The sequence below is a fragment of the Methylobacterium sp. 1030 genome, assembly GCF_040544715.1.
Taxonomy (GTDB): Bacteria; Pseudomonadota; Alphaproteobacteria; order Rhizobiales; family Beijerinckiaceae; genus Methylobacterium.
The window spans coordinates 225,026-279,957 of the sequence record NZ_JBEPKM010000010.1 but is presented as its reverse complement, the minus strand read 5'-3'; the positions used below and the strand labels follow the sequence as shown (position 1 = coordinate 279,957).

54 protein-coding genes and 1 riboswitch (2 of these 55 running past the window's edge) are annotated in these 54,932 nt (G+C 72.5%); of the genes, 22 read left to right on the top strand and 32 right to left on the bottom strand.

The features are described from left to right. The 4 genes from ABIC30_RS16905 to ABIC30_RS16890 form a co-directional block, all read right to left on the bottom strand. Positions 1-44 carry the 5' portion of a hypothetical protein gene (locus ABIC30_RS16905; protein WP_020094655.1) on the bottom strand. The gene continues 406 nt to the left of window position 1, outside the view, so only the first 44 of its 450 coding nucleotides appear in the window; the start codon lies at positions 42-44; its stop codon lies off the left edge, out of view. Between the two features lie 135 nt (positions 45-179). Continuing rightward, entirely contained in the window at positions 180-551 is a 372-nt protein-coding gene (locus ABIC30_RS16900; protein WP_020094654.1) for a hypothetical protein, read from the bottom strand. Positions 552-594: 43 nt separating this feature from the next. Then, positions 595-2,484 carry a methylmalonyl-CoA mutase subunit beta gene (locus ABIC30_RS16895; RefSeq protein ID WP_020094653.1) on the bottom strand — a complete coding sequence of 630 codons (1,890 nt, stop codon included), beginning with the start codon at positions 2,482-2,484 and terminating at the stop codon, positions 595-597. A gap of 229 nt (positions 2,485-2,713) precedes the next feature. Beyond that, positions 2,714-3,517, bottom strand: coding sequence for an undecaprenyl-diphosphate phosphatase (locus tag ABIC30_RS16890; protein ID WP_020094652.1), 804 nt, complete (start codon positions 3,515-3,517; stop codon positions 2,714-2,716). A gap of 253 nt (positions 3,518-3,770) precedes the next feature. Here ABIC30_RS16890 and ABIC30_RS16885 point away from each other — a divergent pair, with 253 nt between their 5' ends. The 3 genes from ABIC30_RS16885 to ABIC30_RS16875 are packed head-to-tail and all read left to right on the top strand — an operon-like array spanning position 3,771 to position 6,498. After that, on the top strand, positions 3,771-4,463 hold the full coding sequence (locus ABIC30_RS16885; protein ID WP_020094651.1) for a glutathione S-transferase family protein: 693 nt from the start codon (positions 3,771-3,773) through the stop codon (positions 4,461-4,463). A 29-nt stretch (positions 4,464-4,492) separates the two neighbouring features. Continuing rightward, entirely contained in the window at positions 4,493-5,638 is a 1,146-nt protein-coding gene (gene queG / locus ABIC30_RS16880) for a tRNA epoxyqueuosine(34) reductase QueG (protein ID WP_081636509.1), read from the top strand. Continuing rightward, complete coding sequence (locus tag ABIC30_RS16875; protein ID WP_020094649.1) at positions 5,635-6,498, top strand: SDR family oxidoreductase; 864 nt, start codon at positions 5,635-5,637, stop codon at positions 6,496-6,498. The genes queG and ABIC30_RS16875 overlap by 4 nt, the downstream gene beginning before the upstream one ends. Here the strand turns inward: ABIC30_RS16875 and ABIC30_RS16870 are convergent, their stop codons facing one another. From ABIC30_RS16870 to ABIC30_RS16860, 3 genes are read right to left on the bottom strand one after another with little or no spacing between them, the layout of a single operon-like run. Continuing rightward, a complete protein-coding gene (locus ABIC30_RS16870; RefSeq protein ID WP_051123769.1) occupies positions 6,499-7,323 on the bottom strand; it encodes a metal ABC transporter permease in 825 nt (274 codons plus the stop codon). Between the two features lie 47 nt (positions 7,324-7,370). Next, a complete protein-coding gene (locus ABIC30_RS16865; protein WP_020094647.1) occupies positions 7,371-8,168 on the bottom strand; it encodes a metal ABC transporter ATP-binding protein in 798 nt (265 codons plus the stop codon). After that, the gene (locus ABIC30_RS16860; protein WP_020094646.1) at positions 8,165-8,299 is read right to left on the bottom strand and encodes a hypothetical protein; all 135 of its coding nucleotides are present in this window, start codon (positions 8,297-8,299) and stop codon (positions 8,165-8,167) included. The genes ABIC30_RS16865 and ABIC30_RS16860 overlap by 4 nt, the downstream gene beginning before the upstream one ends. A gap of 124 nt (positions 8,300-8,423) precedes the next feature. Between ABIC30_RS16860 and ABIC30_RS16855 the strand changes: the two genes are divergently transcribed. Then, entirely contained in the window at positions 8,424-8,909 is a 486-nt protein-coding gene (locus tag ABIC30_RS16855; protein ID WP_020094645.1) for a transcriptional repressor, read from the top strand. A gap of 37 nt (positions 8,910-8,946) precedes the next feature. On the opposite strand, the gene ABIC30_RS16850 is transcribed toward ABIC30_RS16855, so the two are convergent. Continuing rightward, the gene (locus tag ABIC30_RS16850) at positions 8,947-10,452 is read right to left on the bottom strand and encodes an undecaprenyl-phosphate glucose phosphotransferase (protein WP_020094644.1); all 1,506 of its coding nucleotides are present in this window, start codon (positions 10,450-10,452) and stop codon (positions 8,947-8,949) included. Between the two features lie 335 nt (positions 10,453-10,787). After that, positions 10,788-11,135: a heme-degrading protein HmuQ gene (gene hmuQ, locus ABIC30_RS16845; RefSeq protein WP_020094643.1), complete on the bottom strand. Its 348-nt coding sequence runs from the start codon at positions 11,133-11,135 to the stop codon at positions 10,788-10,790. Positions 11,136-11,490: 355 nt separating this feature from the next. Between hmuQ and ABIC30_RS16840 the strand changes: the two genes are divergently transcribed. Then, entirely contained in the window at positions 11,491-11,928 is a 438-nt protein-coding gene (locus tag ABIC30_RS16840; RefSeq protein WP_020094642.1) for a helix-turn-helix domain-containing protein, read from the top strand. A 60-nt stretch (positions 11,929-11,988) separates the two neighbouring features. Here ABIC30_RS16840 and ABIC30_RS16835 read toward each other — a convergent pair whose 3' ends face one another. From ABIC30_RS16835 to ABIC30_RS16820, 4 genes are read right to left on the bottom strand one after another with little or no spacing between them, the layout of a single operon-like run. Beyond that, on the bottom strand, positions 11,989-13,308 hold the full coding sequence (locus ABIC30_RS16835; RefSeq protein WP_020094641.1) for a cobyrinic acid a,c-diamide synthase CobB: 1,320 nt from the start codon (positions 13,306-13,308) through the stop codon (positions 11,989-11,991). Further along, positions 13,305-14,081 (bottom strand): precorrin-4 C(11)-methyltransferase, encoded by a 777-nt coding sequence (gene cobM / locus ABIC30_RS16830; protein WP_020094640.1) that lies wholly within the window; start codon positions 14,079-14,081, stop codon positions 13,305-13,307. Before cobM ends, ABIC30_RS16835 begins: the two co-directional genes overlap by 4 nt. Next, complete coding sequence (locus ABIC30_RS16825; RefSeq protein WP_020094639.1) at positions 14,078-14,500, bottom strand: cobalamin biosynthesis protein; 423 nt, start codon at positions 14,498-14,500, stop codon at positions 14,078-14,080. The genes cobM and ABIC30_RS16825 overlap by 4 nt, the downstream gene beginning before the upstream one ends. Further along, positions 14,479-15,699 carry a bifunctional cobalt-precorrin-7 (C(5))-methyltransferase/cobalt-precorrin-6B (C(15))-methyltransferase gene (locus ABIC30_RS16820; RefSeq protein ID WP_020094638.1) on the bottom strand — a complete coding sequence of 407 codons (1,221 nt, stop codon included), beginning with the start codon at positions 15,697-15,699 and terminating at the stop codon, positions 14,479-14,481. Before ABIC30_RS16820 ends, ABIC30_RS16825 begins: the two co-directional genes overlap by 22 nt. On the opposite strand from ABIC30_RS16820, the gene ABIC30_RS16815 reads away from it, so the two are divergent. Next, complete coding sequence (locus ABIC30_RS16815; protein ID WP_020094637.1) at positions 15,698-16,510, top strand: cobalt-precorrin-6A reductase; 813 nt, start codon at positions 15,698-15,700, stop codon at positions 16,508-16,510. The two genes, ABIC30_RS16820 and ABIC30_RS16815, sit on opposite strands and share 2 nt — an antisense overlap. On the opposite strand, the gene cobJ is transcribed toward ABIC30_RS16815, so the two are convergent. The 9 genes from cobJ to ABIC30_RS16770 all read right to left on the bottom strand — a co-directional run bounded on the left by cobJ (position 16,477) and on the right by ABIC30_RS16770 (position 25,789). Beyond that, on the bottom strand, positions 16,477-17,238 hold the full coding sequence (gene cobJ, locus ABIC30_RS16810; RefSeq protein WP_020094636.1) for a precorrin-3B C(17)-methyltransferase: 762 nt from the start codon (positions 17,236-17,238) through the stop codon (positions 16,477-16,479). The genes ABIC30_RS16815 and cobJ overlap by 34 nt on opposite strands. Beyond that, positions 17,235-18,014 (bottom strand): precorrin-2 C(20)-methyltransferase, encoded by a 780-nt coding sequence (locus ABIC30_RS16805; protein ID WP_020094635.1) that lies wholly within the window; start codon positions 18,012-18,014, stop codon positions 17,235-17,237. The genes cobJ and ABIC30_RS16805 overlap by 4 nt, the downstream gene beginning before the upstream one ends. Then, entirely contained in the window at positions 18,014-18,706 is a 693-nt protein-coding gene (locus ABIC30_RS16800) for a precorrin-8X methylmutase (protein WP_267965793.1), read from the bottom strand. Before ABIC30_RS16800 ends, ABIC30_RS16805 begins: the two co-directional genes overlap by 1 nt. Beyond that, a complete protein-coding gene (locus ABIC30_RS16795) occupies positions 18,703-19,962 on the bottom strand; it encodes a ferredoxin-like domain-containing protein (protein ID WP_354455782.1) in 1,260 nt (419 codons plus the stop codon). Before ABIC30_RS16795 ends, ABIC30_RS16800 begins: the two co-directional genes overlap by 4 nt. A 74-nt stretch (positions 19,963-20,036) precedes the next feature. Beyond that, complete coding sequence (cobN, locus tag ABIC30_RS16790; protein ID WP_020094632.1) at positions 20,037-23,366, bottom strand: cobaltochelatase subunit CobN; 3,330 nt, start codon at positions 23,364-23,366, stop codon at positions 20,037-20,039. A 46-nt stretch (positions 23,367-23,412) separates the two neighbouring features. After that, a complete protein-coding gene (gene cobW / locus ABIC30_RS16785; RefSeq protein WP_020094631.1) occupies positions 23,413-24,447 on the bottom strand; it encodes a cobalamin biosynthesis protein CobW in 1,035 nt (344 codons plus the stop codon). Beyond that, positions 24,444-24,845, bottom strand: a complete 402-nt coding sequence (locus ABIC30_RS16780; RefSeq protein WP_354455779.1) for a DUF1636 domain-containing protein — start codon at positions 24,843-24,845, stop codon at positions 24,444-24,446. The genes cobW and ABIC30_RS16780 overlap by 4 nt, the downstream gene beginning before the upstream one ends. Then, positions 24,838-25,590, bottom strand: a complete 753-nt coding sequence (locus ABIC30_RS16775; RefSeq protein WP_020094629.1) for a CbtA family protein — start codon at positions 25,588-25,590, stop codon at positions 24,838-24,840. The genes ABIC30_RS16780 and ABIC30_RS16775 overlap by 8 nt, the downstream gene beginning before the upstream one ends. A gap of 16 nt (positions 25,591-25,606) precedes the next feature. After that, positions 25,607-25,789, bottom strand: coding sequence for a CbtB domain-containing protein (locus ABIC30_RS16770; RefSeq protein ID WP_026605173.1), 183 nt, complete (start codon positions 25,787-25,789; stop codon positions 25,607-25,609). A 35-nt stretch (positions 25,790-25,824) separates the two neighbouring features. Next, a riboswitch (cobalamin riboswitch) is annotated at positions 25,825-26,019 on the bottom strand. Positions 26,020-26,180: 161 nt separating this feature from the next. On the opposite strand from ABIC30_RS16770, the gene ABIC30_RS16765 reads away from it, so the two are divergent. Then, positions 26,181-27,545, top strand: coding sequence for a discoidin domain-containing protein (locus tag ABIC30_RS16765; protein ID WP_020094627.1), 1,365 nt, complete (start codon positions 26,181-26,183; stop codon positions 27,543-27,545). 22 nt (positions 27,546-27,567) lie between these two features. Here ABIC30_RS16765 and ABIC30_RS16760 read toward each other — a convergent pair whose 3' ends face one another. The 4 genes from ABIC30_RS16760 to secG form a co-directional block, all read right to left on the bottom strand. After that, complete coding sequence (locus ABIC30_RS16760) at positions 27,568-29,157, bottom strand: S10 family peptidase (RefSeq protein ID WP_354455776.1); 1,590 nt, start codon at positions 29,155-29,157, stop codon at positions 27,568-27,570. A 2-nt stretch (positions 29,158-29,159) separates the two neighbouring features. Beyond that, positions 29,160-29,612 (bottom strand): DNA polymerase III subunit chi, encoded by a 453-nt coding sequence (locus ABIC30_RS16755; RefSeq protein ID WP_020094625.1) that lies wholly within the window; start codon positions 29,610-29,612, stop codon positions 29,160-29,162. Between the two features lie 58 nt (positions 29,613-29,670). Beyond that, positions 29,671-31,299, bottom strand: coding sequence for a CTP synthase (gene pyrG / locus ABIC30_RS16750; protein ID WP_020094624.1), 1,629 nt, complete (start codon positions 31,297-31,299; stop codon positions 29,671-29,673). Positions 31,300-31,455: 156 nt separating this feature from the next. Continuing rightward, positions 31,456-31,890 carry a preprotein translocase subunit SecG gene (gene secG, locus ABIC30_RS16745; protein WP_020094623.1) on the bottom strand — a complete coding sequence of 145 codons (435 nt, stop codon included), beginning with the start codon at positions 31,888-31,890 and terminating at the stop codon, positions 31,456-31,458. A 305-nt stretch (positions 31,891-32,195) separates the two neighbouring features. Here secG and ABIC30_RS16740 point away from each other — a divergent pair, with 305 nt between their 5' ends. Further along, entirely contained in the window at positions 32,196-32,654 is a 459-nt protein-coding gene (locus tag ABIC30_RS16740) for a nuclear transport factor 2 family protein (protein WP_020094622.1), read from the top strand. A 55-nt stretch (positions 32,655-32,709) separates the two neighbouring features. Here ABIC30_RS16740 and tpiA read toward each other — a convergent pair whose 3' ends face one another. Beyond that, positions 32,710-33,471 carry a triose-phosphate isomerase gene (tpiA, locus tag ABIC30_RS16735; protein ID WP_020094621.1) on the bottom strand — a complete coding sequence of 254 codons (762 nt, stop codon included), beginning with the start codon at positions 33,469-33,471 and terminating at the stop codon, positions 32,710-32,712. A 186-nt stretch (positions 33,472-33,657) separates the two neighbouring features. Between tpiA and ABIC30_RS16730 the strand changes: the two genes are divergently transcribed. The 7 genes from ABIC30_RS16730 to ABIC30_RS16700 all read left to right on the top strand — a co-directional run bounded on the left by ABIC30_RS16730 (position 33,658) and on the right by ABIC30_RS16700 (position 41,505). Beyond that, positions 33,658-35,559 carry a peptidylprolyl isomerase gene (locus ABIC30_RS16730; RefSeq protein WP_020094620.1) on the top strand — a complete coding sequence of 634 codons (1,902 nt, stop codon included), beginning with the start codon at positions 33,658-33,660 and terminating at the stop codon, positions 35,557-35,559. 3 nt (positions 35,560-35,562) lie between these two features. Next, positions 35,563-37,083 carry an anthranilate synthase component I gene (trpE, locus tag ABIC30_RS16725; RefSeq protein WP_020094619.1) on the top strand — a complete coding sequence of 507 codons (1,521 nt, stop codon included), beginning with the start codon at positions 35,563-35,565 and terminating at the stop codon, positions 37,081-37,083. Positions 37,084-37,213: 130 nt separating this feature from the next. Then, the gene (locus tag ABIC30_RS16720) at positions 37,214-37,828 is read left to right on the top strand and encodes an anthranilate synthase component II (protein WP_026605172.1); all 615 of its coding nucleotides are present in this window, start codon (positions 37,214-37,216) and stop codon (positions 37,826-37,828) included. 34 nt (positions 37,829-37,862) lie between these two features. Further along, positions 37,863-38,900: an anthranilate phosphoribosyltransferase gene (trpD, locus tag ABIC30_RS16715; protein ID WP_020094617.1), complete on the top strand. Its 1,038-nt coding sequence runs from the start codon at positions 37,863-37,865 to the stop codon at positions 38,898-38,900. Next, positions 38,897-39,784: an indole-3-glycerol phosphate synthase TrpC gene (gene trpC, locus ABIC30_RS16710; RefSeq protein ID WP_020094616.1), complete on the top strand. Its 888-nt coding sequence runs from the start codon at positions 38,897-38,899 to the stop codon at positions 39,782-39,784. The genes trpD and trpC overlap by 4 nt, the downstream gene beginning before the upstream one ends. Before the next feature lie 3 nt (positions 39,785-39,787). Then, entirely contained in the window at positions 39,788-40,279 is a 492-nt protein-coding gene (moaC, locus tag ABIC30_RS16705; RefSeq protein WP_020094615.1) for a cyclic pyranopterin monophosphate synthase MoaC, read from the top strand. Then, the gene (locus ABIC30_RS16700; protein WP_020094614.1) at positions 40,276-41,505 is read left to right on the top strand and encodes a molybdopterin molybdotransferase MoeA; all 1,230 of its coding nucleotides are present in this window, start codon (positions 40,276-40,278) and stop codon (positions 41,503-41,505) included. The genes moaC and ABIC30_RS16700 overlap by 4 nt, the downstream gene beginning before the upstream one ends. A 3-nt stretch (positions 41,506-41,508) precedes the next feature. Here ABIC30_RS16700 and ABIC30_RS16695 read toward each other — a convergent pair whose 3' ends face one another. Then, positions 41,509-43,293: a hypothetical protein gene (locus tag ABIC30_RS16695; protein WP_020094613.1), complete on the bottom strand. Its 1,785-nt coding sequence runs from the start codon at positions 43,291-43,293 to the stop codon at positions 41,509-41,511. Between the two features lie 208 nt (positions 43,294-43,501). Here ABIC30_RS16695 and ABIC30_RS16690 point away from each other — a divergent pair, with 208 nt between their 5' ends. The 3 genes from ABIC30_RS16690 (at position 43,502) to ABIC30_RS16680 (ending at position 47,022) form a co-directional block, all read left to right on the top strand. After that, positions 43,502-45,004, top strand: a complete 1,503-nt coding sequence (locus ABIC30_RS16690; RefSeq protein ID WP_020094612.1) for an NAD(P)/FAD-dependent oxidoreductase — start codon at positions 43,502-43,504, stop codon at positions 45,002-45,004. Between the two features lie 268 nt (positions 45,005-45,272). Then, positions 45,273-46,556 (top strand): PQQ-dependent sugar dehydrogenase, encoded by a 1,284-nt coding sequence (locus ABIC30_RS16685; RefSeq protein WP_020094611.1) that lies wholly within the window; start codon positions 45,273-45,275, stop codon positions 46,554-46,556. A gap of 148 nt (positions 46,557-46,704) precedes the next feature. Continuing rightward, the gene (locus ABIC30_RS16680) at positions 46,705-47,022 is read left to right on the top strand and encodes a c-type cytochrome (protein WP_020094610.1); all 318 of its coding nucleotides are present in this window, start codon (positions 46,705-46,707) and stop codon (positions 47,020-47,022) included. 107 nt (positions 47,023-47,129) lie between these two features. Here ABIC30_RS16680 and lepA read toward each other — a convergent pair whose 3' ends face one another. From lepA to ABIC30_RS16665, 3 genes are all read right to left on the bottom strand, one after another. After that, the gene (gene lepA, locus ABIC30_RS16675) at positions 47,130-48,932 is read right to left on the bottom strand and encodes a translation elongation factor 4 (RefSeq protein ID WP_026605171.1); all 1,803 of its coding nucleotides are present in this window, start codon (positions 48,930-48,932) and stop codon (positions 47,130-47,132) included. Between the two features lie 225 nt (positions 48,933-49,157). Then, positions 49,158-49,358, bottom strand: a complete 201-nt coding sequence (locus tag ABIC30_RS16670) for a hypothetical protein (protein WP_010682254.1) — start codon at positions 49,356-49,358, stop codon at positions 49,158-49,160. Between the two features lie 61 nt (positions 49,359-49,419). After that, positions 49,420-50,205: a HugZ family pyridoxamine 5'-phosphate oxidase gene (locus ABIC30_RS16665; RefSeq protein ID WP_020094608.1), complete on the bottom strand. Its 786-nt coding sequence runs from the start codon at positions 50,203-50,205 to the stop codon at positions 49,420-49,422. A gap of 313 nt (positions 50,206-50,518) precedes the next feature. On the opposite strand from ABIC30_RS16665, the gene ABIC30_RS16660 reads away from it, so the two are divergent. From ABIC30_RS16660 to ABIC30_RS16645, 4 genes are all read left to right on the top strand, one after another. Further along, positions 50,519-51,229 carry a response regulator transcription factor gene (locus ABIC30_RS16660; protein ID WP_020094607.1) on the top strand — a complete coding sequence of 237 codons (711 nt, stop codon included), beginning with the start codon at positions 50,519-50,521 and terminating at the stop codon, positions 51,227-51,229. Between the two features lie 68 nt (positions 51,230-51,297). Then, complete coding sequence (locus ABIC30_RS16655) at positions 51,298-53,052, top strand: sensor histidine kinase (protein WP_419149864.1); 1,755 nt, start codon at positions 51,298-51,300, stop codon at positions 53,050-53,052. After that, positions 53,052-53,492: an HPr kinase/phosphorylase gene (locus ABIC30_RS16650; protein ID WP_020094605.1), complete on the top strand. Its 441-nt coding sequence runs from the start codon at positions 53,052-53,054 to the stop codon at positions 53,490-53,492. The genes ABIC30_RS16655 and ABIC30_RS16650 overlap by 1 nt, the downstream gene beginning before the upstream one ends. 174 nt (positions 53,493-53,666) lie before the next feature. After that, positions 53,667-54,068 carry a PTS sugar transporter subunit IIA gene (locus ABIC30_RS16645; protein WP_010682249.1) on the top strand — a complete coding sequence of 134 codons (402 nt, stop codon included), beginning with the start codon at positions 53,667-53,669 and terminating at the stop codon, positions 54,066-54,068. A 10-nt stretch (positions 54,069-54,078) separates the two neighbouring features. On the opposite strand, the gene ABIC30_RS16640 is transcribed toward ABIC30_RS16645, so the two are convergent. Further along, positions 54,079-54,932 carry the 3' portion of an EamA family transporter gene (locus ABIC30_RS16640; RefSeq protein ID WP_354455768.1) on the bottom strand. Its footprint extends 34 nt past the window's final position, so the window shows 854 of its 888 coding nt (coding positions 35-888); its start codon lies beyond the right edge, outside the window — the gene reads right to left on this strand; it ends in the stop codon at positions 54,079-54,081.

The window sequence follows — 54,932 nt, the reverse complement described above, 5'->3', positions numbered from 1 at the left end:
ACGAGCGCGAGGACGGCGAAGGTGGCGAGGATCGAAGTCTTCATACGGGCGGCCTCGTCGGGTGTCCGAACCGTGTTCAGCTCTCGCTCATGATTGCGTCGGGATCGGGGCTGGCGGTTCGGTCCGGGTGCCCGATTCCGGGCAAGATCCGGGCTGTTTCGCGACGGCCACAGCCGCGCTCAGCCGCGCCGCTCCGCGTTCCAGTGTCCCCGGCAGGCGAGGGCCCCGGTCGAGACCCAGGTTCCGGCACCGAAGCCGTCCGAGCCCAGGCGTCCCCGCACGTCGGCGGTGGCGGCGCCGTTGGAGATCGAGCCGCGGATCGCCCCGTTCCGCGCGACGCCACCCTCGACCACGAAGGCGGTCCCGATGAAGCGCGCTCGCCCGCGCTCGATCCGCACCGGGTAGCGGTAGGCGCGGTCGCAGTTCCCCGTCTCGGTGATGATCTCGACGCTCCAGGTGCCGTCGAACCGATCGGGCAGGGCGGCGCGGGGGGCGGACGCGGCGGGCAGCGTACCGGCGAGGAGCAGGGCGACGGCGATGCGGGGCGTCATGCGGATCCGGAGTGCCGTGGGCTTCGGGGAGACCGGCGCCCCGTCAGCGCGGCGCCTGCGGCGCGGGCGTCCGCATGGCCGCACGGAGTGCCGCGTTGAGGAGAGCGAGGAGGTCGCAACCGACATGCAGGAAGGCGGCCACGCCCGCCTGCTTCAGCGGCTCGGCCAGGTCCGTCGGCTTCCCGGCGAGGTAGACTGGTCCGGCGCCGGCCCCGGTGAGCGCCTCGGCGGTCGCGACCGCGCGCTCGGCGTAGATCCCGTCGGTCGAGCAGATGCAGGCGAGGCTGGCGCCGGATTCCCGGAACGCCTGCGCGGCCGCCTCGGCGTCGGGGAAGCCCTCGTTCGACAGCGCCTCGAGGCCGCCGGCCGCGAAGGCGTTGGCCGCGAAGGTCGCCCGGGCATTGAAGGCCGCCACCGGGCCGAGATTGGCCAGGAACACGACCGGCCTGCGCCCTGTCTTGGCGAGGAAGGCGTCCGAGGCGTCGCGCAGGGCCTCGTAGGGCTCGGCGAGGCGCTGGGACGGCAGCGCGTCGCAGGCGACCGCCGAGCCCGCGCCGAAATTGGATCCGAGCACCGCCGCCACGGGCTGCACGTCGAGCACCGTGACCGGCTTCTCGGGGAGGTTCGGGAACTCGCTCGCCCCGGTGAGCGGCTCGCGGCGGGTGGCCACCGCCTTGGCGCGGGCCTCGCGGGTCAGCTCGATCCGCCGCTGGAGCTTGCCGACGCTGAGCGAGGCGACGATCCCGCCCTCGGCCTCGATCGCCTGGAACGCCGCCCAGCCCGCCTCGGCGAGCTCGGCCGTCAGGGCCTCGAATCCGCCGGCCCCGGCCGCGGGGTCGCTGACCCGCGCGAGGTGCGATTCCTCGATGAGCACGATCTGGCTGTTGCGCGCCACGCGCCGGGCGAAGGCGTCGGGCAGGCCGAGGGCCTGCGTGTACGGCAGGACCGCGACGCTGTCGGCGCCGCCCATGCCGGCCGAGGCCGCCGCCATGCCGGTCCGGAGGATGTTCACGAACGGGTCGCGCTTGGTCATCATCCGCCACGCGGTCTCGGCGTGGAGGCGCAGCGGCTTCGGCTCGAGGCCGCAGGCCTGCTCGACGCGCGCCCAGAGGCGCCGCATCGCGCGGAACTTCGCGACAGTGACGAACTCGTCGGCATCGGCCGCGAGCAGCACGGCGACGCGGTCGCGCGCGCTCGCGAGATCGTGACCGGCCGCTTCCAGGGCGCGCAGGTAGGCGACGGCGGTGGCGAGCACCGCGCCGAGTTCCGCCGCCTCGCCGGCGCCGGCCTCGTGGTAGGGCCGGCCGTCGGCCAGGAAGGCCCGGCCGCGGAAACCCGCCGCCTCCAGCTCGGCCACGGCCTCGGCGAGGCGGGGCGCGATGTCGGTCCAGACGGCTCCGAGGCTGCCGGTGGCCGCCAGGACGCCGACGGGATCGAGCCCCAGATCGACGTCGTAGGTCGAGAGATCCTCGCCGCGGCGCTCCGCCAGCGCCTTGATTAGCCGGGCCACCTCCAGGCCGCGGCCGCCGGCATCGATCCGCAGGGCGATCAGCGGCAGCATCACGCCCTTCAGGGCGGCGTCGAGCTCCTCGACGCTCGCCGCGGTGAGACCGTAGCCGCGGGCGCCCGGCGCACCCGCGACGGCGAGCACGAGGGCATCGGCCCCGCCCTCGAGGTCGGTGAGCGCCTGCGTGTTCGCGGTTCCGATGTCGGGATGGTCGACCCGCTGGGCGATCCGCCAGGGTCCGGGCTCGCGCACCGGCTGCGCCGCCGGCTCGGCCGGTCCGTAGAGGGGCTCGATCCGCAGTCCGTCAGCCGTCCGCGACACCAGCCGCTTCTCGAAATCGGCGCCCTTCAGGACGCCTTCGACGAGGCCGAGCCAGCGCGCCCGGTCTGCGGGCTCGAAGAGGTCGGCGAGCGGTCTGTCTTCCATCGGTACGTCCCAGGGCGCGGCGTCTTCTGCACCGCTTTCATGCGTTTGCCTCGCACGCCGCTCCGCCGCTGGCAATCGCCCGATGGTTGAGGAAAGCTCAAGCCGCGGATCACCGATTTTTGAGTGATGCGGCGCAGGTGCGGTGAGGGGCACCTGCCGATCCGGATCGCGAGTCCGAGCCGCTGCCGGCGAGCCCGGGCCGACCGAACGGGGCGCGATCCCGCCCGCGTCAGCCGAGGATGATCAGGCCGGCGAAGCCGAGGGCGCCGACGATGATCCGCCACCACGCGAACAGCCAGAAACCGTGGCGGGAGACGTAGTCGAGGAGAAACCGCACCACGAACAGCGCCGAGACGAACGACACGATGAAGCCGATCGCGATCAGCCCGACATCGTTGCTCGAGAGGTATTTGTAGTTGTCGAGCAGGTCCTTGGCGAAAGCGCCCGCCATGGTCGGCATCGCGAGGTAGAACGAGAACTCGGTGGCCGAGCGCTTGTCGGCGCCCATCAGCATCGCGCCCACGATCGTGGCGCCCGAGCGCGAGACGCCGGGGATCATCGCCAGGCACTGGAAGATGCCGATCTTCAGGTCCATCGGCAGCGAGAAGTCGTAGACGTCGGTCTTCTTCACCTCGAGGTCGGTGTCGTCGATGACGAGGAGCACGAGCCCGCCGGCCACCAGGGTCGCGCAGACGATCCACGGGTTGAACAGGTAGGCCTTGATCAGCTTCGAGAAGAGGCCGCCGATGATCGCCGCCGGCAGGAACGCCACCAGGATGCCGAGGACGAAGCGGCGCGCCTTCGGATCGGACGGCAACGCGGTGGCGATCCCCAAGAGGCGGCGGAAATACACCAGCAGGATCGCCAGGATCGCGCCGAGCTGGATCAGCACCTCGAAGGTGTTGTTGGGCGAGTGGAAGCCGATGAAGTGCCCCACCAGCAGCTGGTGGCCGGTGGAGGAGACCGGGATGAATTCGGTCGCCCCCTCCACCAGGGCGAGCAGCACTGCCTTGCCGATGCTTGCCGGATCCATCGCGACGCCCTGTGCCGCGCGCGCGGAGGCCCCCGTCGGGCCACCGCCTGCCACGCGAAATGGTTGTACCCGAGGCTTCGCCGATCAGGGTTGACGGGCAGTTACCGGGCCGGGCCGCGCGTGTTAAGGGCTCGGCAACGGTCGGGCAATAACGCTCGGTCCGAAGTCCTCTGCGCCGAAGACCCGCGCTTCAGGACCCACGACGAGCGCGGGACCGGCCGCGCTGGCAGACCGAACGTCCCGCACGGCCTCGATGGCAACCCTCTACCATTTCCCCTTCTGCGCGAATTCCCGTTTCATCCGTCTCGTGCTCGCCGAGATGGGCATGGAGCCGACGCTGTTCGAAGAACGGCCCTGGGAACGGCGCGACGACTTCCTGCTGATCAACCCGGCGGGCGTCACGCCCGTGCTGCTGGAGCAGAACGGCCTCGTGGTTCCCGGCGCCGGCGTCATCGCCGAGTACCTCGACGAGACCCGCGGCCTGGGGCTCTCGGGGCGGCGCATGCTACCGGAGGACACCGTCGAGCGCGTGGAGGTACGGCGCCTGCTCGACTGGTTCCTGGTCAAGTTCGAGTCCGAGGTGACCGCCTACCTCGTCAACGAGAAGATCTCGAAGCGCTTCATGTCGGCCAACGAGGGCGGCGGCCCGCCCGACATGAACGCGATCCGCGCGGCGCGCTCCAACGTGCGCTACCACCTCAAATACATCGGCTACCTCATCGCGCGGCGGCGCTGGATCGCCGGCGACAACCTGACCTATGCCGATCTCGCGGCGGCCGCCCATCTCTCCTGCGTCGACTACCTGGGCGACGTGCCCTGGGACGAGGACGAGATGGCGCGGAACTGGTACGCCCGCGTCAAGTCGCGGCCCTCGTTCCGCGCCCTGCTCGCCGACCGGGTGGCCGGGATGGCACCGGCCGCCCACTATGCGGATCTGGATTTCTGAACGCCCGACGGACCTACCACGGCGCCCACCTGCGCCGCCTCGTCGAGACCCGGGCGCGGACGCTCGGGTTCTGCGGCCTGCGCGTGACCCGACCCGACCGGCTGCCCGACCTGCCCGGCCGCCTGTCCGCCTGGCTCGCCGAGGGCGCGCAGGGCACCATGGACTGGATGGCGGAGCGGGCCGACCAGCGCGCCAGCCCGATCGCGCTGTGGCCCGGTCTGCGCAGCATCCTGGTCCTGGCGATGAGCTACCGGCCGGAGCACGATCCCCTCGACCTCGTGGCGCGTCGCGACCGCGGTGCCGTCGCCGCCTACGCGCAGCGGCGGGACTATCACGAGGTTTTGAAGGGCCGCCTGAAAGAATTGGGTGGGTATCTGTCGGCCAAGGGCGACGTGCGGGTGAAGGTCTTCTGCGACACCGCCCCCGTCATGGAGAAGACCCTGGCGGAGGCGGCCGGCCTCGGCTGGCAGGGCAAGCACACGGTGCTGATCTCTCGCGGGCACGGCAACTGGCTGCTCCTCGGCGCGATCTACACGAGCGCGGAATTCGAGCCCGACCCGCCGGAGCCCGACCGTTGCGGCTCGTGCCGCGCCTGCCTGGACGTCTGCCCCACCGACGCGTTTCCGGCGCCTTACCGGCTCGATGCCCGCCGCTGCATCTCGTACCTGACGATCGAGCATGCCGGGCCGATCCCCCCGGCGTTCCGGGAAGCGATCGGCAACCGGGTGTTCGGCTGCGACGATTGCTTGGCCGTCTGCCCCTGGAACAAGTTCGCCCGCACCGCGGCGGAGAGCCGCCTCGCCGCGCGGGCGGACCTAGCGGCCCCGGCGCTCGCGGATCTCGCGGGCCTCGACGACGCGGCGTTCCGCACCTTCTTCGCCGGCACGCCGGTGAAGCGCACTGGGCGCGACCGCTTCCTCCGCAACGTCATGATCGCGATCGGGAATTCCGAAGACCCGTCGCTCGCGGAGGCGGCCCTCGCGCGCCTGCGCGACCCGTCTCCACTGGTGCGCGGCATGGCGGTCTGGGCCTGCGGCCGGCTGCTGGCGCCCGAGGCCGTGCGCGCGCTCGGGCGCCAGCACGGCGATTCCGAGACCGACGCCCACGTGCGGGACGAGTGGCGGGCCGCCACCGGCTTGACGGAACCGCGGACGGACGAGACATCCGCGGCATGAACCTCTTCGTCTTCGGGCTCGGCTTCACCGGCCGCCACTTCGCCGAGCGGGCACGGGCGCGCTTCGGGACCGTCCGCGCCACCGTCACCGACCCCGCGGCCGCCGACCGCATCGCGGCGGAGACCGGTTTCGCGATGCGCGCCTTCGGGCCGGAGGCCGACGATCCCCGGATCGCGGCGGATCTCGCCGACACGGACGTGCTCCTGGTCTCGGCGCCCCCCGGCGAGGCCGGCGACCCGGTGCTGGCCCGCTACGCCGACGCCGTCGCGGCGAGCCGGATCCGGTGGATCGGCTACCTGTCGACCATCGGCGTCTACGGCGACCAGGGCGGCGCCTGGATCGACGAGACTGCGCCGGCGACCCCGCGCAGCGCCCGGTCCAAGGTGCGCGTCGACGCCGAGGCGGCGTGGCTGGCGCTCGGCGCCGCGACCGGCAAGGCCGTGCAGGTGTTCCGGCTCTCGGGCATCTACGGACCCGGGCGCAACCCGATCGTGAAGCTGCGGGAGGGGCGCTCGCAGCGCATCGTGAAGGCCGGGCAGGTCTTCAACCGCATCCACGTCGACGACATTGCCACGACGCTGCTCGCCTCGATCGACCGGCCGCGGCCGGGGGCGATCTACAACGTCACCGACGACGAGCCGACCGCGCCCCAGACCGTGACCGAGCACGCGGCCGCCCTCACAGGCCTGCCGCTGCCGCCCGAGATCGATTTCGAGACCGCCGACCTGTCGCCGATGGCGCGCAGCTTCTACGGCGAGAACAAGCGCGTCCGGAACCGCCTGATCCGCGACGAACTCGGCGTCGCGCTCGCCTATCCGACCTACCGCGAGGGGCTCGCGGCGCTCAAGGATCAGCCCTGATCAGGCCTCGAGGTGGCGCGGCCGGACGAGGCGGCGGAGCAGGCCGTCGCGCGGGCCGACCATCATCGAGGCGACGTAGAGGGCACCGGCCGCCAGCACGATGGCCGGCCCGCTCGGCACGTCGTACCGGTACGACAGGCTGAGCCCCGACACGCTCGCCAGGGCCGCGATCAGCATCGAGACCGGGATCAGGCCGGCGAGGTCGCGGGCCCAGAACCGGGCCGCCACCGCCGGCAGCAGCATCAGCCCCACCGCCAGCAGCGTGCCGAGGGCCTGGAACCCGCCGACGAGGTTCACCACCACCAGCGCCAGGAAGGCGAGGTGAACCGGGCCGCCGCTGCGGCTGACGCTCCGCAGGAACAGGGGATCGACGCATTCCATCACGAGCGGCCGGTAGATCAGGGCCAGGGCCAGCAGGGTCAGCGTGCTGATGCCACCGAGCAGCCACAGCGCGGCGTCGTCGAGCGCCAGGACCGAGCCGAACAGGAAATGCATGAGGTCGATCTGCGAGCCGCGCAGGGAGACCAGCAGCACGCCGGCCGCGAGCGAGATGAGGTAGAAGGCCGCGAGATTCGCGTCCTCCCGGACGACCGTCGCGCGGGTGACGGCGCCGGCCAGGAGGGCGACCGCGAGCCCGGCGACGAGGCCGCCCAGCGTCATCGCCGGCAGCGACAGGCCGGCGACGAGGAAGCCGACCGCGGCGCCGGGCAGGATCGCGTGGCTCATCGCGTCGCTCATCAGGCTCATGCGGCGCAGCGTCAGGAACACGCCGATGGGTGGCGCCGAGACCGACAGGGCGAGGCAGCCCGCCAGGGCCCGGCGCATGAAGCCGAACTCCACGAACGGCGCGAACAGGGATCCGAGCGGATCGGTCACGCGGCGTCCTCGTGGTGGTGATGGTCCGCGCCGCCGTGGTCGTGCGCCGCCGCGACGGCTCGCGGCCCGGCGCAGATCGCCGCGCCCTCGTCCCAGGCCTCGGACAGGTTGCGGGCGCGCGCGAGGTTCTCGGCCGCCAGGACCCGCGCGGTCGGACCCCAGGCCACGGGCTCTCGGGCGAGCAGCAGCGTCGTCGGGAAATGCGCGCGGACCTGCTGGAGGTCGTGGAGGGCCGCGACCACGGTCCGCCCCTCGGCGTGCCACGTGCGGATGAGTGCCAGGAGATCGTCGACCGTCCGCGAGTCGATGCCGGTGAACGGCTCGTCGAGGAGCACGACCGGGCAGTCCTGCAGGATCAGACGGGCGAACAGGGCGCGCCGGAACTGTCCGCCCGACAGAGTGCCGATCGGGCGCGCCGCGAAGCCGTCGAGGCCGACCGTGGCCAGCGCCGCCTCGATCGCCGGACGCCGCCGGGTGAGGCTGCGCCACGCCCCCGCGCGCCGCCAGAGGCCCATGCCGGCGAGATCCATGACGGTGAGCGGGAAGCTCCGGTCGATCTCGTCGACCTGCGGCATGTAGGCGAGGGCGCCGGCGCGCTCGATGCGCCCGTCCAGGCAGCGGATCTCTCCGGCCATGCCCTTGAGGAGCGTCGACTTGCCGGCTCCGTTCGGGCCGACGAGGGCGAGCAGGTCGCCGGCCCGCACGGACCCGTCGAGGTGGTGGACCGCCGGATGCCGGTCGTAACCGAGGGTGAGACCGACGAGGCGGATCGGATCCGGGCGCGCGCCGCTCATGTCGCCAGCGCCCAGGCGATGGTCAGCCAGACCAGCGCCGAGAGCAGCGCGGCGAGCGCCAGCCGCAGGCCGATCCCGCTCTGGAACAGCGATCGCCGCGCCGCGTGTCTCGGGCTGGGAATGGTCGGCACGGGGTCCTCGTCGCGCGCTCACGCCGGCGCGGGTACCGCGCGGGGCTACTGGTGCGCTGCTGGGCGGCGGTGATACACTGTAACAAACCCGTGGGACAACCTGCGGATCACGTCTGGAGCGATCATGCACCGTCACGAGGGTCACGACGCGTGCCACGCCGGCACCGGTGACATGCTCGCGCGGGCCGAGGCCCTGTGTCGCGAGCGTGGTCTTCAGTTCACGCCCCTGCGCCGGGAGGTGCTCGAGGCCGTGGCCGAGTCCGCCAAGGCTCAGGGCGCCTACGATATCGCGGAGCGGCTGAGCGCGCCGGGCAAGCGCGTGGCCCCGGTCTCGGTCTACCGCGCCCTCGACTTCCTCATGGAGCAGGGGCTGGTCCACCGGATCGCGAGCCGCAACGCCTTCATCCCCTGCGCGCACGGCCACGCCCCCGGGGAGGGGGTCATCTTCCTGATCTGCCGCACCTGCGGCGGCGTCGACGAGGCCTCGTCGGAGGAAGTCGAGGGCAGCCTGGGGCGGACGCTGGAGCGGGCTGGCTTCACCCCGACCCACAGTATCCTGGAGGTCGAGGGCGATTGCGGCGCCTGCCGGGAGCGGAAGCAGGCCCCCTGAGGCGCCACTTCCAGGGCGGACGGCCGCCGGGTGCCGGTCAGAAGGCGTTCTGGTAGGCGCGGCGCGAGACGACCGTCTGGATCATGATCTGGATGTCGAACCAGATCGACCAGTTGTCGATGTAGTGCAGGTCGCAGGCGACGCGCCGCTCCATGGCGAGGTCGGTCTGCGTCTCGCCGCGGTAGCCGTTGACCTGGGCCCAGCCGGTGATCCCGGGCTTCACGTTGTGCCGGCGGGCGTAGAGGGCGATCCGGCGCTCGAAGCTCCGATCGTGCGCCAAAGCGTGCGGACGGGGGCCGACCAGCGACATCTCTCCGCGCAGGACGTTGATCAGCTGGGGCAGCTCGTCGAGGTTCGTCCGGCGCAGGATCGCGCCGATCCGGGTGATGCGGCTGTCGTTGCGGGTCGCCTGCCGGAAGGCGGCGTTCGGATCCGCCCGCATCGACCGGAACTTGAAGACGCCGAACGGCTGCTGGTTAAAGCCGTAGCGCTTCTGCCGGAAGAAGACCGGGCCGGGGCTGTCGAGCTTGATCGCCACCGCGATCGCGGCGAGCAGCGGCGACAGCGACACGAGGGCGATGGTCGCCACCGTCAGGTCGAGGGCGCGCTTCAGCATGACCTCGCCGACGTTGAGCGGACGGCGGCCGATGTTGATCCCCGAGACGCCGCCGACCCGGGCGACCTGCAGGTCCGGGAACCGGTCGAGGACCGCGCCGGGACGCAGGTGGAGGGCCGAGGGCACCCGCAGGAAGGCGTCGATGCAGCGCTCGACCTCCGCGGTGTCGGCCCAGGGCACCAGCACGAAGACGTCGTCCGGCCGCAGGAAGCGGACGACGGAGACGGCGAGGTCGAGATCCTCCTGCAACTGGTCGTGGCGCGTGGCCGCGTCGGCGCCGGGATCGACCCGCCGCAGGTAGCTCGTCCCGATGATCCGCGAGCCGAGCTGGTCGACCTCCTTGCCGGCGTAGAAGCGCGCGATGTCCTCCTCGTAGCCCACGAGGTGGATCCGGCTGGCGGTGGCCGATCCGGCGCTCAGCCGCTCGCGCACGAGCCGGCGCACCGCGGCCCGCGCCGCGATGAGCACCGGCAGGCCGGCGGCGAAGATCCCGAGCGAGACGAGCCGCGAGTAATCGTTGGTCGTCTTCGTCATGAAGCTGACGACGAGCACGGCGGCCCAGGCGATCAGCCAGAGCGAGGCCACCCGCTGGACGCCCGGCTTCTGCGCCATCACGTTCTCGAGGCTGTACTCCTCGCGCAGGACGTTCGTGGCGACGATCACCAGCGCCAGCAGCGCCGACAGCCGCGAGCCGCGGACGAGACCCGCCCACACCGTGCCGTCCTGCGCGAGGACTTGGTAGGCGCATTCGAGGCCCAGCGTGACCGCCACGATCGCCGCGATGTCGGTGGCGGCGAGAGTCATGGACAGGGCGATGCGTGCCAGCGCACGGCCGCGGCGCGGCAGCAGGGCCGACCACACATTGCGGCGGCGCTCCGCCGAGGTCGGCAGCGCCTGAAACGTCTCCGGAAGCCGATCGTGAAACATCTGACCCGCAACGTCCCGTCTTAGTCGGACTCTGTACCAGTCTGAGACACGAAAGGTTTCAGCGCCGCCTGGTGACGGTCACGGAGCAAGCCGCGGGCCCGGCGGGTTCACGATCGCAGTCGCGGATGAGCGCTGCGACTTAGGGCCTGCTTCCGGAGGAGGCAATACATAGTTAATGCTGAGTGACTGTTCGGCGCAGCCGGCCGTCGCGAGGTTTGACGGGGGACCGTTTTCGCCGGAGCTATTTCAATTCACGCGAGTTTCTTTCATCGCGGTTTCAACCGGATCGGCGCCTCGAATGACCCCGGCCGAAGGGCGGCCGGGGTCCGCCGCGTTCAGACGGCGTCCGCGTCCTGGCGCGCATCGGCCGTCCCGCCGACCGTCTGGATCGTCTCGAAACCCTCGAATTGGGGGTGGCCGAGATACAGGGGCTTGGTCGAGGGCACGCGGCCATGCGCCTTGCGGAACTGCTCGGACCGGGTCCAGGCCTCGAAATCGGCACGCGATCGCCAGATCGTGTGCGAGGCGTAGAGCACGTGGTCCTCGTGCTCGGGGCCGCGCAGCAGGTAAAACTCGACGAAGCCCGGCATCTCGCCGAGGTGGCTGTCGCGCCCGAGCCAGACGGCCTCGAAATCCGCCGTCGCGTCCTTAACGACCTTGAAGCGATTCATCGCGATGAACATGCGTGCCTCCTGCGCGGTACCGAACCTACATGCCCCTGTGGTCCTAAGGGGTACCGCCGCGCGGCGACAAGGCGCACCTCGAAAGCAGCCCTGACCTCCACGTCGACATTTGAGCAACAATGTTGCAAAGATGTGTGGGCTTAAACTAGAAGATGTAACCTTCGACTTGCGAAGCTTGACAACTTGGTGTCCTACTGCGCCCCGGTTCACCTGTGTCGGGATCAGGGCTATAGCCGGACATCGGCACGGAGTACCGGCAACCTGGCGTGCAGGACATGCGACTAAGGGGCGGACGGTGAAGCGGCGCGACAGCGAGGCGAAGACACCCCGTCCGCAGGAGGATGCAGCCCACGCCATGGACAAGGATTCCTCCGGCCAGACGATGCCGAAGCAGACGACGGACGTCGATCGCCTCGTCGGCATCCGGATCACAGCGCTGCGCAAGGCTCGCGGCATGAGCCAGACCGCGCTGGGCAACGCGGTCGGCGTGACCTTCCAGCAGGTTCAGAAATACGAGAAGGGCCAGAACCGGGTCGGGGCCGGCCGGCTGCGCGAGATCGCGCGCCTCCTCGAGGTTCCGGTCTCCGCGTTCTTCGAGGAGAACGAGCCGCGCGAGAACGCGCAGGAGGACGTGTTCGGCTTCCTCAGCGCCCACGGCGCCATCGAGCTGCTGCGCGCCTACGCCCAGATCGAGGACGAGCAGATGCGCCGCGACGTGCTCGCGCTGGTCCGCAGCGCCGCGCGACTCGCGCAGAACCGCGGCGCAACCGCGCCGACGACGGATCCGGCCTGACCGGCGCGCGAAACAGGCTTCACCTCGGGGACCTTCGAAGCGGCTGCGCCGAGCCCGGCGTCACGGCGGATCGGTCGCGATCAGGTGGAAGAAGCTGCCGGTGACGGGTCCGACCCGGTGGCCGGCCAGTCCCAGATCGACACCTTCGGCATCCGTCACGCGGGCGAGCGCCGTTTCCTCCGGCGCGATCGGCGAGAGCTCGCTGGCGTAGTGGAATTCGTGGCCGACAAGGCGCGTGCCCGCGGCGCCGAGCAGGCCGGATTCGCAGAGCCGCGCGACGCGATAGCCGAGATGCAGCTTGCGCCGGTGATACGAGGTCGCGACCGGCAGCAGTCCGGCCATGGCATGGGTCGCTCCGTCGGCATCCTGCAACGTCTCGCCCAGGACCATGTAGCCGCCGCACTCCCCGTGGACCGGCCGGGTCCGCGCGAAGCGGCGCAGCCTGTCCAGGAAGCGGGTCGCGCCGGCGATCGGGCCCGCGTGCAGTTCCGGATAGCCGCCCGGCAGCCAGCAGACGTCGCAATCCTCGGGCGGTCCCTCGTCGGCCAAGGGCGAGAACGGCACGAGCTCGGCGCCGGCCATCCGCCACCCGGTCTCAAGATGCGGGTAGAGGAAGCTGAACGCCGCGTCCCGGGCGACCGCCACGCGCTGTCCGGGCGGCCGGGGCAGGCGGCCACCGGAGGGCGGTACGGTGCCGCTCGCGCAGGCCGTCACGGCGTCGAGGTCGATGCCCGCCTCCGCGAGGTCGGCGAGCCTGTCGAGGCGCGCGGCGAGATCCGCGGTCTCGCCGGCCTGCACGAGCCCCAGGTGGCGCTCGGGCAGGACGAGCTGCGCGTCGCGCATCAGCGCGCCGAGCACCGGCAGCCCCGCGCGCTCCATGCCGGCTTCGACGAGGCGCCGGTGACGGGCGCTCGCCACCTTGTTGAGGATCACGCCGGCGATCCGGATGCGGGGATCGTAGAGCTTGCAGCCGAGCGCCACGGCGGCCGCCGATTGCGCCGCGCCCGACACGTCCACCACGAGCACCACCGGCCAGCCGTAGCGCGCGGCGATGTCGGCATTCGCCCCGGTGCGGTTCTCGGCCGCCCGGACGCCGTCGAACAGGCCCATGGACCCCTCGGCGATCAGCAGATCGGCCGCCGCCGCCGTCGCGCCCGCCAGCGCGTCGAGGAGCGGCGGCGCCATGGCGAAGCTGTCGAGGTTGAAGCTCGGATGGCCGGTCGCGGCCTGGTGGAAGGCCGGATCGATGTAGTCCGGGCCGCACTTCGCGCCGCGCACCCGCAGGCCGCGCCGGGTGAGGGCGCGCATGAGCGCGAGGGCGACGGTCGTCTTGCCGGAGCTGGAGCGCGGCGCCGCGACGAGGAGGCCGGGGGCACTCACGACCGCGACCCCACCGTGCCGCCCGGCCGGTAGCGCCGGTCGTAGTCGGGCGCGTAGAGGGCGCTCTCGCGGAACTCCGCGGCGCCCAGCGCCGGTCCGACCAGGATCAGGGCGGTGCGCTCCAGACCGGCCTCCGCGACGAGCCCGGGCAGCGCGGCGAGATCGCCCACGAGCGCCCGCTCGTCCGGCCAGGAGGCTCGGAACACCGCCGCCGCCGGGCAAGACGGGCCGTAGAAGGGGATCAGCTCGGCGGCGACGGCCTCGACGACGTGGATCGACAGGTGAATCGCCAGGGTCGCGCCGGTGGCCGCGTAGGCCGCCAGCGTCTCCCGCTCGGGCATGGCGCTCGCCCGCCCGGAGGTGCGGGTCAGGACCACGGTCTGGGCCACGCCCGGGACCGTCAGCTCCCGGCGCAGCAGCGCGGCCGCGGCCGCGAAGGCGGGGACACCCGGCGTCACCGTGTAGGGAATGGCCAGCGCGTCGAGCCGGCGCATCTGCTCGGCCAGGGCGCTCCAGATCGACAGGTCGCCGGAATGCAGGCGCGCCACGTCCTGGCCGGCCGCGTGCGCCGAACGGATCTCCGCCAGGATGGCGTCGAGGTCGAGGGGCGCCGTGTCGACGATCCGGGCACCGGGCGGGCACCAGCCCAGGATCTCGGGTGCGACGAGCGACCCGGCGTAGAGGCAGACGGGACAGGCGGCGATGCGGTCGCGCCCGCGCACCGTGATCAGGTCGGCCGCGCCGGGGCCGGCGCCGATGAAGTGGACGGTCATGGTTCCCGTGTCGTGTCGTATCGGACAGCCAGGGCGCAAGTGGCGCCGCCGCTCGCGATCCGGGGTAGGGCGAGGCGGCTCCGGGGCCCGGCGCCGGCGAGGGCCGCCGCCTCGGCCAGCGAGCCGACGCCGCGCAGGCGCTCGATCCGCGCCGAGCGGGTGACGACCTCGGCGTCGCGGGCCTCCAGCGCGGCGGCGGCGATGGAATGCGGTGCCAGGCCGAACCGGGCCGTCGCCGCGCGGATCGCCGGGTCCGACGCCCGGTCGTCAGCCGTGGCCACGGCCGCGAGGCTCGACCGCGCGGCGCCGACCAGGACGAGAGCGCGCTCGATCAACTCCGCGATCTCCTCGGCCTCGGTGCCCCGGCGGAACCCGATGCCGGCGACCAGCGCTCCGGTCACGGCTTGGTCCAGGCCCACTGGATCACCGTCATGGCCGGGCGCCAGCCGTGCATTCCCCCGACCGGGCTCGCCCGCTCCACGCCGTAGCGGCGCAGGCTCCCGCCATGCGCCGCGAAGGCCGCGAGCAGCGCGGCCTCGCCCTCGAGGGTCACGGCGTTGGCGACGCAGCGACCGCCGCCCGGCAGCGCTGCCAGCACGGTCGCGAGGACCCCCGGCTCCGAGACGCCGCCGCCGATGAAAACCGCGTTCGGCGCGGGCAGGCCGGCGAGCGCGCCCGGCGCCGTGCCGGCGACGACGGCGAGGTCCGGGGCGCCGAGCGCGACGGCGTTGCGGCGGATCCGCTCGACGCGGTCCGGCCTTCCCTCGATCGCGGTGGCGCGCAGGCTCGGGTGGCGCAGCATCCACTCGATCGCGATCGAGCCGGCGCCCGCACCGACATCCCAGAGATGCTGTCCCGGATGCGGGCGCAGCGCCGACAGGGTCAGGGCCCGGATCTCGGACTTGGTCAGCTGCCCGTCATTCTCGAACAGGTCGTCGTCGAGGCCTGGCGCGAGGGGCAGGGCGCGGCCGGCACCCGCCACCGCGAGCGCCACCGTGTTCAGCGGATCGAAGTCGGCGCCGTCGAACGCGTCGGCGCGGAGCGGGCGGACGCGCTCGCGCGGCCCGCCCATCGCCTCCAGCACCGTCAGCGTCGACGCGCCGAAGCCCCGGTCGCGCAGCAGGGCGGCAAGGGCGCCGGGCGTCGTGCCGTCCCACGACAGGACGAGGAGCCGCGCACCCGGCTGGAGATGCGGAACGATCCGGGTCAGTGCGCGACCGTGGAGCGTGACCAGGGCGCACTCGGCGAGCGGCCAGCCGAGCCGGGCGCAGGCGAGGCTGAAGGCCGAAGGCTGCGGGAAGGCGCGGATCTCGTCCGCCGGCACCAGCCGGGCGATCTCGGCGCCGATGCCGTAGTGGAACGGGTCGCCCGTGGCGAGGATGCAGGTCGGCCGGCCACGCCGCGCCAGGATCTCTGGATAGGCCTCGTGGATCGGGCTCGGCCAGGGCTGCGTCTCCGCGTCGAGCGGCCCGGCGAGGGCGAGGTGGCGCCGGCCTCCGTAGACCACGCGGGCGGCGTCGAGCGCGGCGGCGGCGGACGGCGTCAGTCCGGCCCGGCCGTCCTCGCCGATCCCGACGATCGACAGCCACGGGACGCTCGACAGCGGGTCAGCGCTCATGGACAAGGCGCTTATGAACACGCCGCTCCCGATCACCGGCACGATGCGGATCCTGATCCTCGGCGGGACCGGCGAGGCGAGCGCCCTGGTGCGGTCGCTCGCGGGGCAGGCGGATCGCGCCGTGACCCTCTCGCTGGCGGGACGGACGGCGGCGCCGAAGCCCGAGCCGGTCCCGACCCGGATCGGCGGGTTCGGCGGCGCCGAGGGCCTCGCCCGCTACCTGGAGGCCGAGGCGATCACCCGCCTGATCGACGCGACCCACCCGTTCGCCGCGCGGATCTCGGCCAACGCCGCGCGCGCGGCGGCCCTGACGGGCGTGCCGCTCCTCGCGATCCGCAGGCCGGCCTGGAGCCGGGAGCCCGGCGACGACTGGGTCGAGGTCGACGGGATGGAGGAGGCGGTCGCCGCCCTTGGCCCCGAGCCCCGGCGCGTGTTCCTGACGATCGGTCGACAGGAGGCCGGGGCCTTCGCGGCGGCGCCCCAGCACAGCTACTTGGCGCGGACGGTCGAGCCGCTGGGCGGCATCCTGCCGGTGCCGCATCTGACCGCCCTGGAGGCGCGCGGACCGTTCGACGCCGCGTCCGAGACGGCCCTGATGCGGGCGAGCCGGATCGAGATCGTGGTCAGCAAGAACGCGGGCGGCGCGGCGACCTACGGCAAGATCGCGGCGGCGCGCGGCCTCGGAATCCCGGTCGTGATGGTGCGTCGGCCGGGCAAGCCCGACGTGCCGAGCGTCGCGGACGCCGCCGGCGCGCGCGACTGGCTGGACGCGGGCGATCACGCCGATCCCTCGACCTTGCGGGCCGTGTAGACGAAGGGCGCCCGGCCCGCGCGCGGGATCAGCCGCGTCGTCGAGGCGCCCAGGATCACCATCGTGGCCATGTCGGCCGGCACCGCGGGCGCCTCGGCGAGGGTCGCGACGCGGATCGCCTCGTCCGGCCGGCTGACGGCGCGGGCGAACATCACCGGCGTCTCGGGCGCGCGGATCCCGGCCGCGATCTCCAGCGCCGCCCCGAGCTGCCAGGGCCGGGCGGTGGAGATCGGGTTGTAGAGCGCCACCACGAAATCCGCGCGCAGCACCGCCTCCAGCCGCGCGGTCACGACCGGCCAGGGTTTCAGGTTGTCCGAGAGCGAGAGCGCGCAGAAGTCGCCGCCGAGCGGTGCCCCGAGCCGGGCCGCGGCGGCGAGCATCGCGGTGATGCCCGGCTCCACCGTGATGGCGAGGTCGCGCCAGCCGGGCTCGCCGTACTCGACCGCCTCGAACACCGCCGCCGCCATGGCGAAGACGCCGGGATCGCCGCCGGAGACGACCGCGACCCGGCGGCCGGAGGCGGCGAGCTGCAGCGCGTGGCGCGCCCGGTCGACCTCCACCCGGTTGTCACTGGCGTGCCGGACGAGGCCGGGCCGCTCGGGCACGCGGGCCACGTAGGGGAAGTAGCCGACGACGTCCTCCGCCGCGTCCAGCGCCCGGCGGGCCGACTCGGTCAGCAGGGCCGCGTCGCCCGGCCCGAGGCCGACGACGGTGAGGCTTCCGCTCACGGTCGCCGGCCCTCTCCGGGCAGGAGCACCATCGAGAAGTAGGGCGCGTCGTCGTCGGCCTTGTCGGCCAGCATCACGACCCGCTCGCCCGCCATCGTGCCGCGCTCCACGTAGACCGCGCGCGCGAGCAGCCCGGCGGCCGACAGGGCGGCCCGGACCTTCGGCAGGTGCCGCCCGAGCTTCATCACCACGGCCGCGTCCGTGCCGCGCAGGCGCTCGGTCAGCGCGTCGAGCGACAGGGTCGCCGGCAGGACGGTGAGGACGTCGTCGCCCCACGTGATCGGCGTGCCGGCCCGGGTCCAGCAGCCCGACATGCCGGTGACGCCCGGAACCACCTCCACGGGGAACCGGTCCTTCAGGCGCCGCCAGAGGTGCATGAACGAGCCGTAGAAGAACGGATCGCCCTCCGACAGGATCGCGACGTCGCGCCCGGCGCCCAGGTGATCGGCGAGCTGCCCGGCCGCCTCGTCGTAGAATCCGGCCAGCGCCGCGACGTAGTCCGGGTGCTCGGGATGGATCTCGGTCGTGTAGGGATAGGCGAGGGCCATCTCGCGGGCCGGGTCGCGCAGGATCGCGTCCGCGATGGTGCGGGCGTTGCCCCGCCGGCCGCGCTTGCAGAAATGCACCAGCACGGGCGCGCGCATCAGGATGCGCTGCGCCTTCACGGTCAGCAGCTCCGGATCGCCCGGGCCCATCCCGACGCCGTAGAGCGTGCCCGTCACCGCGGCCGCGGGGATCTCCTCGGTCGGGCCGTCGAGGCGCTCGAAACCGTCCATCACTCGACCTCGCTGGCGAGCGCGTTGACCGCCGCGGCCGTCATGGCGCTGCCGCCGCGCCGTCCGTGCACGACTACGAACGGCACGCGGCCGTCCCGCGCCAGGGCCTCCTTCGACTCCGCCGCGCCGACGAAGCCGACCGGAATGCCGATCACCGCGGCGGGCGGTGCCACGCCGGCATCGAGCAGCTCCAAGAGGCGGAACAGGGCGGTCGGGGCGTTGCCCACCGCCACGACGCTGCCCGGGAGATGCTCCCGCCACAGCTCCATGGCGGCCGCGGAGCGGGTCGTGCCGAGGCTCTTGGCGAGGTCCGGCACGCGCGGGTCGCCCAGGGTGCAGATCACCTCGTTGCCGGCCGGCAGCCGCGCCCGGGTGACGCCGTCGGCGACCATGCGGACGTCGCACAGGATCGGTGCGCCGGCCTTCAAGGCCGCGACGCCGGCCTCGGCGAAACCGGGCGCCATCTCCACGTCGGCCGGCAGGTCGGTCATGCCGCAGGCATGGATCATGCGGACGACGACGCGCTCGGCGGCGCCCGACCAGCGCCCGAGAGCGGACTCGGCGCGGATCATTGCGAAGGAGCGCGCGTAGATCGCGCCGCCGTCGCGGATGTAGTCGTAGCGGGACGGGGACTCGTGGGCCGCGGCTGGCTCCGATCCTGTCTGGCGCAGGGCGTTCTGGCTCGCGCTCATGCCGGTCTCCTGGTCCTCCCGATTTCCGAAGGGGTGATCTCCGGCGCGAAGGCGGCGGAGAGCCCGTCGATCTCGGCCCTTCCTAGCCGCTCCAGCACGGCCTCGATAGGGAGATCCATCGCCGGCTCATCGCCGGGCGCACCCCCGATCACAACGCCGTAGAGGCCGTCGCGGCCGACGAGGGTCAGGTCCGCCGCACCCGGCCGCGCGCAGCCCTTGGCGCAGCCCGAGACGTGCGCGGCATGGCCCGCGGCCGCCAGGGTGCCGAACGCCGCCGCGAGGCGGGCCGCGTCCGCGAGCGTGGGGGTCGATCCGGAGGCGCAGCCCGGCGCCCCCGTGCAGGCCGCGATCGCGCGCCGCGGATCGTCGGGGACGACGATGAACTCGGCCGCGAGCGCCGCAATCGCGGCCGCCGCTTCGGCAGCGGCCGGCGCCAGCATCACGAAGCCGCGCGTGGGGGAGAGGCGGATCTCGTCGGAGCCGATCGCCGCTGCCGTAGCCGCGATCCGGTCGAGGGCGTCGGCAGTGCAGCGCCCGAAGGGCGCGTCGGCGGCGACGCTCCGAAGGTCGCGTCCGCCCGCCGGACGCGCCGGCTCCCGTTGCGGTGCGAAGCCCCGATGCGCCTGTGCCGGTCCGGCGGGGGACTCTCCTGACGGAAGCGCCTCGGTCAGCGCGGTCCGCTCGTCGTCCGACAGGTCGCGCATCCGGCGCCGGCCAGTCCGCGCGAAGGCTCCGAGCAGGGCCGCCACGTGGCCCGGCGCCGCGTCCTCCGCGCAGGTCAGGAGCGTCCGCTGGGTCTCACCGTGCGCGACCGTGATCGCGACGCGGCCCGGCCCCTCGGCGACGACGCAGAGATCCGCCTCCGGCAGCGCCCGGCCGGGGCGGCCCTCGACAGCGACCAGGGTCTTGGCCGGCAACCCCGGGATCGCGAGCCCCGCGGTCTCGATCGCCCGGGCGAGGGCCGGCACGTCGATCGTCTCGTCCGGGTCGTGGCCGGCCAGGAGGCTCGTGAGCGTCAGGCGCTGGGGGCCGCCGTCGGCGCGCACGTCGCCGAGGCCCCGGGCCGCGAGCCAAGTGGCCAGCGGCGCGCGCGTCGCCTCGGAGACGCCGCGTATCTGGAGATTGGCCCGGGCGGTGAGATCCAGGTGCCCGTTCCCGAAGCGCCGCGCACCCTCCGCCACGGCGCGGGCCTGATCGAGGGTCAGGATCCCGAGCGGCGGATGCACGCGCGCGAGCAACCCGTCGCCCGTCGGCATGGGCCGCGCCAGACCGGGACACCAGCCCCGGCGGGCCGGTGCCTCGGGCAGGACGCGCCGATGCGGGGCGGCACTCACTCGGCGGCCTCGCGCATCAGGGCGTCGGCCGGGAGGGCGTTGCGCCGGCTGTGCCAGAGGCCGCGGTCCCGCGCCTCGTCGAACCGCTCCAGGATCGCCCGGGCCGCGGCGGGATTGGCGGCGCGCAGGCGCTCGAACACCTCGGCGTCGGCGATCCAGGCCGCGTAGAGCGCCTCGAAGCCCGCATTTGTCACCGCGTCGCTCGCGGCGGCCAGGACGAAGACCGCGTCGAGCCCCTGGGCGAGCTCCTGCGCGCCCCGGTAGCCGTGGCGCAGCTGGGCCGCGATCCAGCGGGGGTCGGCGAGGCGCCCGCGGATCAGGCGGGCCGCGTCCTCGCGGGCCGTCCGCGCCTTCGGCCGTTCCGGGACCGACACGTCGAGGCTGTAGAGGGCGGGGCTCGCCCCCTCCAGGGCCGCGGCCGCCGCGAAACCGCCCATCGCGTCGACGGCGGCGTCGCCGTCGAACAGGTCGCGCTCGGCCACGTCGAAGGCGTGGAGATAGGCGTCGGCCGCCGCGACGCGGGCGGCGAAATCGGCGTCGGGCCCCTCGCGGTCGCCGTAGGCGTGGCCGCTCGCGGCCAAGTAGGCGCGGCCGAGGTCGGCGCGGCCGTCCCAGGCGCCGTCGAGGGCTGTGGCGGCGGTGCCGGCGCCGTAGCGGCCGGGCGCGGCCCCGTAGACGCGCACCGACGCGTCGCCCCGCCGGCGCGCCGCCGCGAGGGGATTCTCGTCGTCGGCCTCGTCCCGGTCCGCCACGGCGCGGGCGGCGCGGTCGAGCAGCGCCAGCGTGTCGGGGAAGGTGTCGCGGAACGCGCCGGAGACGCGGACGGTGACGTCGATCCGCGGCCGGTCCAGCATGGCGAGGGGCAGGATCTCGAAGCCGGTGACGCGGGTGCTGGCATGGTCCCAGACTGGCCGGACGCCCATCAGGGCCAGGGCGTGGGCCACGTCCTCGCCACCGGTGCGCAGGGTCGGCGAGGCCCAGAGATCCATGACGATCCGGGCCGGATAGGCGCCCTCGTCCTGGAGGTAGCGGGTCACCACGGCGGCGGCGGCCTTCTCGCCGAGGAGTGCGGCGGCGCGGCTCGGGATGGCCCGCGGGTCGAGGGTCGCGAGGTTGCGCCCGGTCGGGAGCACGTCGGCCCGCCCGCGCGACGGCGAGCCCGAGGGGCCCGGCCGGACGAACCGCCCGTCGAGGGCCGCGAGCAGGCCGGTCCGCTCGGAGTCCGCGCTCGCCGCGACGGCGTCCGCGGCCCCGTCCGGGGCGCGGGCGAAGACGTGCAGGCCGTCCCGGAAGACGGTCTCGCCGAGATCGCAGAGATGGGCGTCGAGCCGCGTCAGCGCCTCGTCCATCGGCGTGTCCGGGCCGATCCCGGCACCGTCCAGCAGTCCGGACGCCGCAGCCTCCTCCAGGATGGCGCGGGCGATGAGGTCGGCGCGGCGGGGGTCGAGCACGCTGGCGGCGGAATACTCCTCCACCAGCTCGCGGAGGCGGGCCGCCTCGGGCGTCAGCGCGTGAACGGCGGTGTCGGGCGTGAGGTGCCCGAGCGCGACCCCGCCCAGGCGGCGCTTGAGCGGCGCGGCCTCACCCGGGTCGTCGACGATGAACGGGTAGATCACCGGCAGCCCGCCGACGCAGAGCGCCGGGAAGCAGTCGGGTGACAGGGCGACGGCCTTGCCCGGCAGCCACTCCGCGGTGCCGTGCGTGCCGAGCTGCACCAGGGCGTCGAATTGCTGCCGCAGGCCGAGATGGAAGGCTAGGTAGGCGTGGGTCGGGGCGCGGTCGAGGTCGTGGTAGCCGGTCTTGCGATCGGGGTCGCGGCCGCGGTCGGGCTGGAGGAAGACCGCGAGGCCGCCGTCCCGGACCATTCGGAACCGGAAGGCGCCGTCGACGCAGGCCGGGTCCGCCTCGGCCTCGCCCCAGCTGTCGGTCACGGCGGCGCGGACGTCCTCGGAGAGCGTGCGCCACCACGCCGCGTAGGCCGCGAGCGGCACCCGGAACGCGGGCGGCCCCTCCGTGAGCGCCGCCATCAGCGCTCCGGGCTCCGGAAGCGCGCCGGCCGCGTAGCCCGCGGCCGCGAGGTCGGCGGCGATCGCGCGGGCGCTCGCGGGCGTGTCGAGGCCGACCGCGAAGCCGGCCCGGCCGCCGCGGGCAGGGTAGTCGGACAGGACCAGGGCGACGCGCCGGGCCGCCCGGGGCAGGGCGGCCAGCCGCAGCCATCCCGCGGCCCGGTCGGCGAGCGCGGCGATGCCGGCCTCGTAGGGCACGGCGCGCCGCTCGGCGAAGCCGGCGATCTCGGCGCTCTCCTCCTTGAACGAGATCGGGAAGCCCGAGAGCCGGCCGTCGAATTCCGGCAGCGCGACCTGCATGGCGAGATCGGCCGCGCCGAGACCGCGGGCGGAGGCCTCCCAGGCCGCGCGGGGCGACCCCACCGTGAAGGCCTGGAGAACCGGGCAATCGGCGCCGTCGAGCACGAAGCCGGTCTCGTCCTCGCGGGCCGAGAAGGCGGTGGCGGCGATCACGAGATCGGGCCTGCGCGCGCGCACGGCAGCGGCGACCGCGGCGGCGGCCTGCGGCTCCTTCAGGCTCGACACGGCCATCGGCAGCACGCCGATCCCGCGCGCCCGCAGGGCGGCGGCGAGGGCGACGAACGGGCCGGTGTCGCCGCCGAGCACGGCGGAGCGGTAGATCAGCAGGAGCGCGACGGGCTCCGCCGCGCTGCGCGCTCCGGCGAGCGGGATCGCGGTTGCGGCCGCGGAGAGGGCTGCCTCGAGGGGAAGAACTCCGCAGCCGGGGCACCAGGGAAAGCCGCGCGGGAGCGGCACGGGCGGCTCGACCGGTCCGTCGGCGCCCAGGCGAATCGCCAGGCGCCGCAGCATCCGCCGCAAATTGTCGGGGCCGCCAGCCCGGAAATAGGCGTCGAGCTGCCCGGCGAGGTCGGGATCGGTGGAGAAGGCGGCGAGGCGCGGGTCCGGCCGGTCGTCGCCCGGCAGGACCGCGAGGACGACGCCGTGCGCCCGCGCGGCCTCGGCGCAGCGCTCGATCCCGTAGCGCCAGTAATCGAGGCCGCCCAGGCAGCGAATCACCACGACCTTGGCGCGCGCCACGACGCGCTCGACGTAGAGGTCAACCGAGAGCGGGTGCCGCAGCCTGGCGAGCTTCGCGAGCCGCAGGCTCGGCAGGCCGGGCTCCGCGGCGTGGGCCTGCCCGACCGACGCGAGGTCGCTGTCGGTGAAGGACAGCACCACGAGGTCGCCGGGCTCCTGCCCGAGATCCACGGCCGCCTCGCCCTCGTCGAGGGAGACGGAATCGATGCGCACGAGGTGCACCGCGGCGACCCCTAGAGCGAGTCCGGGCGGGCGTGCGCGACCGGCCTCATCCCGCGAGGGCCGCCGCGACGGCGTCCTTGTCGAAGCCCTTGAGGCCGATCACCACCAGCGTCCCGTCGCGGGCTTCCCCGGCCCGCCAGGGGCGGTCGAAATGATGGGTCACGCGTCGGCCGACACCCTGCACCACGAGGCGCATCGGCTTGCCCGCGACCTCGGCGAAGCCCTTGATGCGCAGGACGCCGGCGGCCTCGGCCGCCGCCTCGACCCGGGCCGCGAGATCCCCCGCGGTCACCGCCGGGCGCACCGGAAGCGCGACGGTCTCGAAATCGTCGTGGTCGTGGTCCTCGCCCTCGCCGTGATGCGAGGGGCGGGCGTCGAGGTCGTCCTCGGCGGCCGCGCCGAGACCGAGCAGCACCCGCGGGTCGATGGCGCCGTTCTCGGTCTCGACCACCTTCACGGCGCGGGGCAGGTGCCCCTCGACCTCGGCGCGGACCCGCGCCCGCGTCGCGGCGTCGATCAGGTCGGCCTTGTTGACGACCACGAGGTCGGCGCAGAGGAGCTGGTCCTCGAACACCTCCTCCAGGGGGTTGTCGTGGTCGACCGACTGGTCGGCGGCGCGCTGGGCCGCGAGGGCCTCCGGATCCTCCGCGAAGGCGCCCGAGGCCACCGCCGGGCCGTCGACCACCGCGACCACTCCGTCGACGGTCACCCGCGAGCGGATCGCCGGCCACTGGAACGCCTGGACCAGCGGCTTCGGCAGGGCGAGGCCGGAGGTCTCGATCAGGATGTGCTCCGGCGGCTCGGCGCGGCCGAGAAGGGTCTCCAGCGCCGGCACGAAATCGTCCGCGACCGTGCAGCAGATGCAGCCGTTCGGCAGCTCGACGATGGCGTCCTCGGTGCAGCCCTCGACGCCGCAGGCGGCCAGGAAGGACTTGTCGAAGCCGATATCACCGAACTCGTTCACCAGGATCGCGAGGCGGCGCCCCTTGGCGTTCTCGACCACGTGGCGGACGAGGGTCGTCTTGCCGGCCCCGAGGAATCCGGTGACGATGGTGCAGGGGATCTTGTTCACGAGGGTCATTCCGCGGGCTCCAGGGTGCCGGCGGGGACCGGGCGGGGTTCTGGGAAAGGGGGAATGCGGGCGATCACGCCCTTGCGGAACGCCTCCGGACGCTCGCGCCAGGGCACGATGCCGTCCGGGGTCGCCGCGTAGGCCGCGAGCCCGCCGAGGATGATCTCGGCCGAGGCGGCCGGATCCATGTCGCCGTAGACGTAGGTCCAGCGGTCGGCCGCGGCGACCGCCACGGTGCAGGGCCGCTTGCAGACCGAAAGGCACTCCACCGCCTCGACCCGCAGGTCCGGCGTGGGGCCGCTCCGCGCTCGAAGCGCCTCCAGCAGGCGGGCCCCGGCGCGGGGCCCGTCGGGGTCGTCGTCCGGCCGGCGGCAGGTGGTGCAGACGTAGAGAACGGTCTCAGGCACGGGCCGCTCCCCGATCCGCGCCGCGGGCGAAGGCCTGCCACGCCCAGCCGAGCCCCAGCCCGATCAGGATCCAGAACACGAAGCTGATGGCGAGCGACCGCGCGGCGAATTGCGCGGCGAGCGCGGCCGGAAGTTCGGACGCGGCCTCGGGCGCCTGCGGGGCACCGACGACGTGCGGCGCGATGATCAGGACGAGCCCCCCGAGGATCGTGATCAGCGCGCGGCGTATCGTGATCAGGTAGAGCCCCATCCCGGTCGCCGCGGCGGTCATCACCCACCACGCCTGCCGCGTCGCGAGCGGGGCCGCCGCGCTGCCGGGCAGTTCCGGCGGCAGGCCGAGACCCGGCGCGAGCGCGACGCTGGCGAAGGCGGCCACCGCGAAGGCGAGGCCGACCTGCGGCGTGGGTTCGCGGCTGCAGGCGAGCATCACCGCGCCGAGCAGCAGCGCGTAGCCGACGCCGCCCACGAGGGTCGCGAGCCCGGTGAAGGCCATCCGCGGCAGGCCGGGCGCGGGCTGCCATTCCGGCGCGGCGTCGGGCGCGGCGTGGTCGTGCCCGGCATGGGCGAGCACGATCGGGAACGCCTTGATCGGGAGCGCCTTGGCAGCCCGGTTCGGCGCCTCCTGCTGCTCGTAGCGCTCGGCCGCGACGATCAGCGGCGAGGTCAGCGTGAGTTCGAGGCCCGTCACGATGGCAGCCGCGAAGAAGCCGGCGGCGAGGGCCGCCGACAGGAGCCGGATGATCATCCCTGGTCCGGGGACGTCAGTGGCAGGGGAAGTTCTGGGTGTGCCGGAAATCGTGCGCCGCGTTGTGGAGCGCGATCGCCGGCGAGAAGCCCGCCATGAACAGCAGGCCGAGGCCCAGCACGGCCGCGAGTGCGACGGCGATCGGGCGCTCCGACGCGCGGGTGCCGGCGGCGATGGGGGCGAGGGTTTGCGTCGTCATCAGAAGCGTCTCCAGCCGCCCCACCGGCGGCATTGCGGGATCCTGTCGCGACGGCAGGTCTCCTGGCTCGCGGCTCGGCGCGCCCACCGCCTTCCCGGATCGCTCCGGTGGCGCTTGGCGGGCGCTCGCCGCTCACAGTTGCGGGGGCAGCCGCGGAATCGGGGCTTCAAACCCCTCACCGCATTCCCTTTTCACCCCGTCTCCGGGGCACCGTCGCCCGGCCGTTGTAGACGCATGACCGCCGGGACACAACGGAGCGGCGCCGGATCGCGGCCGTTTCCCGCGCCCGCCCCGCGATCGGGGCGGGCTTGACGGCCGCGCCCCGGAGCGGGCACCGCCGCACCCGATACCCGCCCGGCCCCGGCGCGGGCGCTGAACTCCCGGAGACCCGATGGCCCCGACAGACGATCCGACCCCGGTTCTCGTCGATCTCGCGGCAGGCCGTGAGCCGCGGATCGTCTCCGATGTGGGCACGGGAACGACGTGGCTCGAGGTCGACCTCGGCGGCCGCTTCCCGATCCATTCCGTCGCCCTGCGGCCGGGGGAGGGGGCGGTTCCCGCGGAGCCCGGCGACGTCGCGGTGGCGGTCTCGCAGGACGGCGTGACGTGGGCCGAGCCGGACCTCGCCGTCTGGACCGCGACCCCGGACGCCCTCGTCGCCGCGATCGTCCCCGACGAGCGGGCCTGGGCGCGCGCGGTCCGGATCGCCGCGCCCGAACCGGCCCGGATCGCCGGCATCGGCATCCGCGCCGACGAGGCCGCGGTCGACCTGATCGCGCTGCGGGCGATGCTCGGCCTCGACGTGACGCTCCTGAACGAGAAGCCCGGCGCCAACGTCTACGTCACCTACGCGCTCCAGTCGGCGCCCGACCGCGCCAGCCATGCCCTGGTCGGCCTGTCGCTGTTCGAGAACGGCGCCTTCGGCAACTGCCTCGTCCAGTACATCATCGCGGTGACCATCGCGAAGTCGCTCAACCTGAAATACATCAAGGTGCCCAAGGTCGACCGCAGCAAGGTGATCTTCCTGACCGAGCGGCTGACCTGCGACGGCATCACCTTCATCCCGCCGGACGAGCCGCTGCCGGCGGACGGCTACTTTTTGTCGGGCCTGTATTTCGACCCGACGCAGTTCGAGCGCGTGACCGCGCTGCGGGGACCGGCGGATTCGCGCGCGATCGTGCAGAGCGTGATCCGGCCGCTGTTCAACGGTCTGCCGAAGAACTTCCCGGTGAAGCCCGACGACCAGCTCCTGATCCACATCCGGTCGGGCGACATCTTCAGCACCTGGGTCGATCCGCACTACCCGCAGCCGCCCTTCGCGTTCTACCGGATGGTCATCGACCGGCTCCTGGCCGAGGGCCGGATCCGCTCGGTCAAGCTCGTCTTCGAGAACAGGCTGAACCCGGTCATCGCCGAGGTGGAGGCGTACGCGGAGCGGCGCGGATTGCCGGTGGAGATCCAGAGCGAGTCGCTGATCTCCGACGTCGCGGCGCTGGTGAACGGCCGCTACCTCGTCTTCGGGCTGGGGACGTTCGGGCCGGGGATCTGCCACCTCTCGGACCACGTCGAGCAGGTCTTCTACTTCGCGTCGAACTGGCCGCAGGGCTTCCAGTCGATCCCCACAATCGGGAAGGTGGTCGAGGTCCGCGATCTCGAGGGCCGCTACATGAAGGTCGGCGAGTGGCAGAACACCGACGCGCAGCGCCGGACGATGGTGGATTACCCGGCCGAGGCCCTCGCCTTCGACGACGCGTGACCGGCTTGGCGGGCCGGAGGCGCTACGGCGCCGTCCGGAGATGCTCGGCGGGGGCTCCGGCCGGACGGTTCGAGCCGGCGTCGCGCACCTTCAGGGCGTCCGTGTACATCCGCTCCACGTCCGTCCGGAAGGCGGCGCGCGAGTCCGGTCGCGTGTAGAACATGTGCCCGCCCGGATAGACCGCGAGGCTCAGGCGGCCGGCGGCGTAGGCGGGGACCTGCGCCAGCAGGAGCTTCGAGGCGAAGTAGGGCGTCACCAGGTCGGTGAAGCCGTGCGCCACGAGGACGCGCAGGTGCCCGTCGAGCGCCAGATCGCCCTTCAGGTTCGACAGGACCTCGGGTGCCTGCCGGCCCGAGCCCCAGTTCCAGCCGCGATTGACGGCGTTGTTCAGGAGCTCGTAGCGCATGTTGGTCACCGGCCATTTCAGCGTCCGCGCGTAGAGGTCGAGCATCGCGCTCGTCAGCGGTGCCTGGAGGGCGGTGAGCTGGGGATCCTCGAAGCTCGACTGGGCGGCGTCCGGGTTCGGGTCCCAGCCGGTGATGCCGGTGTCGTAGGCGCTGGTCACGCGGCCCTCGGCGCGGTCGATCTCGCGCTGGACGCTCCGGGTCGAGAGGCGCGCCGCCTGGGCACGCACCAGGGCGGGGTCGAGACCGACGAGGGGCGCGACCTTCTCGGTCATCCGGGCGACGGCGGCCGTGTCGCTCGGCCCCTTGAGCAGGTCGCTCAGGTACGGGCCCGAGGCGTAGGCCTCCGCGTCGCCGAGCAGGGTTGGCGTCGGCACCGTGCCGGCCCGCTCGAGCGCGCCCGCCGCCAGCGAGGGCAGCTTCAGCACGTAGCCCCACGGGTTGGCCCGCGGCGTCTCCAGCCACGCGAAATCGAGCACCGGCGAGAGCAGCACCATGCCGGACAGGCCGACGCCGATCTCCTCCTGGAGCTTCTCGGCGATCAGCGGGCCGCGGAAGCCGCCGTAGCTCTCGCCGACGAAGAATTTCGGGCTCGCCATGCGGTCGTTGACGCGCAGGTAGCGCGCGATGGTCGCCGCCAGAGTCGAGGCGTCGGAATCGATCGACCAGTAGGCCTTGCCGTTCCCGTCCGCGGCCCGGCTGTACCCGGTCCCCACGGGATCGAGGAAGATGAGGTCGGTGAAGCCGAGCCACGTCCCGTCGTTGGGCGTCAGCGTCACCGGCTGCGACGGGCTGATGCTGTCGCCGCCGACCGGCAGCCGCCAGGGCCCGATCGCCCCGATATTGAGATAGGCCGAGGCGGCGCCCGGGCCGCCATTGACCGCGAAAGTGACGGGACGCTCCCGGCCGGCCTGCGGCGCCATCGTGTAGGCGACGTAGGCGATCTCGGCCTGCAGCTTGCCCGCCTCGTCGACGAGGGGCAGGCTGCCGGCGGTGGCGGTGAAGTCGAGGGTCCGGCCGTCCGGCAGCGTCACGCTCTGCTTGGTCGTCGAATCGGGCGGCAGGCGGCGCCCCTCCGGGCCGCGCTGCGCCGGTTTGCTCTCCGCGGGATGGCCGTGCGGCGCGTCCTGGGCGAGGGCCACTGTGGGCGCTGCGAGGGCCAGGGCGAGGGCGAGCGCGGCGCGCCCGAGACGTGCGTGGGGGGCCATTATCAAGCCTTCTTGTTCCAGCGTCCGGACTCGTCCTGCTGCCAGTAGGCCACCGCGTGGCCGGCGTCCTTGGCCTGCTTCCACTGCTCGCGGGCGCGCAGCAGCGCGTCCTGGTCAGTCCCGTCGAACAGGATGCAGATCCGCTCGTACTGCCCGGCGTCGGGCGGCAGGTCGGCGCCCTCCACCAGGAAGCGGATCGAGGCGGTGTTGGGATTCACGTCCCGGAGCGTGAGCACCACCGGCTGGCTCGCGGCGTCGGGCTCGCGGTCGGTGCCGTGCGGCAGGAAGCTCTCGTCGGAATAGGTCCAGAGGTGGTCGTCGAGCGCCTGCAGGCGCTCCTCGCTCGCCGCCTGGATCGCGGCCTGCCAGCCGCGGTCCAGCGAGCGCTCGACGAGGTTCGGCAGCACCTTCTCCAGGGGCTGCCGCTGCATGTGGTAGAAGAGGATCTCGGTCACGGCACCGAGGATATAGGGCCGCGGGCCGCCGCGCGAGCAGCGGCGCGCCGCCGCGGCCTCAGACCAGGCGGCTCTGCTCGATCGCGGCGCCGACGAAGCCCTTGAACAGCGGGTGCGGCTCGAACGGGCGCGACTTCAGCTCCGGATGGAACTGCACGCCGATGAACCACGGGTGCCCGACATGCTCCACCGTCTCGGGCAACAGGCCGTCGGGGGACACGCCCGAGAAGCGCAGGCCCTTGGCCTCCAGCCGCTCGCGATAGGCCATGTTGACCTCGTAGCGGTGGCGGTGGCGCTCCGAGATCTGATCGGACCCGTAAATCTGGGCGATCTTGGACTCGGGGTCGAGCTTCGCCTCGTAGGCGCCGAGCCGCATCGTGCCGCCGAGATCGCCGGCCGCCGCGCGCCGCTCCAGCTCGTTGCCGCGCAGCCACTCGGTGAGCAGGCCGACCACCGGCTCGGCGGTGTCGCCGAACTCCGTGGAGTTGGCCTCCGGCATCCCGGCCAGCGAGCGGGCCGCCTCGATCACCGCCATCTGCATGCCGAAGCAGATGCCGAGATAGGGGATGCGCTTCTCGCGGGCGTAGCGGGCCGCGCGGATCTTGCCCTCGGCCCCGCGCTGGCCGAAGCCGCCCGGCACGAGGATCCCGTTGAGGCCTTCGAGGAAAGGCGCCGGATCCTCGCGCTCGAACACCTCGGCCTCGATCCACTCGAGATTGACCTTCACCCGGTGGCTGATGCCCCCGTGGGTCAGCGCCTCGGTCAGCGACTTGTAGGCGTCCTTCAGCCCCGTGTACTTACCCACGATGGCGATCGAGACCTCGCCCTCGGGATTGCGCACGCGCTCGGCGATGGTCTGCCAGCGGCCGAGATCCGGCTCCTCGCCGTGCTCCAGGCCGAAATGGCCGAGCACCTCCCGGTCGAGGCCCGCGGTCCGATAGGAGAGCGGCACCTCGTAGATCGAGGCCACGTCGAGGGCCTCGATGACCGCGGTCTGGCGGACGTTGCAGAACAGCGCGAGCTTGCGCCGCTCGTCCATCGGGATCGGCCGGTCGCAGCGGCAGAGCAGGATGTCGGGCTGGATGCCGATCGAGCGCAGCTCCTTCACGGAGTGCTGGGTCGGCTTGGTCTTCAGCTCGCCGGCGGACGGGATGTAGGGCAGCAGCGTCAGGTGGACGTAGCAGCAGGTGCCCCGCGGCAGCTCCTGCCCGAGCTGCCGGATCGCCTCGAAGAACGGCAGGCCCTCGATGTCGCCGACCGTGCCGCCGATCTCCACCAGCACGAAGTCGAAGCTGTCGTTGCCGTCGAGGACGAAGTCCTTGATCGCGTTGGTGACGTGCGGGATCACCTGGATCGTGGCGCCGAGGTAGTCGCCGCGGCGCTCCTTGGCGATGATGTCCTGGTAGATCCGGCCCGTCGTGATGTTGTCGGCCCGGCTCGCCGGAACGCCGGTGAAGCGCTCGTAATGCCCGAGGTCGAGGTCGGTCTCGGCACCGTCGTCGGTGACGAACACCTCGCCGTGCTGCGTCGGGCTCATCGTGCCCGGATCGACGTTCAGGTAGGGGTCGAGCTTGCGCATCCGGACCCGGTAGCCGCGGGCCTGGAGGACCGCCGCCAGGGCCGCCGAGGCGAGGCCCTTGCCGAGGGAGGAGACCACGCCGCCGGTGATGAAAACGTACCGCGTCATGGGCCTCGGTCCATAAAGAAGCTGCTGGCATTTGCCAAACGAAGCGGGCCCCGGCCCGCGCATGGGCTGGGGATCGCGGAACGCATGGCGTGGACCGGCCAAGCGCCGGTCCGTCGGGACAAGGGTCGGACGCTGCGCCGCCGGCGGCGCGCGCCGTCAGCGCGACTGCGGCGCTTCCGGAACCGCCGGCTGCGCGGGAGACGACGGAGCCGGTGCCGGCTGAGCCGGGGCGTTCGCGGGCGCCCGGTCCTGCTGCTGACGCAGCGTGTCGAGCAGGTTGTCGGCACCGGTCGGCTGCTTGGCCGGCTGGCCGGAGGTCTGCGGCGCGCCGGTGTCGAGGATCGACTTCGGCGCCGCCGAGCGGTGCGACAGGATCGCGAGGGTCAGGCTGGTGGCGAAGAACAGGGCCGCCAGGATCGCGGTGGCCCGCGTCAGGGCGTTGGCCTGGCCGCGGCCGGTCATGAACCCGCCGACGCCGCCACCGCCGCCACCGCCGCCGAGCCCGAGTCCGCCCTCGGAGCGCTGGAGCAGCACGACGCCGATCAGCGCGAGCACGATGATGAGGTGGACGACGATCAGGACGGTCTGCATCGGTGTTCCGGGATCTTCTTCAGCGCCGCGCGCCGGCAGCGGGCACCGGAAGACGAACGCACGAGGGCCGGGGCCCGCGATCGTCCACGAACCACCCCGACGCACGGGCGTGCGGCGGGGGCTTCGGGGGACGCTTCGGGCGGACCGGCCGGAATTCGGCGACGGCATACACCACCGGTCGCCCGCCGCCAACCTGACGCGCGCGGCCGACTGTCCGCTCCGACCCTCGCCTTCGTCGGCGCACCGTGCTCTCTGCCGGGGCAGGGCGGCCGACCGAACGCGCCGCCCGGTCCGGGAGGCAAGCCATGTCCGTGTCACGCCGTGCGGCGCTCGCCGCCGCCATCGCCGCACCCGTCCTGATCCGCCCGGGCTCCGGCTCCGCGGCCGGAACCGATCCCTCCGCCCGGGGCGCCGCGGTCGAGCAGGCGGTCGACGCCCTCACCAAGGCTCTCCTCGCCGCCGACGGTCCGGCCCTCGACGCCCTGACCCTCGACAGGCTGAGCTACGGCCATTCCAGCGGTCAGGTGCAGGACAAGGCGGCCTTCATCGAGACGCTGACCAGCAAGCGCTCGACCTTCCCGAGCATCACCCTGTCGGACCGCTCCGTCTCGGTGGTCGGCGACGACGCCATCGCGCGCCACGTCTTCACCGGCGAGGTGGTCTCGGGCGGCAAGACGTCGCCGGTCCATATCGGCGTGATGCAGGTCTGGCACAGCGACGGCGGCCGCTGGCGGCTGCTCGCCCGGCAGGCCTTCAAGATCTGACGGTCGCGCGGCGCGTCTGTCGCGCCGCGCCCAGCCAGGCTTCGCGGGCCCGCGCTCAGGCGTAGGCGGCGCAGATCCCCAGGAAGTCTTCCGCCACGAGGCTCGCGCCGCCCACGAGCGCGCCGTCGACGTTGTCCACCGACAGGAGTTCCTTGGCGTTCCCGGGCTTCACCGAGCCGCCGTAGAGGATGCGGATCTTCTGCGCCTCGTCGCCGACGAGCTTGTCGAGCATCTCCCGCAGGGAGGCGTGGACCTCGGCGATGTCGCGCGGCGTCGGCGTCCGCCCGGAGCCGATCGCCCAGACCGGCTCGTAGGCGATCACCGTGTCGGCCGCCGTCGCGCCCTTCGGCAGGCCGATGGCGAGCTGGGCGCGGACGATGTCGAGGGCGCGGCCCTGCTCGCGCTCCTCGATGGTCTCGCCGACGCAGACGATGCCGCACAGGCCGGCGCGGCGGGCGCCCAGCGCCTTGGCGTGGACCCCGTCGTCGGTCTCGTGATGGTAGGCCCGGCGCTCGGAATGGCCGACGATCACGTACTTGGCGCCGAGATCGGCGAGCATCTCGGCCGAGATCGAGCCCGTGAAGGCGCCGCTCGGCCGGGCGTGCAGGTTCTGGCCGCCGATCGCGATCGGCGATCCGGCCGCCGCCGCCACGCAGGATCCGATCAGCGTCGCAGGCGGGCAGATCAGCACGTCGATGCGCGACGCGAGGTCCGGCGAGAGCCCGTCGCGAATCGCCTCGACAACCTGGATGGATGCCCGGGTCCCGTTCATCTTCCAGTTGCCGGCGACAAGCGGCTTGCGCCCAGACTGCGTCATTCCTGCCCTCGCTCCGCCGCGGCTTTCTCGAAGTCGCCGGGGCCTACCAGAGCGAGCTTGAGCGTGCAAACGGCCGGGAGCGCCCGAGCCTTTGCCTGTGGACGCGAATGGTCTATCGCGGTCGGCTCTCAGGGACAGCGCCGGCCCGGTGACGGGGCGGCTGCCGAAGGTACTCGATCACAGACCATGCTTCAGGGCATCCGCAACGCCAGCCAGCACTGGCTCGGCAAGATCGTCTTGACGATCATCTTCACGCTGCTGATCGCCGGTGTCGGCATCTTCGGGGTGGAGGAGTTCTTCCGCGGCGGCGCGAGCAACAAGGTGGCCACGGTCGGCAGCACGCCGATCACGGCCGAGCAGGTGCGCCAAGCCTACCAGAACCAGCTGCAGCGCTATCAGACCCAGCTGAAGCGTCCGCTGACGCCCGACCAGGCGCGGATGCTCGGCCTGGACCGGCAGGTGATGTCCCAGCTGATCACCGAGGCCGCCCTCGATCAGAAGACCCACGATCTCGGCCTCACGGTGCCGGATTCCTCGGTGATCAAGGCGATCCACGAGGAGAAGAGCTTCCAGAACCAGCAGGGTCAGTTCGAGCCGCAGCTCTTCTACCAGACCCTGCAGCGCGCCGGCCTCAACGAGGGTCTGTTCGTGCGCGAGCAGCGCTCGGTGATCGCCCGCCTCCAGCTCGCCGAGGCGGTGTCGTCGGATTTGCACGTGCCGCTCGCCATGCGGGAGGCCGTCCATCGCTACACCACCGAGCGCCGCGCGGCCGCCTACCTGATGCTGACGCCCTCGGTGGCCGGCCAGATCCCCGAGCCGACGGACGACGAGCTGAAGACCTGGTACGAGGCCAACAAGTCCGGCTTCCGGGCGCCGGAGTTCCGGGCGGCCAACCTCCTCGTGGTCGAGCCCGAGGCGATGGCGAAGCCCGACGCGATCACCGAGGCCGACGCCCGCGCCGCCTACGCGCTGAACAAGGACCGCTACGGCACGCCCGAGAAGCGCACGATCCAGCAGATCGTGTTCTCCGACGCGGCCGCCGCCGAGGCGGCCCGCAAGGCGATCACGGACGGCTCCAAGACCTTCGACGCGGTGGCGGCCGAGCGCGGCACCGACGAGAAGGACCTGACCCTCGGCACGCTGACCAAGAGCGAGCTGTTCGACAAGGCCGTCGCCGACGCCGCCTTCGCGCTGCCCGAGGGCGGCGTGAGCCAGCCGGTCCAGGGCCGGTTCGGCACCGTGCTGCTGCGCGTGACCAAGATCGAGGCCGGGACGGTGAAGCCGTTCGAGGCGGTGGACGGCGAGATCCGCAAGGCCCTCGCCCTGGCCCGCGCCCGCGACGCCATGGAGACCACCCGCGACGCGATCGAGGACCAGCGGGCCGGCGCCAAGCCGCTGGCCGACATCGCGGCCGAGCGCGGCCTCAAGGTCGTCGCCGTGAAGGCGGTGGACGTGAACGGCAAGGGGCCTGACGGGCAGCGGATCACCGACATCCCGGACCCGGAGACCACCCTGCCGGCCCTGTTCCGCGCCGAGATCGGCGGCGACAACGAGCCCCTGCGGACCAAGACCGGCGGCTACGTCTGGTACGACGTCACCGGGATCGACGCCGCCCACGACAAGCCCCTCGACGAGGTCAAGGACGGCGTGAAGGCCGGCTGGACCGCGACCGAGATCGCCAAGCGCCTCCAGGCCAAGGGCCGCGAGCTCGTCGAGAAGATCAACAAGGGCGAGACCATGGAGGCCGCCGCCCAGGAGGTCGGCGTCAACCTGCAGGAGGCGCAGGATCTCGCCCGCAACCAGGCCAAGGACATGCTCACGGCCGACGTCGTGAACCTGATCTTCGCGACCCCGGTGGGCAAGGCCGGCACGGCGGCCGCGGGCGATTCGCGGGCGGTCTTCAAGGTCACGGCGGCGACGGTGCCGGCCTTCGTGGCCGACAGCCCGAGCGACAAGCAGATCACGCAGAGCTTCCAGGCGGCGCTCGCCGACGACGTGCTGTCCGAGTACATCAGCGAGGTCCAGAAGAACGCCGGCGTGAAGGTCGATCCGGCGGCCCTGCGGCGCGCCATCGGCGGCGAGTACTGAGGCATGGCCGACGCGCCCGATTACGCGGCCTTCGCGGCGCGCTACGAGGCCGGGCAGCCGAGCCTCGTGGCGGTGAGCCTCGTCGCCGATCTCGAGACGCCGGTGGCGGCGTTCCTCAAGCTGCGCGCCGGCCATGCCGGGCCGGCCTTCCTGCTCGAATCGGTCGAGGGCGGTGCCGTCCGCGGCCGGTACTCGATGATCGGCCTCGATCCGGACCTGATCTGGCGCTGCCGGGCGGGCGCGCCCGCGATCGCGCGCGGGGCCGATCTCACGCGGTTCGAGCCGGATTCGAGGGCACCGCTGGCGAGCCTGCGGGCCCTGATCGCCGAGAGCGCCATCGGCGAGCCGGACGGCCAGGACCTGCCGCCGATGGCCGCCGGCCTGTTCGGTTACCTCGGCTACGACATGGTCCGCGCCATGGAGCGGCTGCCGGAGCCGAACCCGGATCCGCTGGGCGTGCCGGACGCGATCCTGGTGCGCCCCCGGGTGATGGTGGTGTTCGATTCGATCCGCGACGTCATCACGGTCGTCTCGCCGATCCGGCCCGCCCCCGGCACCGCGGCCCGGGCCGCCTACGAGGACGCGCTGCAGCGCGTCGACCGGGTCGCCGCCGCCCTCGAGGGCCCGCTGCCGATCGAGGCGCGGGTGGACCTGTCGGCGGTCGCCCCGCCCGAGCCGGTCTCGAACACGCCGCCGGACGATTTCTTCGCCATGGTGGCGCGCGCCAAGGAGTACATCGTCGCGGGCGACGTCTTCCAGGTGGTGCTGTCCCAGCGGTTCTCGGCGCCGTTCACGCTCCCGGCCTTCAGCCTGTACCGCTCGCTCCGGCGGACCAACCCGGCGCCGTTCCTCTGCTACCTCGATTTCGAGGACTTCCAGATCGTCTGCTCCTCGCCGGAGATCCTGGTGCGGGTGCGCGACGGCGTGGTCACGGTCCGCCCGATCGCGGGCACGCGTCGCCGCGGCGCGACCCCGGCCGAGGATTCCGCCCTCGCCGAGGAGCTGCTCGCCGACCCGAAGGAGCGGGCCGAGCACCTGATGCTGCTCGACCTCGGCCGCAACGACGCCGGCCGGGTCTCGCGGATCGGCAGCGTCCGCGTGACCGACTCGTTCTTCATCGAGCGCTACAGCCAGGTCATGCACATCGTGTCGAACGTCGAGGGGGACCTCGACCCGCGCCACGATCCCCTGGACGCCCTGGCGGCGGGATTCCCGGCCGGCACGGTCTCGGGCGCCCCGAAGGTGCGGGCCATGGAGATCATCGACGAGCTGGAGCGCGAGAAGCGCGGGCCGTACGCGGGCTGCATCGGCTATTTCGGCGCGCGGGGCGAGATGGACACCTGCATCGTCCTGCGCACCGCGGTGGTGAAGGACGGGACCATGCACGTCCAGGCCGGGGCCGGGATCGTCTACGATTCCGATCCCGCCTCCGAGCAGCAGGAATGCGTCAACAAGGCCAAGGCGCTGTTCCGGGCCGCCGAGGAGGCGGTGCGCTTCGCCGCGCAGGCGAAGCGCGGGCAGTAGCGCGGGCCGTAGCGCGGGCAGTAGCGCGGGCCGTAGGGCGGACGCGCGGCTGCGCCGCCGTCCGACGCCGACGGTTGACCGCGCGGGTGCGAGCGGTCACATCGCCTGCATGCCCGAGCGTGCCGCCGCGATGCCCAACGTCCTCGTCATCGACAACTACGATTCCTTCACGTGGAATCTCGTGCATCTGATCGGGCCGCTCTGCGGCACGGTCGAGGTCGCGCGCAACGACGCGCTCACGATAGCCGACATCCGCGCCAAGGCGCCCGACGCGATCGTGCTGTCGCCCGGGCCGTGCACGCCCACGGAGGCGGGGATCTGCCTCGACGTGGTCCGCGACCTGTCCGAGGAGATCCCGATCTTCGGCGTGTGCCTCGGCCTCCAGGCGATCGGCCAGGCCTTCGGCGGCGACGTCGTGCGCGCGCCGCTGCCGCTCCACGGCAAGGTCTCGACCATCCGGCACGGCGCGCGCGGCCTGTTCCGCGGCCTCAACGACAGTTTCGAGGCGACGCGCTACCACTCCCTGGTGGTCGACCGCGCGACCTGCCCGACGGCCCTGCGGGTCACCGCCGAGGCCGACGGCCTGATCATGGGCCTGGAGCACGCCGACCGGCCGCTCCACGGCGTCCAGTTCCATCCCGAGAGCATCCGATCGCAGCACGGCACGGAGATCGTGAAGAACTTCCTCGATCTCGCCGCCGCCTGGAACACGGCGCGTGACAGGACGCGTGCCGACGTGCATTGACGCCGGGGGCCGGGGCGGCCCTCCGTAAGAACCCATGGACAGCTTCAGACCCCATCTCGCGAAGGTCGCCGGGGGCCTCACCCTCGACCGCGCCGAGGCCCGCGCCGCCTTCGACGACCTGCTGTCGGGCGAGGTCACGCCGGTCCAGGCCGGCGCCTTCCTGACCGCCCTCAAGGTGCGCGGCGAGACCGTCGAGGAGATCGTCGGCGCCGCCGAGGCCATGCGGGCGCGCATGACCCGCGTCGCGGCGCCCGCGAACGCCGTCGACGTCGTCGGCACCGGCGGCGACCATTCCGGCAGCGTCAACGTCTCCACTCTGGCGGCGATCGTCGTGGCCGCCTGCGGCGTGCCGGTGGCCAAGCACGGGAACCGGGCGGCGACCTCGCGCTCCGGCGCCGCCGACGTGCTCGCGGCCCTGGGCGTGCGGCTCGGGCTCGACCCCGCCGCGCAGGCCCGCTGCCTCGCCGAGGCGGGCCTCTGCTTCCTGTTCGCGCAGGCCCACCACCCGGCCATGCGCCACGTCGCGGCGGTCCGGTCCGAACTGCCCGTGCGGACGATCTTCAACCTGCTGGGGCCGCTGAGCAACCCGGCCGGCGTCGGCTATCAGCTCTTCGGCGTCGCCCAGGAGGCCCTCGCGGAGCCGCTGACGCGGGTCCTGGCCGAGCTCGGCAGCCGCCGGGTCTGGACCGTCCACGGGTCCGACGGGCTCGACGAGATCACCGTCACGGGCCCGACGCGGGTGGTCGCCCTCGACGAGGGGCGGCTGTCCCACTTCACCATCGACCCGCGCGACCTCGGTCTGGCGCTGCGCGCGCCCGAGGAGCTGCGCGGCGGCGACCCGGCCGACAACGCGCGGTCCCTGGAGGCCGTCCTGGCGGGTGCGCGGAACGCCTACCGGGACATCGCGGTCCTCAACGCGGGGGCGGCGCTCGTGGTCGCGGGGGCCGCGCAGGCCCTGGCGGACGGCGTCGCGCAGGCGCAGGATGCCGTCGATTCCGGGGCCGCCCGGGCGACGCTCGCCCGCCTCGTCCGGGCCTCGAACGACCACTCCAACGGGCAGGAGGGCCGATGAGCTCGCTGACGCACGAGGCGACCCCGGAGACCGGCGCCGGGACGCCGACCGAGCGGCCGAACGTCCTCGCCCGCATCGAGGCCTACAAGCGCCGCGAGATCGCCGAGGCGAAGCTGCGGGTGCCGCTCGCCAAGCTGGAGCGGAAGGTCGCGCAGGCGGAGCCGGTGCGCGGCTTCGCGGCGGCGATCCGGAGCCATCTCGGCGCGGACCGCCCGGCGCTCATCGCCGAGGTGAAGAAGGCCTCGCCCTCGAAGGGCCTGATCCGCGCCGATTTCGACCCGGCAAGCCTCGCCGCCGCCTACGAGGCCGGCGGCGCCACCTGCCTGTCGGTGCTGACCGACGAGCCCTCGTTCCAGGGGCGGCCGGAGTACCTGACGGCGGCGCGCGCCGCCTGCGCGTTGCCCGTCCTGCGCAAGGATTTCCTGTTCGAGCCCTATCAGGTCTACGAGGCCCGGGCCTGGGGTGCCGACTGCATCCTGGTCATCATGGCCTGCCTCGACGACGACGAGGCCGTCGCCCTGGTCGAGACGGCGCACCTCCTCGGGATGGACGTCCTGGTCGAGGTGCACGACGAGGCCGAGCTGGCGCGGGCCATCCCCCTCGGCACGGCGCTGATCGGCATCAACAACCGCAACCTCAAGACCTTCGAGGTCTCGTTCGAGACCGCGATCCGACTGGCGCCGGGGATCCCGGCGGACCGGATCGCCGTGGCCGAGAGCGGGATCGGCGACCACGCCGACGTGGTCCGGCTGCGGGACAACGGCCTCGGCGTGGTGCTGGTCGGCGAGAGCCTGATGCGGCAGCCGGACGTCGCGGAGGCGGCCCACGCCCTGCTGTTCGGCGCCGCGGAGGCCAAGGGCGGCAAGCCGCGGAAGAAGGCGTAAGGCATGCGGCCGGGCTCGACGCTGACCCATCTCGACACCAGCGGCGCGGCCAACATGGTCGACGTCACCGACAAGCCCGCCACCGACCGGACGGCCCGGGCGGAAGGCCAGATCGTGATGAAGCCGGAGACCCTGGCCCTGATCCGCGAGGGCGACGCCAAGAAGGGCGACGTGATCGGCACGGCCCGGCTCGCCGGCATCATGGCGGCCAAGCGCACCCACGAGCTGATCCCGCTCTGCCACCCGCTGCTGCTGTCGAAGGTGCGGGTCGAGTGCGAGCCCGACGACGCGCTCCCGGGCCTGCGCATCGCCGCCGAGGTCCGGGTCCAGGGCCCGACCGGCGTCGAGATGGAGGCGCTGACCGCCGTCTCGGTGGCCTGCCTGACGGTCTACGACATGGTGAAGGCGGTCGATCGCGGCATGCGGATCGAGGGGATCCGGCTGACCGCCAAGGACGGGGGCCGCTCGGGCACCTACCGGGCCCCGGCGGAATGAGCGGCCTGATCCCGGTCGCCGAGGCGCTGGCGCGGGTGCTCGCGAGCGTCACCGCGCCGGTCGAGCCGGAGACCGTCCCGCTGGCGCAGGCCTGCGGCCGGACGCTCGCCGCGGACGTCGTCGCCTCACGGACCCAGCCGCCGTTCCCGGCCTCCGCCATGGACGGCTACGCCGTGCGCGGCGCCGACGCCGGGGAGGTCGGGGCGATCCTGCGGCTGATCGGCGCCAGCGCGGCCGGTCACGGCTTCTCCGGCCGCATCGGCCCGGGCGAGGCGGTCCGGATCTTCACCGGGGCGCCGGTGCCGGAGGGCGCGGACGCGATCCTGATCCAGGAGAACGCCGCCGCCGAGGCGGGCGCGGTGCGCGTCCTGGAGCCCGTGGAGCCGGCGCGGTTCATCCGCCGGGCCGGCCTCGACTTCACCGCCGGCGAGACTCTGATCCCGGCCGGCATGAGCCTCGATGCGCGGCGGCTGGCGCTTGCCGCGGCGGCCGGTCACCCGCGCCTCCCGGTCCGCCGCCGGCCGCGCGTCGCGATCCTCGCCACCGGTGACGAGCTGGTGGAGGCGGGCGCGACGCCCGGCTGGGACCAGATCGTCGCCTCCAACAGCCTCGCGCTCGGTGCCCTCGCCGCCGAGGCGGGCGCCGACATCGTCGATCTCGGCATCGCGGGGGACGACCACGACGCCCTGGCGGACGCGTTCCGTCGCGCCCGCGCGGCGCGCGCCGACCTGCTGATCACCCTCGGAGGCGCCTCCGTCGGCGACCACGATCTGGTTCAGGCCGCGCTCGCCAAGGAGGGGTTGGAGCTCGGCTTCTGGCGGGTCGCCCTCCGGCCGGGCAAGCCGCTGATGCACGGCCGCCTCGGCGACATGCTGGTCATCGGGCTGCCGGGCAACCCGGTCTCGTCCATCGTGTGCGGGCTCCTGTTCGTGGTGCCCGCCATCCGCGCGCTCCAGGGTGATCCGCGGGCCGGTGCCGACCGGAGCGAGCCGGCGACGCTCGGCCGCGACATGCCGGAGAATGACGGCCGGGCCGACTACATGCGGGCGAGCCTCGCCCTCGAGCCCGACCGTCTACCGGTCGCGACCGCCGAGCGGCGTCAGGACTCGTCGATGCTCGCCGTCCTCGGACGGTCCGAAGCCCTGCTGATCCGCGCCCCGCACGCGCCGGCCGCGCGCGCCGGCGATCCCTGCCGGATCATCCGCCTCGATCGGCGCCTGCTCTGATCGTCAGGGCGCGACGCGCCAGACCTTGAGGGGACCGGGCACGTCCAGCGGCACGAGGCGCGCGCTCCCGGCCGTGCCCGCGGCGAGCCGCGTGGCGAACGCCGTCTCCGCCTGAAGGTCCTCGGCCGGCCGGGCCGGGCAGGCGACGAGGTAGCGGACGTCGAACGCCGTCAGCACCCGGTCGAGGTCGGCCTCGGTGCCGCCCAGCCCCTCGATCGCCGCCGTGAGGCCGGGAATGGCCCGGTGATAGGGCGCGGCGACGATGCTGTGCGGGGTGCGGAGGAGGATCGACGGCCCCATGAAGATCGGGGCGAGCACGGTGCCTTCCGGCAGGTGCGCCAGGGGGCGGACCGCGGTGTCGCCGAGGCAGGCATTGGTCTCGGCCGCGTCGGGCGCGGTGCGCAGGCCGGGCGCGAGGGTCTCCGCCAGGAGCGCCGGGATCATCCAGAGGCTGCTGACCATCGCGGCGCCGAGGAGCGCGACGGGCCAGCGCCGCGCCCCGGCCGGCAGGGCTGCCCGTGCCAGCGCGCGGTCGAGGACCACGCCCGCCACCAGCGGCACGAAGCCGGAGACGATGTAGAGTCCGCGGAACTGCGCGACGCCGAGGATCAGCCCCGGCCACAGGAACAGCGCGACCACCGACCAGGCCCGGCGTTCGGGGCCGCGCCACGCCATCCCGGCGGCCGTGAGGCTCGCGAGGATCACGACCGGGTAGAAGACCAGCGCCTCCCACTGGCCGCGGGCCACGAACTTCGCCAGCGGCGCCATCTCGTTGACCGTGAGCAGCCAGTGGATCCGCACCAGCGGCGGCATGTCGGGGAACGGGCCGCCGAGGCAGGACGGGAAGGCGGCGGCGAACCCGGCCAGCAGGACGCTGCCCGCGAGGCCCGCCAGGGCGAGGCGCGCCGGGACCGTCGCGAGGCGCTCGCCCGCGGCGGCGGCGATCGCGGCGAGGGCGAGGCCGCCCAGGGTGAGCCAGAGCCAGGGTGGCGAGAGCGCGTCGCAGTGGGAGACACCCCAGAGCGAGGGGGCCGTCTGGACGGCGAACAGCGCGGGGGCGGCGAGGCCGAGACCCAGGCCGAAGCCCGCGAGCGACGCCAGCGCGGGCCGTCCGCGCAGGCACCAGTCGCCCGTGAGGAAGAGGGCCGCCAGCGCGACGAAGGGCAGGCCCTCGAGCCCGATCGCCAGCGACACGGCCGCCAGGATCCCGCCGATCAGGCCGGGTCGCAGGCCGCCGCGGATCATGCAGAAGGCGAGACCGAGGATCGAGAGAATCTGCAGATTGTGGTGGTCCACCCGCCCCGCCTGGAACTGGATCGTCACACCGAAGGTCTGCGTGGCCGCGATCAGGGCCAGGAGCGCGGCACGGCTGCCGAAGCTGTGCCGGACGCCGCGATACAGGAGCCAGCCGTAGAGCCCGAAGAGCAGCACGGGCCAGAGTGCCGCCGTCAGGCCCTCGGCGAGCGCGGAGCCCGTCAGGGGCGTGAGCGCCAGGATCAGGCCGGCGATCGGCGCGTCGACGAGGCGCGACCAGTGGCTCGGCACGCCGCCCGGGGGCAGGAATCGGTACTGGACGTTGTCGTACCAGCCCTGGCCGGCCAGCAGGTCGCGGACTTCCACGAGGCGCATCGCGTCGTCGGTATCCGGGACGCGCAGGTGCTGGACGGTTTCCCAAACCGCGTGGGGCGCGTTCATCGTCGCGATGCACAGGGCGGCGAGGATCCACAGCAGCGTGCGGGCCTCGATCCGCCCGCGCGGTCGGGAGAGGGGTAGCGCCGGAGCCGGCATGTTTGGTGGATCACCCGGGCGGGCGGTCGATGCCCTCGCCGGCATGCTCGCGCGGTTCCGCTTAACGCGCGGTCAAAGGGCACCGGACGCGCGGCCCGGCCGTCGATCCGGCCCCGCGGCGCCAGCGATTCCTTAACCACGACCGGGCATCCTGGCGACCGGTCGGCGTCCTGCGCGTCGCGCGCCGCACCAATCGCCGGAGCATGGGATGAGCCACCACACCGAGACGCTGGTGATCGGCGCCGGGCCTGCGGGTCTGACTGCCGCCTACCTGCTGTCGAAGAAGGGCCGCTCCGTCACCGTCCTGGAGCGGGATCCGGCGCAGGTCGGCGGGATCTCGCGCACCGTCTCGCACAACGGCTACCTGTTCGACATCGGCGGCCACCGGTTCTTCTCGAAGTCCCAGGCCGTGGTCGATCTCTGGGACGAGATCCTCCCCGACGACTTCATCGAGCGCCCGCGCCTGTCGCGGATCTACTATCGCGGGCGCTACTACGCCTACCCGCTGAAGGCCTTCGAGGCTCTGCGCAACCTCGGGATCCTCACCAGCGCGGCCTGCGTCGCCTCTTACCTCTACGCCCGCCTGCGGCCGGTGGCGGAGCCCAAGACCTTCCACGCCTGGGTCCGCAACCAGTTCGGCGAGCGCCTGTTCTCGATCTTCTTCAAGACCTACACCGAGAAGGTGTGGGGCATGTCGTGCGACGCGATCTCGGCCGACTGGGCGGCGCAGCGCATCAAGGGGCTCGACCTCGGCGCGGCGATCCGCGACGGCATCAAGCGGTCGCTGGGCCTGCGCAAGGCGCCGAAGGCCGGCGGCCCCGTCATCAAGACTCTGATCGAGTCGTTCCGCTATCCCCGCCGCGGCCCCGGCATGATGTGGGAGGCGGCAGCCGCCAAGATCCGCGCCCAGGGCGGGCAGCTGAAGCTCGACCGCGGCGTCGACTCCCTCAGCTACGATGCCGGAACCGGCATCTGGACGGTGGCGGCCCGCCGCTCGGACGGCAGCCGCGAGACCTTCACGGCCCGCAACGTCGTCTCGTCCGCGCCGGTCCGCGAGCTCGTCGACGCCATCCGCCCGCGGCCGCTCAGCACCTTCAACGCCCGGGCGCTGAAGTACCGCGACTTCCTGACGGTGGCGCTCATCGCCAAGTCGGACAAGAACTTCCCGGACAACTGGATCTACATCCACGACCCGTCGGTGAAGGTCGGCCGGGTGCAGAATTTCCGCTCCTGGTCGCCCGAGATGGTGCCGGACGCGGACCACACCTGCTTGGGCCTGGAGTATTTCTGCTTCGAGGGCGACGGCCTCTGGAACGCCGACGATTCGGAGCTGGTGGAGCTCGCCAAGCGCGAGATCGGTCAGATCGGCCTGATCGACCCGGCCGACGTCGTCGATGCCTGCGTGGTCCGCCAGCCGAAGGCCTACCCGGTCTACGACGAGGAGTATGCCGGCCACGTCGTCACCGTGCGGCGGGAGCTGGAGCGGGATTTCCCGAGCCTGCACCTCGTGGGCCGCAACGGCATGCACAAGTACAACAATCAGGACCACGCGATGATGACCGCGATGCTGACCGTGGAGAACATCCTCTGCGGCCGGCGTCGGCACGACGTCTGGCGGGTGAACGAGGACGCCGAGTACACCGAGTCCGGCGTGTCCGGGGCCGACGTCGCCCTGGGCAGCGAGCGCCTCGTGCCGCGCAAGGTGGCCTGAGGCCAGTTCCGGTCGGCCTCCCGTCTTTGCGAGCGAAGCGAAGCAATCCAGGGCGGCGCTGAGCGCCTCGAAGTCGCGCTGCCCTGGGTCGCTTCGCTTCGCTCGCGATGACGGAGGGTGCGACCCCACTGAGGTGACGATCGGAAACCCCGCGGACAGCGACAGGGCTCCTGCCGCGTCACCGGCGCGGCTTGCCGGTCTCTGCGGCGCCCCTATCGTTCCTTCCCGGTAATGCCCTGGTCCAAGGGCCGCCGGGAGGATTCTATCGATGCGATCTCTGCTTCTCGCCGCGCTCTTCGCGGGCGTGGCCATGCCGGCGGCGGTGCTCCCCGCCCTGGCGCAGGGTGCGGCCCCTGCCGAGACCAAGGCCAAGACCGACGACCTCGAGAAGCTCCAGGGCTTCCACAGCACCGACACCCAGGCCGCCGCGGAGATCCCGCAGACCGGCCGCCGCCCCGACGCGATCCGCAAGAACCTGTCGAAGATCAAGCTGCCGGACGGCTTCAAGATCGACCTGTACGCGGTGGTGCCGGACGCCCGCGCCATCGCGGTCGGTCCCAATGCCGGGGTGCTTTTCGTCGGCACGCGCAAGAGCAAGATCTACACGGTCACCGACCGCGACAAGGACCGGGTCGCCGACGAGGTCCGCCCCTTCGCGCCGGGCATCACGTTCAAGATCCCGAACGGCGTCTGCTTCTCGAAGGACGGCGTGCTCACCGTGGTCGAGCAGAACCGCGTCCTGGCCTTCCCGGCCGCCGAGTTCTTCTACGAGAACCCGGACGTCGCCGCCGGCGTGCTGGTCAAGCAGGGACAGCTGATCCCGGCCTCCGAGGAGAGCTTCAACCACACGGCCCGCGTCTGCCGGGTCGGTCCGGACGGCAAGACCTACATCGCGCTCGGCCAGCCCTACAACGTGCCGCCCGCCGAGAAGGCGGACCTCTACAAGAAGACTGGCATCGGCGGCATCATCCGCATCGACGCCGACGGCAAGAACCGCGAGGTCTACGCGACCGGCATCCGCAACTCCGTCGGGATGGATTTCAATACCGACAAGTCGCTGTGGTTCACCGACAACCAGGTCGACGGCATGGGCGACGACAAGCCGCCGGGCGAACTGAACCGCTCCACCAAGGCGGGCGAGAATTTCGGCTTCCCGTGGTTCGGTGGCGGCTCGGTCCGCACGGTCGAGTACAAGGACCAGACCCCGCCGGCCGACGCCGTCGCCCCGCAGGCCGAGCTGCCGCCGCACGCGGCCGATCTCGGCATGACCTTCTACAACGGCAAGCAGTTCCCGGCCGCCTACAAGGGCGGGATCTTCATCGCCGAGCACGGCTCGTGGAACCGCACCGAGCCGGTGGGCGCCCGGGTGATGTTCGCCAAGCTCGGGGCCGACGGGAAGGTCGAGTCGGTCAAGCCGTTCGCGGAAGGGTGGCTCACCGGCGACGGCGAGTATCTCGGCCGCCCGGTGGACGTCGCGGTGATGCTCGACGGCTCGCTGCTGGTCTCGGACGATTCCGCCGGGGCGATCTACCGGATCTCCTACGAGAAGTAGTCTTTTGTGACCTGGCGCCTCTCCGCTCGTGAGGCGCCAGGTCGCGGAAAGCCGCAACGCGCCCTCTCTGACGTGCGGGAGAGGGCGCGCGTCCCGTTCCGACGCGAGCGGACAAGTCTTCACTGATCTCAGAGTTCGAGCCCGCCCGATGATCCGCCCGCTTCTCCTCCTCGCCGCCACCCTCGTCCCGCTCTCGGCGCAGGCCGGCGACGCGGCCGCAGGCAAGAAGCGCGCGACCGCTTGCCAGACCTGCCACGGCATGGACGGGCTCTCGAAGCTGCCGGAGGCGCCGAACCTCGCCGGGCAGGTCGAGCCCTACCTCGTGAAAGCGCTCACCGAGTACCGCGACGGCAAGCGGCAGAACGAGATCATGAACGTGGTCGCGAAGGAGCTGTCGGACGCCGACATCGCCAATCTGGCGGCGTACTACGCGGGCATCCAGATCGACGTGCTGCCGCCGGGGTAAGCGGCACCACCGTCATTGCGAGCGCAGCGAAACAACCCAGGGCGGCGGGCCATTGACGAGCGTCGCGCACCTGGTTTGCTTCGCTCCGCTCGCAAAGACACGGTGGATCAATCGTCCATCTTCAGGGCGGCGATGAACGCCTCCTGGGGGATCTCGACGCGCCCGAACTGGCGCATCTTCTTCTTGCCTTCCTTCTGCTTGTCGAGAAGCTTGCGCTTGCGCGAGATGTCGCCGCCGTAACACTTGGCGGTGACGTCCTTCGACAGCGCCCGGATGGTCTCGCGGGCGATGATCTTGCCGCCGATCGCCGCCTGGACGGGGATCTGGAACAGGTGGCGGGGGATCAGGTCCTTCAGCTTCTCGCACATGGCCCGGCCGCGCGACTCGGCGCGGGTGCGGTGGACCAGCATCGAGAGGGCGTCCACCGGCTCGGCATTCACCAGGATCGACATCTTCACGAGGTCGCCCTCGCGGTAATCCGACACGTGGTAGTCGAACGAGGCGTAGCCCTTCGAGATCGACTTCAGCCGGTCGTAGAAGTCGAAGACGACCTCGTTCAGCGGCAGGTCGTAGACCACCATGGCGCGCTTGCCGACGTAGTTGAGGTCGATCTGCACGCCGCGGCGGTCCTGGCAGAGCTTCAGCACGCCGCCGAGATACTCGTCGGGCGTCAGGATCGTGGCGCGGATCCACGGCTCCTCGATCGTCTCGATCTTCATGATGTCCGGCATGTCGGCCGGGTTGTGCAGCTCCTTGGTCTCGCCGTCGCGCATCTTCAGGTGGTAGACCACCGAGGGCGCCGTGGAGATCAGGTCGAGGTTGAACTCGCGCTCCAGCCGCTCCTGGATGATCTCCAGGTGCAGGAGCCCGAGGAAGCCGCAGCGGAACCCGAAGCCCAGCGCCGCCGACGTCTCCATCTCGTAGGAGAACGAGGCGTCGTTGAGCCGGAGCTTGCCCATGGCGGAGCGCAGGTTCTCGAACTCGGCCGCGTCCACCGGGAACAGGCCGCAGAACACCACCGCCTGGACCTCCTTGAAGCCCGGCAGCATCTCGGTGGTCTGGCGCTTGTCCTCGGTGATCGTGTCGCCGACGCGGGTGTCGGCCACCTCCTTGATCGAGCCGGTGAAGAAGCCGACCTCGCCCGGTCCCAGCGCGTCGATGTCGGCCATCTTCGGCCGGAACACGCCGATCCGGTCGACGCCGTAGACGGCGTCGGCGCCCATCATGCGGATGGTCATGCCCTTCTTGAGTGTGCCGTCGATGATCCGCACCAGCACGACGACGCCGAGATAGGCGTCGTACCAGCTGTCCACGAGCAGCGCCTTCAGAGGCGCGTCGCTCCTGCCCTTCGGCGGCGGCAGGCGGGTGACGATCGCCTCCAGCACCGCCTCGATGTTGAGGCCGGTCTTGGCCGAGATCGGCACGGCGTCGGAGGCGTCGAGGCCGATCACCTCCTCGATCTGCTCCTTGACCCGGTCCGGCTCGGCGGCGGGCAGGTCGACCTTGTTGAGGACCGGGACGATCTCGTGGTTGGCGTCGAGCGCCTGGTAGACGTTGGCGAGCGTCTGCGCCTCGACGCCCTGCGAGGCGTCGACCACCAGGAGCGAGCCCTCGCAGGCGGCGAGCGAGCGCGAGACCTCGTAGGCGAAGTCCACGTGGCCGGGCGTGTCCATCAGGTTCAGGACGTAGTCCTTGCCGTCCTGGGCCTTGTACTCCAGGCGCACGGTCTGCGCCTTGATGGTGATGCCGCGCTCCTTCTCGAGGTCCATCGAGTCGAGCATCTGCTCGCTCATGTCGCGGAGCGCGACCGTGCCAGTGGCCTGGATCAGCCGGTCGGCCAAGGTCGATTTGCCGTGGTCGATATGCGCGACGATCGAGAAGTTGCGGATGGTGTCGATCGGGGCTGTCATCGGCATTCCGTTCGGGCGCGCGCCGGCGCGCACCGTCTGACGTCAGGACGTGTTCGGATGGAGCGGCTCCCGCGCGAGATAGCAGCGCGGCGGGAAGGCGCCAAGCGCGGCCTGAGCGCCCGGGGGGAGAGCGGGCCCGGTCGGTGATCGCACGCAAGCGAACGGGGGCCGGAACGAGCCGGCCCCCGGGTCACGATCGTGTCTGGCGCCGAGGAGCGATCCGGCTCAGCGACCGCGGTCGCGGATCAGTCGCTCGATCTCGGCCTCGCCGTGGGAGCGCGCCTTGGCCTCGGTCGGATGCTTCCGGTCCGAGCGCTGGTGCAGCTTGCCGTGCTTGCGGATGCTCCACTGGAACAGGGAGCCGCTCTCGCCGACCGGCTCCACGTCGAGGCTGAAGGGGTAGGTATCTGTCTGGGTATCGCTCATGGGGCCGATATGGGGCGGTCAGCGACCTTTCGCCATGCCTGATCGCCAAGTCCTTGCGCGTTTACGCGTCCGCACCGGTCGCGCGCGCCCGCGCGGCCATGGCAACGAGGCTTTTGCGCAGCGCACCCATGTCGGTGACGCGCTCCGGATAGGGGACGCGCACCGTGCGGTCGGCCGCCATCAGGTCCATGCCCTCGGGGTCGAGGCCGGTGAGTCGCCAGGGCAGGTCGGCCGCGCCGCCGGCGCCGGCGGCGTAGAGCGCCAGCGCGTCGGCGTGGTCGGCGTTCATGTGCTCGACGGCGCCGCGCTCGCCCGCCACGATCGCCTGCGCATCCGAGAGGTCGAGGAGGAGCTGGTCGCGGGTCAGGGTCGCGGCCTTGGCGAAGCCGCCATTGAGGTGGCCGGCCTCCGGCGCCAGGGCGAAGAAGCCGAAATCCGGGAAATCGGCGTAGAGCTTGGCCTTCGGGTGCCGGGCCAGGAACCGCTCCCGGGCCCGCGCCTCGGCGGTCTGCAGAGCGCGTCCGACCACGGTCAGGCGGGGATGGGCGAGCGGGTCGCCCTTGCCGCCCTGCGAGAACAGGAGCGAGCAGCGCGGGTCGGCCAGCAGGTTGCGGGTGTGGGCCGACAGCCGCGACAGCAGCATCACCGGCGTGCCGTCCGCGTCGGTGGCGATGGTGACGAGGGAGGCGAAGGGTGTGCCGTCCGGCTCCAGGGTCGCGAGCGCCCCGGACCGGACGCTGCGCAGGAGCGTGCGCGCCAGGCCGATCGCGTCGAACGGCGCCGCCTCGGCCGGCAGCGGACGGGCCGGTCCGCCCGCCCCGGGACCCGTGTCGATCGTCTCGCCCATGCGCGATTCCTCCCCTCCGGACAGCCGCCCGGTTTCGCCGCCACGTTAGCGGCGCAGCGTCGGCGGCGCGAGGCACCGCGACCGCGTCAGATCGGCCGCGGAAGGACCGGTGCGCTCCCGTGTTACGGCCAAGCTATGACCGCCGCTCGCTTTTTCCGATCGGCCGTACTAAAGCACCTGTCCCTTTGCGTGTGCCGGGCTGCGCCCAAACTGCCCGGTTCGCGTTTTTGTCTGCCCCCTCGGGGCCGGGACGTGGCGCGGCCTGTGCGAAGAGCCGGGACCGCGCCTGAGCCCGTTCAGTCAGGGACCGCGCATGCCGACCATCGCCCTCGTCGACGACGACCGGAACATCCTCACCTCTGTGTCGATCGCGCTGGAGACCGAAGGCTACCGCATCCAGACCTACACGGACGGGGCCTCCGCGCTGGACGGTCTGCGCCACTCCCCGCCCGATCTCGCGATCTTCGACATCAAGATGCCGCGCATGGACGGGATGGAGCTTCTCCGACGCCTGCGGCAGAAATCTGACCTTCCCGTGATCTTTCTGACGTCGAAGGACGAGGAGATCGACGAGCTGTTCGGCCTCAAGATGGGCGCGGACGACTTCATCCATAAGCCGTTCTCGCAGCGCCTGCTGGTGGAGCGGGTGAAGGCGGTGCTCCGGCGCTTCGCCAAGGAGGCCCCCGGCAGCACGCCCCGCGGCGAGGCCGAGGTCGCGGCCCGGTCGCTCGAGCGCGGCGCGCTGATGATGGATCCCGAGCGGCACACCTGCACGTGGAAGGGCGAGCCGGTGACGCTGACGGTCACGGAGTTCCTGATCCTCCAGGCGCTCGCCCAGCGCCCCGGCGTCGTGAAGAGCCGCAACGCGCTCATGGACGCGGCCTACGACGACCAAGTCTACGTCGATGACCGGACCATCGACAGCCACATCAAGCGGTTGCGGAAGAAGTTCAAGGTCACCGACCAGAGCTTCGACATGATCGAGACGCTCTACGGCGTCGGCTACCGCTTCAAGGAGGCGTGATCTCCAGGATCAGCCCCGTGGCCGCACGTACCCAGACCCAGACCGAGGATGCCCCGCCCCGCGCCTCCCTGGCCCAGACCCTGTCCCGACCGCTCGGCTGGCCCCGCGCCGTGTGGGAGGCGGTCGGCCAGCGCGCCTCGTCGAGCCTGACGCGCCGCATCGTCGTCCTCAACCTCGTCGGGCTGATCGCGCTCCTCGTTGGGTTCCTCTACCTCAACCAGTTCCGCCAGGGCCTGATCCAGGCCCGGATCCAGAGCCTCGCCATCCAGGGCGAGATCATCGCGGGGGCGATCGCCGCCTCGGCCTCGGTGGACACCGACACGATCCGCATCGATCCCGACAAGCTGCTCCAGCAGCAGGCCGGCGAGGCGGCGGAGGAGGAATCGCAGCCGCTCGCCTTCTCGCTGAACCCCGAGAAGGTGGCGCCGCTGCTGTCGCGCCTCGTGACGCCGACGGGCAACCGCGCCCGGGTCTACGACCAAGAGGGCGGCCTCCTGTTCGACACCCGCACCCTGTTCAAGCGCGGCGATGCCAGCCGGCCCGACCCGCTCGAGCCGAAGCCCCACAAGCCCGGCATCCTCGAATCCGCCTTCGAGGCGGTACAGTCCAAGCTCGGCGGCCTGTTCCGCAGCCGGTCCGAGACCACCGAGGAGACGGGGCCGGTGAACGGGCACTCGCTCCGGGAGGTCCAGGCGGCGCTCGGCGGCAATCGCGGCAGCCTCGTGCGCCGGAACAAGCTCGGTGAGACCACCGTCTCGGTGGCGGTGCCGATCCACCGGGCGGGCTCGGTCCGCGGCGCCCTCTTGATCTCGACTCAGGGCGACGCCATCGACCGGGTCATCGCTTCGGAGCGGTTCGGTCTGCTGCAGGTCTTCCTCGTCGCCTCGGCGGTGATGGTGGTGCTCTCGTTCCTGCTGGCGGGTGCGATCGCGGGACCGGTCCGCCGCCTCGCGGAGGCCGCCGAGAAGGTCCGCATGGGTATCAAGACCCGCGAGGAGATCCCGGACTTCACCGAACGTACGGACGAGATCGGCCACCTGTCGGGCGCCCTGCGCGACATGACTCAGGCCCTCTACCGGCGAATCGACGCGATCGAGAGTTTTGCGGCGGATGTCAGCCACGAGTTGAAGAACCCGCTGACCTCGCTCCGCAGCGCGGTCGAGACACTGCCGCTCGCCAAGACCGACGAGTCCCGTGGCCGGCTGATGGCGATCATCCAGCACGACGTGAAGCGCCTCGACCGTCTGATCAGCGACATCGCCGACGCCTCGCGCCTCGACGCGGAGCTCGCCCGCGCCGAGGCCCGGCGCGTCGATCTCCGGCGGCTGCTCACCACCGTCGTGTCGGTCGCCAACGAGCGCCGGCGCCCGAAGGATTGCCTGATCCAGCTCGACGTCGAGGCGACGGGCTCGGAGCAGGACGCGCCGTTCACGATCATCGGCCACGACAGCCGGCTCGGGCAGGTGGTCAACAATCTCCTCGACAACGCCCGCTCGTTCTCGCCGACCGACGCGAAGGTCCGGGTCGTGCTGCGCCGCGTGCGCGGGGAGGTCGAGATGATCTGCGAGGACGAGGGACCTGGCATCCCGGAGCACGCCCTGGAGCGGATCTTCGAGCGCTTCTACACCGACCGGCCGGAGCAGGGTTTCGGCCAGAACTCCGGCCTCGGCCTGTCGATCTCCCGCCAGATCGTCCAGGCCCATCGCGGCACGATCCGCGCCGAGAACCGGCCCGGCGCCCCCGACGAGGACGGCGAGCCGACGGTGCGCGGCGCCCGCTTCATCGTGCGCCTGCCGGCGGCGCCGCGGCAGCTCCACGCCTGATGGTCACCCTGCACGGCGCCTGCATCGCGCTGTGCGGGGCCGGGATCCTGATTCGGGGTCCCTCGGGCGCGGGCAAGTCCAGCCTCGCGCTCCTGCTCGCCGCCGCGCCGGACGGCGCCTTCGTGGCGGACGACCGGGTGCTCTGCGCGATTCGCGACGGGCGAATCACGGCCGGTCCCCATCCCGCGCTCGCCGGACGTGTCGAGGTCCGCGGCCAGGGGATCCTGTCGGCGGCCGATCTCGGCCTGGCGGTGCGGCCGGAGGCGGTGCTGCATCTCGCCGTCGACCTGGTGGAGACGGCACCGCGCCTGCCCGAGCCGCCGGAACCCGCCGACATCCTCGGCCTCGCCGTTCCGCGCCTCGTCCTCGATCGGGGTGCGCGGGCGGCCGGCCTCGCACCGCTCCTGGTTCGTGCGGCGCTGCGAAAGCCACGGCCGTGACTTCGCAGCCGCACAGGCGCCTCGATTCGCCCAAGACTGGTATCCCCCATGGCGCACACGCGGCGGCCGTGGCATGATCGCACCAATGTCCGGGCAAAAAAGTCGCGATCGCCTTGTGGGGGGCTGTGCGATGCACAACATGGCGGCACACACAGGACGTTGGAACACGTGTCGATGATTGGCATGGTGCTCGTCACCCACGGACTCCTGGCGACCGAGTTCAAGGCCGCGCTGGAGCACGTGGTCGGTCCACAGGATCAGATCGAAACGATCACGATCGGGCCGGAGGACGATATGGAGCTGCGACGCCGGGACATCATGTCCGCGGTCTGTCGCGTGAATACCGGGGACGGTGTGGTGGTGCTGACCGACATGTTCGGGGGCACGCCGTCGAACCTCGCGCTGTCCTGCATGAACGGCGGATCGGTGGAGGTCGTGGCGGGGATCAACCTGCCGATGCTGATCAAGCTGGCCAGCGTCCGCGACGAGGAGAAGCTCGGCGACGCCGTGCTGCACGCGCAGGAAGCCGGCCGCAAATACATCAACGTCGCTTCGCGCGTCCTGGCGGGCAAGTAGTTCTCCGGGATCAGGCTTCCAGGACGGCCGCCGGCGGAGCCGCGCGCCGCGCGCTCACGGTGATTCCCACCGATGCCGCGATCACCAGCGCGATCGCCAGCCACTGGACGGCGCTGATTCGCTCTCCCAGCAGGACCAGACCCGCGCAGGCCGCCACGGCGGGCTCCAGGCTCATCAGCACGCCGAAGCTCTTCCGGTCCAGGCGGCGCAGGGCGACCATCTCCAGTGAGTAGGGCAGGGCGCTCGACAGCAGCGCCACCGCGAAGCCGGCGATGAGGAGTCCGGGCGCGAGCAGGGCCGGTCCGGCCTCCGCCACGCCGAACGGCGTCACGACGAGGGCCGCCGTCAGCATGCCCAGGGACACGGCCTGGCCGCCGTCGATCCGCCCCGCGCGCTGCCCGAACAGGATGTAGAGCGCCCAGCACAAGGCCGCGCCGAGATCGAGGGCGACGCCGACCGGGTCGAGGCCGTCCGCGCCGGCGATCGGCAGCAGCAGCGCGAGCCCGGCCACCGCCACGCCGATCCACAGGAAATCCGAGCGGCGGCGCGACGCGATCAGCGCGACCGCCAGCGGCCCGACGAATTCGATGGCCACGGCCGGCCCGAGCGGCAGCCGTGCCAGCGCGAGGTAGAACAGGAGGTTCATCAGCCCGAGGGCCGTCCCGTAGAGGGCGATCCAGCCGGCCTCGCGTGCCGGGAGGCTGCGCCGCCAGGGCCGCCAGACGGCGATCAGGATCAGCGCCGAGAAGCCGACCCGGAGGGCCGAGGTCCCCGCCGCGCCCAGCGCTGGGAACAGGCTTTTGGCGAAGGTCGCGCCGCACTGGAGCGACACCATGCCGGTGACCAGCGCCGCCACGGACAGCA

Coding starts and splice junctions, on each gene's coding strand:
- trpE (WP_020094619.1), top strand. CDS start 35,563: ATGGCCGACGCGCCCGATTACGCGGCCTTCGCGGCGCGCTACGAGGCC.
- ABIC30_RS16865 (WP_020094647.1), bottom strand. CDS start 8,168: ATGAGCGGCGCGCGCCCGGATCCGATCCGCCTCGTCGGTCTCACCCTC.
- ABIC30_RS16850 (WP_020094644.1), bottom strand. CDS start 10,452: ATGTTTCACGATCGGCTTCCGGAGACGTTTCAGGCGCTGCCGACCTCG.
- ABIC30_RS16700 (WP_020094614.1), top strand. CDS start 40,276: ATGAGCGGCCTGATCCCGGTCGCCGAGGCGCTGGCGCGGGTGCTCGCG.
- ABIC30_RS16855 (WP_020094645.1), top strand. CDS start 8,424: ATGCACCGTCACGAGGGTCACGACGCGTGCCACGCCGGCACCGGTGAC.
- ABIC30_RS16890 (WP_020094652.1), bottom strand. CDS start 3,517: ATGGATCCGGCAAGCATCGGCAAGGCAGTGCTGCTCGCCCTGGTGGAG.
- ABIC30_RS16680 (WP_020094610.1), top strand. CDS start 46,705: ATGATCCGCCCGCTTCTCCTCCTCGCCGCCACCCTCGTCCCGCTCTCG.
- ABIC30_RS16895 (WP_020094653.1), bottom strand. CDS start 2,484: ATGGAAGACAGACCGCTCGCCGACCTCTTCGAGCCCGCAGACCGGGCG.
- ABIC30_RS16800 (WP_267965793.1), bottom strand. CDS start 18,706: ATGAGCGCGAGCCAGAACGCCCTGCGCCAGACAGGATCGGAGCCAGCC.
- hmuQ (WP_020094643.1), bottom strand. CDS start 11,135: ATGTTCATCGCGATGAATCGCTTCAAGGTCGTTAAGGACGCGACGGCG.
- ABIC30_RS16760 (WP_354455776.1), bottom strand. CDS start 29,157: ATGGCCCCCCACGCACGTCTCGGGCGCGCCGCGCTCGCCCTCGCCCTG.
- cobM (WP_020094640.1), bottom strand. CDS start 14,081: ATGACCGTCCACTTCATCGGCGCCGGCCCCGGCGCGGCCGACCTGATC.
- moaC (WP_020094615.1), top strand. CDS start 39,788: ATGCGGCCGGGCTCGACGCTGACCCATCTCGACACCAGCGGCGCGGCC.
- ABIC30_RS16900 (WP_020094654.1), bottom strand. CDS start 551: ATGACGCCCCGCATCGCCGTCGCCCTGCTCCTCGCCGGTACGCTGCCC.
- ABIC30_RS16740 (WP_020094622.1), top strand. CDS start 32,196: ATGTCCGTGTCACGCCGTGCGGCGCTCGCCGCCGCCATCGCCGCACCC.
- cobW (WP_020094631.1), bottom strand. CDS start 24,447: ATGACCCTCGTGAACAAGATCCCCTGCACCATCGTCACCGGATTCCTC.
- ABIC30_RS16775 (WP_020094629.1), bottom strand. CDS start 25,590: ATGATCATCCGGCTCCTGTCGGCGGCCCTCGCCGCCGGCTTCTTCGCG.
- ABIC30_RS16660 (WP_020094607.1), top strand. CDS start 50,519: ATGCCGACCATCGCCCTCGTCGACGACGACCGGAACATCCTCACCTCT.
- ABIC30_RS16720 (WP_026605172.1), top strand. CDS start 37,214: ATGCCCAACGTCCTCGTCATCGACAACTACGATTCCTTCACGTGGAAT.
- ABIC30_RS16840 (WP_020094642.1), top strand. CDS start 11,491: ATGGACAAGGATTCCTCCGGCCAGACGATGCCGAAGCAGACGACGGAC.
- trpC (WP_020094616.1), top strand. CDS start 38,897: ATGAGCTCGCTGACGCACGAGGCGACCCCGGAGACCGGCGCCGGGACG.
- ABIC30_RS16870 (WP_051123769.1), bottom strand. CDS start 7,323: ATGCGCCGGGCCCTGGCGGGCTGCCTCGCCCTGTCGGTCTCGGCGCCA.
- trpD (WP_020094617.1), top strand. CDS start 37,863: ATGGACAGCTTCAGACCCCATCTCGCGAAGGTCGCCGGGGGCCTCACC.
- pyrG (WP_020094624.1), bottom strand. CDS start 31,299: ATGACGCGGTACGTTTTCATCACCGGCGGCGTGGTCTCCTCCCTCGGC.
- ABIC30_RS16685 (WP_020094611.1), top strand. CDS start 45,273: ATGCGATCTCTGCTTCTCGCCGCGCTCTTCGCGGGCGTGGCCATGCCG.
- ABIC30_RS16765 (WP_020094627.1), top strand. CDS start 26,181: ATGGCCCCGACAGACGATCCGACCCCGGTTCTCGTCGATCTCGCGGCA.
- ABIC30_RS16795 (WP_354455782.1), bottom strand. CDS start 19,962: ATGCCGACGGGCGACGGGTTGCTCGCGCGCGTGCATCCGCCGCTCGGG.
- ABIC30_RS16875 (WP_020094649.1), top strand. CDS start 5,635: ATGAACCTCTTCGTCTTCGGGCTCGGCTTCACCGGCCGCCACTTCGCC.
- ABIC30_RS16665 (WP_020094608.1), bottom strand. CDS start 50,205: ATGGGCGAGACGATCGACACGGGTCCCGGGGCGGGCGGACCGGCCCGT.
- tpiA (WP_020094621.1), bottom strand. CDS start 33,471: ATGACGCAGTCTGGGCGCAAGCCGCTTGTCGCCGGCAACTGGAAGATG.
- lepA (WP_026605171.1), bottom strand. CDS start 48,932: ATGACAGCCCCGATCGACACCATCCGCAACTTCTCGATCGTCGCGCAT.
- ABIC30_RS16820 (WP_020094638.1), bottom strand. CDS start 15,699: ATGAGCGCTGACCCGCTGTCGAGCGTCCCGTGGCTGTCGATCGTCGGG.
- ABIC30_RS16670 (WP_010682254.1), bottom strand. CDS start 49,358: ATGAGCGATACCCAGACAGATACCTACCCCTTCAGCCTCGACGTGGAG.
- ABIC30_RS16730 (WP_020094620.1), top strand. CDS start 33,658: ATGCTTCAGGGCATCCGCAACGCCAGCCAGCACTGGCTCGGCAAGATC.
- secG (WP_020094623.1), bottom strand. CDS start 31,890: ATGCAGACCGTCCTGATCGTCGTCCACCTCATCATCGTGCTCGCGCTG.
- ABIC30_RS16650 (WP_020094605.1), top strand. CDS start 53,052: ATGGTCACCCTGCACGGCGCCTGCATCGCGCTGTGCGGGGCCGGGATC.
- ABIC30_RS16805 (WP_020094635.1), bottom strand. CDS start 18,014: ATGGACGGTTTCGAGCGCCTCGACGGCCCGACCGAGGAGATCCCCGCG.
- ABIC30_RS16770 (WP_026605173.1), bottom strand. CDS start 25,789: ATGACGACGCAAACCCTCGCCCCCATCGCCGCCGGCACCCGCGCGTCG.
- ABIC30_RS16645 (WP_010682249.1), top strand. CDS start 53,667: ATGATTGGCATGGTGCTCGTCACCCACGGACTCCTGGCGACCGAGTTC.
- ABIC30_RS16815 (WP_020094637.1), top strand. CDS start 15,698: ATGGACAAGGCGCTTATGAACACGCCGCTCCCGATCACCGGCACGATG.
- ABIC30_RS16695 (WP_020094613.1), bottom strand. CDS start 43,293: ATGCCGGCTCCGGCGCTACCCCTCTCCCGACCGCGCGGGCGGATCGAG.
- ABIC30_RS16885 (WP_020094651.1), top strand. CDS start 3,771: ATGGCAACCCTCTACCATTTCCCCTTCTGCGCGAATTCCCGTTTCATC.
- ABIC30_RS16690 (WP_020094612.1), top strand. CDS start 43,502: ATGAGCCACCACACCGAGACGCTGGTGATCGGCGCCGGGCCTGCGGGT.